The organism is uncultured Vibrio sp., from assembly GCF_947488985.1.
Lineage (GTDB): Bacteria > Pseudomonadota > Gammaproteobacteria > Enterobacterales > Vibrionaceae > Vibrio.
On the sequence record NZ_CANLBV010000032.1, the window covers coordinates 1 to 42,368 of the forward strand.

At 45.3% G+C, this 42,368-nt stretch carries 33 protein-coding genes and 4 pseudogenes; 20 read left to right on the forward strand and 17 right to left on the reverse strand.

Features of this window, described 5'->3' with window-relative positions; all coding sequences use genetic code 11:
• Positions 1–302 precede the first annotated feature (302 nt).
• The 10 genes and pseudogenes from Q1A70_RS09435 to Q1A70_RS09475 all read left to right on the forward strand — a co-directional run bounded on the left by Q1A70_RS09435 (position 303) and on the right by Q1A70_RS09475 (position 11,056).
• Positions 303–1,565, forward strand: coding sequence for a carbohydrate porin (locus tag Q1A70_RS09435; RefSeq protein ID WP_299689825.1), 1,263 nt, complete (start codon positions 303–305; stop codon positions 1,563–1,565).
• A gap of 101 nt (positions 1,566–1,666) precedes the next feature.
• Positions 1,667–2,107: pseudogene (locus Q1A70_RS09440) on the forward strand (DUF3299 domain-containing protein); the annotation flags it as partial.
• Between the two features lie 412 nt (positions 2,108–2,519).
• A complete protein-coding gene (locus Q1A70_RS09445) occupies positions 2,520–2,837 on the forward strand; it encodes an IS66 family insertion sequence element accessory protein TnpB (RefSeq protein ID WP_299689822.1) in 318 nt (105 codons plus the stop codon).
• On the forward strand, positions 2,834–3,034 hold the full coding sequence (tnpB, locus tag Q1A70_RS09450) for an IS66 family insertion sequence element accessory protein TnpB (RefSeq protein WP_299689820.1): 201 nt from the start codon (positions 2,834–2,836) through the stop codon (positions 3,032–3,034). The genes Q1A70_RS09445 and tnpB (Q1A70_RS09450) overlap by 4 nt, the downstream gene beginning before the upstream one ends.
• A 357-nt stretch (positions 3,035–3,391) precedes the next feature.
• On the forward strand, positions 3,392–4,810 hold the full coding sequence (ltrA, locus tag Q1A70_RS09455; RefSeq protein ID WP_299689817.1) for a group II intron reverse transcriptase/maturase: 1,419 nt from the start codon (positions 3,392–3,394) through the stop codon (positions 4,808–4,810).
• A 66-nt stretch (positions 4,811–4,876) separates the two neighbouring features.
• Positions 4,877–5,044: pseudogene (gene tnpB, locus Q1A70_RS20875) on the forward strand (IS66 family insertion sequence element accessory protein TnpB); the annotation flags it as partial.
• A gap of 59 nt (positions 5,045–5,103) precedes the next feature.
• Positions 5,104–6,633: an IS66 family transposase gene (locus Q1A70_RS09460; RefSeq protein ID WP_299689814.1), complete on the forward strand. Its 1,530-nt coding sequence runs from the start codon at positions 5,104–5,106 to the stop codon at positions 6,631–6,633.
• Between the two features lie 454 nt (positions 6,634–7,087).
• A complete protein-coding gene (locus tag Q1A70_RS09465; RefSeq protein ID WP_299689811.1) occupies positions 7,088–8,656 on the forward strand; it encodes a polysaccharide lyase 6 family protein in 1,569 nt (522 codons plus the stop codon).
• A gap of 234 nt (positions 8,657–8,890) precedes the next feature.
• Positions 8,891–9,247 (forward strand): annotated as a pseudogene (locus tag Q1A70_RS09470) (LysR substrate-binding domain-containing protein); the annotation flags it as partial.
• A 303-nt stretch (positions 9,248–9,550) separates the two neighbouring features.
• Positions 9,551–11,056, forward strand: coding sequence for an ABC transporter substrate-binding protein (locus Q1A70_RS09475; protein ID WP_299689834.1), 1,506 nt, complete (start codon positions 9,551–9,553; stop codon positions 11,054–11,056).
• A gap of 469 nt (positions 11,057–11,525) precedes the next feature.
• On the opposite strand, the pseudogene Q1A70_RS09480 reads toward Q1A70_RS09475, so the two are convergent.
• The 6 genes and pseudogenes from Q1A70_RS09480 to Q1A70_RS09505 all read right to left on the reverse strand — a co-directional run.
• Positions 11,526–12,344, reverse strand: a pseudogene (locus Q1A70_RS09480) (nuclear transport factor 2 family protein); the annotation flags it as partial.
• 150 nt (positions 12,345–12,494) lie between these two features.
• A complete protein-coding gene (locus Q1A70_RS09485; RefSeq protein ID WP_299689831.1) occupies positions 12,495–13,406 on the reverse strand; it encodes a helix-turn-helix domain-containing protein in 912 nt (303 codons plus the stop codon).
• A gap of 361 nt (positions 13,407–13,767) precedes the next feature.
• Complete coding sequence (locus tag Q1A70_RS09490) at positions 13,768–13,977, reverse strand: hypothetical protein (protein WP_299689808.1); 210 nt, start codon at positions 13,975–13,977, stop codon at positions 13,768–13,770.
• Positions 13,978–14,046: 69 nt separating this feature from the next.
• Complete coding sequence (locus tag Q1A70_RS09495) at positions 14,047–14,940, reverse strand: LysR family transcriptional regulator (RefSeq protein WP_299689805.1); 894 nt, start codon at positions 14,938–14,940, stop codon at positions 14,047–14,049.
• A gap of 42 nt (positions 14,941–14,982) precedes the next feature.
• Positions 14,983–16,332: an MATE family efflux transporter gene (locus tag Q1A70_RS09500; RefSeq protein ID WP_299689802.1), complete on the reverse strand. Its 1,350-nt coding sequence runs from the start codon at positions 16,330–16,332 to the stop codon at positions 14,983–14,985.
• A gap of 134 nt (positions 16,333–16,466) precedes the next feature.
• Complete coding sequence (locus Q1A70_RS09505; protein WP_299689799.1) at positions 16,467–17,456, reverse strand: zinc-dependent alcohol dehydrogenase family protein; 990 nt, start codon at positions 17,454–17,456, stop codon at positions 16,467–16,469.
• A gap of 288 nt (positions 17,457–17,744) precedes the next feature.
• Here Q1A70_RS09505 and Q1A70_RS09510 point away from each other — a divergent pair, with 288 nt between their 5' ends.
• The 3 genes from Q1A70_RS09510 to Q1A70_RS09520 all read left to right on the forward strand — a co-directional run bounded on the left by Q1A70_RS09510 (position 17,745) and on the right by Q1A70_RS09520 (position 20,708).
• The gene (locus tag Q1A70_RS09510) at positions 17,745–18,545 is read left to right on the forward strand and encodes an SDR family NAD(P)-dependent oxidoreductase (RefSeq protein ID WP_299689796.1); all 801 of its coding nucleotides are present in this window, start codon (positions 17,745–17,747) and stop codon (positions 18,543–18,545) included.
• A gap of 202 nt (positions 18,546–18,747) precedes the next feature.
• Complete coding sequence (locus tag Q1A70_RS09515) at positions 18,748–19,623, forward strand: radical SAM protein (protein ID WP_299689793.1); 876 nt, start codon at positions 18,748–18,750, stop codon at positions 19,621–19,623.
• A 239-nt stretch (positions 19,624–19,862) separates the two neighbouring features.
• Positions 19,863–20,708, forward strand: a complete 846-nt coding sequence (locus Q1A70_RS09520) for an enoyl-CoA hydratase/isomerase family protein (protein WP_299689790.1) — start codon at positions 19,863–19,865, stop codon at positions 20,706–20,708.
• Positions 20,709–20,923: 215 nt separating this feature from the next.
• On the opposite strand, the gene Q1A70_RS09525 is transcribed toward Q1A70_RS09520, so the two are convergent.
• The gene (locus Q1A70_RS09525; RefSeq protein ID WP_299689788.1) at positions 20,924–21,502 is read right to left on the reverse strand and encodes a hypothetical protein; all 579 of its coding nucleotides are present in this window, start codon (positions 21,500–21,502) and stop codon (positions 20,924–20,926) included.
• A gap of 252 nt (positions 21,503–21,754) precedes the next feature.
• Entirely contained in the window at positions 21,755–23,353 is a 1,599-nt protein-coding gene (locus Q1A70_RS09530; RefSeq protein WP_299689785.1) for an isocitrate lyase, read from the reverse strand.
• A gap of 130 nt (positions 23,354–23,483) precedes the next feature.
• On the opposite strand from Q1A70_RS09530, the gene Q1A70_RS09535 reads away from it, so the two are divergent.
• On the forward strand, positions 23,484–24,437 hold the full coding sequence (locus Q1A70_RS09535; protein WP_299689782.1) for a LysR family transcriptional regulator: 954 nt from the start codon (positions 23,484–23,486) through the stop codon (positions 24,435–24,437).
• 136 nt (positions 24,438–24,573) lie between these two features.
• Complete coding sequence (locus Q1A70_RS09540; RefSeq protein ID WP_299689779.1) at positions 24,574–26,760, forward strand: malate synthase G; 2,187 nt, start codon at positions 24,574–24,576, stop codon at positions 26,758–26,760.
• Between the two features lie 158 nt (positions 26,761–26,918).
• On the opposite strand, the gene Q1A70_RS09545 is transcribed toward Q1A70_RS09540, so the two are convergent.
• The 4 genes from Q1A70_RS09545 to dctP all read right to left on the reverse strand — a co-directional run bounded on the left by Q1A70_RS09545 (position 26,919) and on the right by dctP (position 30,902).
• Positions 26,919–27,890, reverse strand: a complete 972-nt coding sequence (locus Q1A70_RS09545) for a TauD/TfdA family dioxygenase (protein WP_299689776.1) — start codon at positions 27,888–27,890, stop codon at positions 26,919–26,921.
• A 131-nt stretch (positions 27,891–28,021) separates the two neighbouring features.
• Positions 28,022–29,335 carry a TRAP transporter large permease subunit gene (locus Q1A70_RS09550; RefSeq protein WP_299689773.1) on the reverse strand — a complete coding sequence of 438 codons (1,314 nt, stop codon included), beginning with the start codon at positions 29,333–29,335 and terminating at the stop codon, positions 28,022–28,024.
• Positions 29,325–29,855, reverse strand: a complete 531-nt coding sequence (locus Q1A70_RS09555; RefSeq protein ID WP_299689770.1) for a TRAP transporter small permease — start codon at positions 29,853–29,855, stop codon at positions 29,325–29,327. Before Q1A70_RS09555 ends, Q1A70_RS09550 begins: the two co-directional genes overlap by 11 nt.
• Before the next feature lie 33 nt (positions 29,856–29,888).
• Positions 29,889–30,902 (reverse strand): TRAP transporter substrate-binding protein DctP, encoded by a 1,014-nt coding sequence (gene dctP / locus Q1A70_RS09560; RefSeq protein ID WP_299689767.1) that lies wholly within the window; start codon positions 30,900–30,902, stop codon positions 29,889–29,891.
• Between the two features lie 727 nt (positions 30,903–31,629).
• On the opposite strand from dctP, the gene Q1A70_RS09565 reads away from it, so the two are divergent.
• Positions 31,630–33,225: a BCCT family transporter gene (locus Q1A70_RS09565; protein ID WP_299689828.1), complete on the forward strand. Its 1,596-nt coding sequence runs from the start codon at positions 31,630–31,632 to the stop codon at positions 33,223–33,225.
• Between the two features lie 220 nt (positions 33,226–33,445).
• Here Q1A70_RS09565 and Q1A70_RS09570 read toward each other — a convergent pair whose 3' ends face one another.
• The 3 genes from Q1A70_RS09570 to Q1A70_RS09580 form a co-directional block, all read right to left on the reverse strand.
• Complete coding sequence (locus Q1A70_RS09570) at positions 33,446–34,372, reverse strand: M14 family metallocarboxypeptidase (protein ID WP_299689764.1); 927 nt, start codon at positions 34,370–34,372, stop codon at positions 33,446–33,448.
• Between the two features lie 328 nt (positions 34,373–34,700).
• The gene (gene pyrC / locus Q1A70_RS09575) at positions 34,701–35,729 is read right to left on the reverse strand and encodes a dihydroorotase (RefSeq protein ID WP_299689761.1); all 1,029 of its coding nucleotides are present in this window, start codon (positions 35,727–35,729) and stop codon (positions 34,701–34,703) included.
• 207 nt (positions 35,730–35,936) lie between these two features.
• A complete protein-coding gene (locus tag Q1A70_RS09580; protein ID WP_008215717.1) occupies positions 35,937–36,095 on the reverse strand; it encodes a YqaE/Pmp3 family membrane protein in 159 nt (52 codons plus the stop codon).
• 160 nt (positions 36,096–36,255) lie between these two features.
• Here Q1A70_RS09580 and Q1A70_RS09585 point away from each other — a divergent pair, with 160 nt between their 5' ends.
• Positions 36,256–38,112: a hybrid-cluster NAD(P)-dependent oxidoreductase gene (locus tag Q1A70_RS09585; RefSeq protein ID WP_299689756.1), complete on the forward strand. Its 1,857-nt coding sequence runs from the start codon at positions 36,256–36,258 to the stop codon at positions 38,110–38,112.
• Between the two features lie 98 nt (positions 38,113–38,210).
• On the opposite strand, the gene nadE is transcribed toward Q1A70_RS09585, so the two are convergent.
• Positions 38,211–39,041, reverse strand: coding sequence for an ammonia-dependent NAD(+) synthetase (gene nadE / locus Q1A70_RS09590; protein WP_299689753.1), 831 nt, complete (start codon positions 39,039–39,041; stop codon positions 38,211–38,213).
• A gap of 105 nt (positions 39,042–39,146) precedes the next feature.
• Between nadE and Q1A70_RS09595 the strand changes: the two genes are divergently transcribed.
• Together Q1A70_RS09595 and Q1A70_RS09600 are read left to right on the forward strand one after the other, a co-directional pair.
• Positions 39,147–39,668: a nicotinate-nicotinamide nucleotide adenylyltransferase gene (locus tag Q1A70_RS09595; RefSeq protein ID WP_299689750.1), complete on the forward strand. Its 522-nt coding sequence runs from the start codon at positions 39,147–39,149 to the stop codon at positions 39,666–39,668.
• Between the two features lie 24 nt (positions 39,669–39,692).
• Positions 39,693–40,181, forward strand: a complete 489-nt coding sequence (locus Q1A70_RS09600) for a hypothetical protein (protein WP_299689747.1) — start codon at positions 39,693–39,695, stop codon at positions 40,179–40,181.
• Between the two features lie 131 nt (positions 40,182–40,312).
• Here Q1A70_RS09600 and Q1A70_RS09605 read toward each other — a convergent pair whose 3' ends face one another.
• The gene (locus tag Q1A70_RS09605) at positions 40,313–40,939 is read right to left on the reverse strand and encodes an AraC family transcriptional regulator (RefSeq protein WP_299689744.1); all 627 of its coding nucleotides are present in this window, start codon (positions 40,937–40,939) and stop codon (positions 40,313–40,315) included.
• 175 nt (positions 40,940–41,114) lie between these two features.
• Here Q1A70_RS09605 and Q1A70_RS09610 point away from each other — a divergent pair, with 175 nt between their 5' ends.
• Positions 41,115–42,221, forward strand: a complete 1,107-nt coding sequence (locus Q1A70_RS09610) for a 1-acyl-sn-glycerol-3-phosphate acyltransferase (protein ID WP_299689741.1) — start codon at positions 41,115–41,117, stop codon at positions 42,219–42,221.
• Positions 42,222–42,368: the final 147 nt, after the last annotated feature.

Consider the following 42,368-nt stretch of genomic DNA (forward strand, 5'->3'; position numbering starts at 1 on the left):
GTGAAGTACACCTAAACCCAGAAAGAGAAGCTGCTTAATAAGTAAGCAAATGATGACAACTACCTTGAAAAACGCCGATACTTACGGAACAATGGAGTCAGAATCAATGACACTCGACGTTGATGACACCGTTGCGTGGTTTATGTACAAGTCTTTCTTCTAAGCAAGCAACATAGATAATTGGTTATGGTTCTGTTGTCCATAACCCGTCTCCATTTTGAGCTATACTCAAATTTTATATCCGCATTGAAAGTGAAATGCGTCACGTTGATTTTAAGAAATAATCATTCATCGAGGTCACAATGAAACCCACTTTTCGCCTATCTGCAACCGCGACAATACTAATGTCAGTGATGGTAATCTCTACAACCGTATTTGCTGCAGATAACACCAATGAGTTTGAAGATCTTACAGTGATGAGAGATATACCTGTTGAACAATCTCACTTTGACTCTTGGAACGCAACCAAAGCTCATTGGCAGGAAGAGTACGGACTCCAATTGGGCGTTGATTACAATATGCTTGGCTTTACAGCAACGGATGCGCTAGGGGATTCTTCAGCAGCTTCAGGGGCGCTTAGAGTATATGGTCAATGGGATATGGTACATACCGATTCAGGGTCAACGGGCGGTATCGTGTTCAAGTTTGAACACCGACACAAATATACCGACTCATCGCCAAAAGATTATGGTTTAAAGGATTTAGGCTATCTTGGTTTCGCACACTCTTTATACGGTGATCAAGGTTTTAGAACGACACACCTATTTTGGCGTCAATCTATGCTTGATGAGCGAATGGTGGCCTATGCCGGATTTTTGGATATGACTGACTATACCGATTTTTATGCTCTAGCCAGTCCATGGAACGACTTCAATAACGGTGTTTTTACCACCGGTAACGGTACGATTGGTGGCCTTCCTGATGGTGCTCTAGGGGTGATGCTTGGTGGTTTTATGACTGACAATGTATACGCTTCAGCGAGTATTCTTGATGCGAAGGGGAACGCCTCTGATCTCAGCCAAGGTGTTAAAGACTTCTTTGACACTGGCGCGACATGGAAAAGTTTAGAGGTTGGTTATACACCATCGAAAGAGATGCTGTTCATCGATAACGCTCACATATCTTTTTGGCAGCGCGATGCGGTTGACAATGATAAAGAGGGGCACGGTGTCAGTGTTTCAGTCTCCGGCCTTGTAAACAATCAATGGCTTCCGTTTGTTCGAGCAGGTTGGGCGCAAGATGGTGGTGCCATGTATGACGCATCAGTTAGCGCTGGCTTTGGTTATATTCCAGCTAGTCGTTCAGAAGATATGATAGGGCTCGCATTTAACTGGGCAAGTCCAATGGCAAGCACATTTGGTGATATCGATTTCGACGATCAATACACCGCAGAGCTATATTATCGCGCTAAAGTCACGCCTTGGCTTCAGTTGTCACCTAGTGTTCAAGTTATGAACCACACCGCGATTAACGTCGACGCCATACAATCAGGTGATTTGGCAAACGCACTGATAAAAGATAAGACCGATGTCGTATTTGGATTGAAGGCTCAATTTCTATTCTAAAAAGAAGCGTCACTAGAAAAGCGGCCCCAAATACTAGGGGGCCGCTATCATCTGAATGAGTTTAAAGGCATATCTCTATGATTTCCAAATTTTTGTCACACATGTCCATTTTGATCGCTGCGATATTAAATGTTTCGCTTGCAAATGCTGGTCAAACACTTGAGTGGATCGATCTTATTCCTGAGCAGGAGCGCTCTGCATATCTATCGGGATACGATGCCCAAATCAACCACAATGGACCGCAGGCTAAACAGAGTGCCATTGGATCAGTTCGTCAGGATTTAGATGGTAACGAGGTCACCATTGCTGGATTCGTTATTCCCCTTGAAGGCACAGAGTCGAGTGTCACTGAGTTCTTGTTGGTTCCTTTCTTTGGAGCCTGCATACACGTGCCACCGCCGCCCGCTAATCAAATAATTTATGTTAAGTTTGAAGAAGGTGCTCCGGTGACTCAACTATGGGATGTCGTTTATGTAACAGGCGAAATGACGACCAAAACTCTCGACACCGACCTAGCAACAACTGGATACTTATTAACTGCTGAAAGCCTCAGTGAGTATAAAGAATAAGCTGAAAAACTTAAGCCTGAAAACGGTGGTAGCCAAAGCCGAGTTTCTGCTAAGCAAACTATGCCACTTATCAAGGTGTAGTGGTCAACTAAAATTGGTTAGTGGTACCCTTTTTTATATGGTGAAGGGGCGCTATATATTTGGATAGATACATAGATACATAGATACATAGATACATAGATACATAGATACATAGATACATAGATACATACCTCTCACTTCATCCATCCTAGCCCGCTTGCCATTGAACAAGCGCTGATATTCAGCTGCCGCCGATCGCACTTTTCATTCCTGTCTATAAGAAAGTAAGCGCACCATAAACCCCACATTCTAATCTTTCAGCATGAAGAATAAGATCAACTCTCCAACCCAAAGGAGAGTTGAAATGGCAAAACGACGCACCAATCTAGAATGGCAAACACTGTTTGAACAATATGAAAGCAGCAATATTACCCAGCGTGCTTTTTGCGAAGAGCATGGACTGAGTTTATCCACGTTCTTCGCCAAGCGGCGTCAACTCCAAACAGCAAACCAATCGGAATCTGTCGGATTTGTTAGAGCCGAAATCGTCGAAAAGACAACGAAGTATCAGGCGCAGATAGCTACGGCTAACATGACACTGCTCGTCAATGATGTGGAGTTGAGCATTCCTCAAGGCACGCCAGCGACTTATCTTGCTGAACTCATTGGAGCGTTGTCATGAAAGGTATGCTTAGCGCTCCAGAGATTTATCTGTATCGTGAGAGTGTCGATTTTAGAAAGTCCATCAACGGCCTCGCGGCGATTATCGAAAGTGACACCGACTTACCTTTGGGGAGTGGCGCACTGTTCTTATTCACCAACAAACAGCGCGATAAAATCAAAGTCTTGTACTGGGGTGTGCCACGAACAAAAGGTTAAGTCCTTTTGGAGCTGTGCTACTGATGGGAGAAGGCCTCCCGAAATCTGCCTGTAGGGGTCGGTTTCAAACCGCCAAGTGCTGCTGTATTTAAGAGATATGGTAGTGAGCGACTTTGGAAAAGGTATCAATAAGATATCAGGTATGAATCAAGAAGATGAGAGAAAGCAAACCGTCCGATGACGCATCGTTAAGGATTAAGTATTGTCAAAACTAGGGGCGCCCAGTAACCCTAGGATTAGCTGAAAGGAAACCTACTTACTGTTTCAGCGGCAATCGGTGTATAGGCGGCATGAGCTTGATTTAGGCGGTAGCATGGAACGTGGGAACCTGGATTTGAGTGTTAAGGGAAATGACAAATGGCAAATACCATGAGGAAGAATACCGATATCAAATACAGGGACGGAGCTGCTCGTAGTAGCGATGAGTCATCTGTAATGGATGAGGAGCGAAGGGGCAGCATTATCCAGTTGATGAAATTCAGTCAACCTAGAATGTTAGGGAGGAGCCAGATGGCATCAACGAAATCGTTTGATATTTCAAAACAACTCGTTTGGAGGGCATATCAGCGTGTAAAAGCTAATAAAGGCGCAGCTGGTGTAGACAAAATCTCTTTGTCTGCATTTGAGCGAAACCTGAAAGGAAATCTCTACAAGATATGGAATCGTATGTCGTCAGGCTCCTACATGCCACCACCTGTTCAGCAGGTAAATATACCTAAGAAGGATGGTGGTACAAGGAGTCTGGGGGTCCCTACTGTGTCTGATCGCATCGCTCAGATGGTGGTCAAGATGCTAATAGAACCCGAAATAGACAGATGCTTCCATCCTGATTCTTACGGTTATCGACCAGGGAAATCGGCACTGCAAGCGGTAGATAAAACTCGACTGCGGTGTTGGCGAATGGACTGGGTCGTTGAGTTTGATATCAAAGGCGCATTCGACAATATCGATCATGAGCTTCTGATGAAGGCTGTGCGTCATCATGTAAAGATTAAGTGGGCTTTACTGTACATCGAAAGATGGTTAAAAGCGCCAACACTCAATGTTGACAACGTCCTAGAACCTCGTACTCAAGGAACTCCTCAAGGCGGGGTGATCAGTCCGTTACTGATGAATCTGTTTATGCACTATGCGTTTGACATTTGGATAAGTAAAACTTCTCCAAAATGTCCATTTGCTAGGTATGCAGATGACGCTGTTGTCCATTGTCATTCCAAAGCACAAGCAGAGTATTTGCTACGGGCGATTGGAAAGCGCTTGAAGGAGTGTAAGCTTACTCTACATCCAACGAAGTCAAAGATCGTGTACTGCAAGGACAGTAATCGTTCGCTTGATTACCCAACAACACAATTCACTTTTCTAGGTTTTACTTTCAGACCAAGAAAAGCGAACAATAAGGAAGGTAACTTGTTTACTAGCTTTATACCTGCGGTAAGCAACGAAGCGCTAAAGTCCATGCGGTCACGTATTAGATCATGGCGTCTGTCAATAAGGACACCTTCGACGTTGGAAGAGCTATCACGTTTATATAACCCAATAATACGGGGGTGGTTCCAATATTATGGATTCTTTTATCCTACTCAAATGCGCAAACTAGCGGACTATCTGGAACTCAGATTAGGGCGCTGGGCGAGGCGAAAATACAAACGCCTTGCAGGCCATAAACGGAAAAGTGCACAGTGGTTAAGGCATGTGGCGCAAAGTCGTCCTTGTTTATTTATCCACTGGCATTATTTTGAAGATCAACGATTGGGTAATGGGAGCCGTATGATATGAGAGTATCACGTACGGTTCTGCGAGAGGCTAGAGGTGAAATTCCTCTGACCTACTCACCATAAAACAGGCTTTGCTCTTTGGTACAAACGCCTCGAAAAAGCCAAGTACAAGTGGCCTTCAAAAGAGAGAAATAAGGTGTTTACCCTCACTCAATTTGAGCTTGATAGACTGCTTTCAGGTTTCACAATTATCGGCCACAAACCCGTTCGAATAAACGATTTTACAATGGGTTAATCGATAATAAAGCCTTATATACCAAGCGTTAACGGCGCGGCTTTAGTATAATAAATGCCATGAAAAAGACGCCAAATATCAACCCAGAAAGTCAAGATGTTGCCGAGCTACAAGCGATGGTAAAAACGCTGATGTCGGAGAAAAGCGAGTGGAAACAAGAGCGCCAGTCGCTACTTGAACAACTCAAGCTTGCCTTCGACCGCCAGTTTGCGAAACGCTCGGAGGCGTTAAAGCCTTACGATGAATCACAAGGTGACCTCTTCAACGAAGCGGAATGTGAAGCCATTAAGGAAGAAGAGGTCGAGGTGACAACGACGACCACAACGAAAAAGCGTGGTAAACGTAAACCTCTACCTAAGACTTTGCCTCGTGAGGTTATCGAACTCGATGTAGACGACCATGAAAAGCAGTGCGCTTGCTGCAATCATAACCTGCATAAAATCGGTGAAGACCGCAGCGAGAAGCTAGAGTTCACGCCTGCTGTACTCAAGGTATTGGAATATGTTCGCCCTAAGTACGCTTGCCGCCAGTGCGAGAAAACAGGGGACAGTAGCCGTATCGTTCAGAAGCCATCCCCTCAGAGCCTCATACCTAAAAGCTTCGCCACAGAAAGCTTGCTGGCCAACATCATTCTTGGCAAATACCAATACGCAATGCCACTTTACCGCCAAGAATCGCTGTTTACCCAGTCGGGTATCGAGTTATCACGTACCACGATGGCAAGGTGGGTCATCCAAGTCAGCGAGAAGTTCGCCCCGCTGTATATGGCCTTGAAAGAGCACCTACTTCAACAAGTGGTGGTTCAGGCGGATGAAACGCCGCTCAATGTGCTCAAGGAAGAGAAGAAGTGTTATATGTGGCTCTACTGCTCGGGTGCTGATTCGCCTGAAGCGGCATTACCGAATGTGAAAAATATCGCCTTGTACGACTATCAAAACAGTCGCGCGAGGGCGTGCCCTATTGCCTTTTTAGGCGACTACAATGGTTATCTACAAACCGATAGCTACGCGGCTTATGATGGTCTACATCAAGTCACTAATGTGGGGTGCTTAGCGCATGCTCGTCGTAAGTTCATGGATGCTAAGAAGCTTCAAGGGAAAGGTAAGTCGGGGAAGGCTGATAAGGCGCTGGCTAAAATCCAAAAACTCTACGGAATAGAATCACGCTTAAAAGGTGCGCCTGTCGAAAAACGGAAAGCAGAGCGTCAAGCGTATTCCAAGCCGATACTGGATGAACTTTACCAATGGATGACAACCCAGAAGGTGATAGGCTCTAGCCCATTAGGTAAAGCGATAAAATACACGCTCGGGCAGTGGTCGAAGCTCATTCGCTATATCGATGACGGTCACTTATCGATAGACAATAACCGTGCTGAACGCGCAATTAAACCGCTGGTCATTGGCAGAAAAAATTGGTTATTCTCAAACACACAAAACGGTGCTGATGCGAGCGCAATGCTTTACAGCATCATCGAGACCGCGAAAGCCAACGGTCTTATCCTTTACGACTATATGATCAAGTGCATGAAGGAGCTGGCAAAAGCTGAGCCTGATATCAACGCACTCCTACCTTGGAACTTCAAACATTAGCAAGTCGCCCCGTGGGTTCATGGGGCGCATACATAAGAAAAGCTATTAACCCTTAGTTATATAATATGACAATTAAACAGAGCAATAGGTTTGTAAAACTTATTGTTCCTTTCTCTTCGCCAGCTGTGATTACGTGTATTTTAAATAAGTAGCACCTAACAACACGTAGTTTTCTTTTCGTTCTAACATCTCAAACACCTCGAATTGTAATGATTTTTGATGGTATGGTTTTATTTGTGTTATCTAAGATTGGTGAGCTTGTTGGTGTTGTGTTTTGTTTTTTAGGGTCTAAATTTGCTCATATTTATTTGTCTTATTAAATTATATGAGGGCGCGCACAAATTGCTTCAAAAATGTGGTGTGAGTAGACATTATGGATAAAAATCGATTTCCTTGTCATGCCGAATGTTGCTAGTCTCACTGTATACGGACACACCCTTATAAAGAGATATTTATGAAAAAGTCACCACTTCTATTAATCGCAGGCTCACTACTATTGGCAGGCTGTACTGCAAACCAAGCAAGTACAGATCGAGCAACTCAACCAACACTTCTGATGGTTGACCAAGGTGTCGCGATGGCGTCAATGCAAGAGGTTTTAGAACTACGCGAAAGCATTCTAAACGCTCAAGATGGCGATATCATCAGCATTAAGCCAGGTCGTTATTTAGACCTAGGTAGCGTGACTTTAACAGCAAATAACGTCACGATTAAAGCACAAGAGCCTGGTACCGTGATATTTAATGGTTCGGCTCAGTTCGTGATAAAAGGTAATGACAACCTTATTGAAAGCTTGGTATTTACGGAAGGTGGTCCGACACTAAGTAAAGAAAGTCATAATGCAAACATCATGGGTGTTTTTGGTATTTTCGGTAAAAACAACACGCTAAACAACTCTGTGATCTACAAGTTCAATGATTACGAGTACGTTGCAGACGAGAAAGGTAAGTACCCTAACATTCGTTGGATCACTGTTGGCGGCGAAAACAATAAAGTAACCAACAATACTTTCGAAGGTAAGTACAAGCGTGGTGCTATGCTTGTGGTTGCGACTTCAGAGAAGCTAGAAAAGACTTTGATTGAAGGTAATATCTTTAAAGACTTAACCGCTTTAGATATCGAATTGATCGAAAACTCTGACCCTAAAATGGTGAGAACAAACCGTAACGATAGACAAGCTATCCGAGTTGGTGACAGCCACAACTCACTATTTGATTCTCAAAGCGTTGTAAGAAATAACTACTTTGACAACATCAGTGGTTACGTAGGTAAAAATGGCTCTGGTGAAATCGAATTAATTTCAGTTAAGGCGAGTGGTATTACATTCGATGGCAATACCATCAAAAATAGTACTTCAATGATTTCTCTACGCCACGGTCACAATAATGTGGTAACCAACAACGTGATTTTGCCGGGCGACACAGCTAACTCTGGCGGCATCAGAATATATGATGAGAATCACCTAATTGAAAACAACTACATTGAAGGAACATTAGGCAAAGGAACTTATCGAGGTGCTCTTGTTCTAAATACCGGTATCATTGATGTATCTAAGGGTGAAGTACTAAGTAAAGATGCAACGGATGGTAAGACATTGCAAAAGCAGTGGACACCTAAAGATGTTATCGTTAAGAACAATACCTTAGTCAATAATACTCAAGGCATTTTCGCGAGTAACGCGGTTCACCGTGTGAGCTTAACGGATGATGCTCGTGTTGATACTATTTTCCCGGCGGTTGATACGGTATTTGAAAACAACCTATCGATTGCGGCAAAAGAAGGCACAAATGCATTCAGACAGTTTGAAGGCGATAAGTTCCAAATGGTTGGCTCTGAGTATGTGAACAACATCTTTTACGGTCAAATCCAAGGGCTTTCTCCTCTTCCAGAAGGGATCTCAACGGAAGCGCCAGCGATGGAAAGAGACGAACAAGGTTTGATTAAACCAGTAGGTACAGTGGGTGCAACCAACCTAACAGTACTAACGGAAGATATGGTCGGTTCTAGCATCGTCTTCAAATAATCGTCAAATCATGTTTTCGAGCATGAAATAAAAATTAAGCTCTATAAAGCTATAAAGCTATAAAGCTATAAAGCTATAAAGCTATAAAGCTATAAAGCTATAAAGCGGGTCATTCACTTTTTATTAAACGATAAAGTGAATGACCCGCTTTTTTATCTAGCCGAAACAAACGCTTATTTCGACTTTTCAACCCTCAATCACGCATCAACGAATATCACTTCACCATTAATAAACCCATCGCTGGCAGAAATCGCCGCTCACCCGACTATTATCGCTTCTCCTTCAAGGCCGAATTTTAAAGGCTCCATCGATGATTGGTTCAAGCAATATGGATTGGAGCGTAATGTTGTCGTATCTGCGCCTTGTTTTTCCATTGTTCCTCTTTATCTGGAGAAGACAGACTCGATCGCCTTTTTACCCTCAAGAGCCGTCGAAGAATTGAATGTGACTCAAATCGTAATGGATGAAATGCCTAAGCCATTTGATGTTATTGCCGCGTGGCACCCGAGATATAACGATGACGCGCTGCAAAAGTGGGTGGTGTCGATACTTGAACAAAAATATGCACAAGAGGGGCTTGGTTCACGATAATTTTTGTTCAACCTTGATGTGTTTTTAGAGGCATACACCTTTGTGTCATAGGTCAAAGCGGTTTGCACATCATCTCCATTCTGAGTATTTAAAATCATCTAAGTACAAAAATATATAAATTAAGAGGAGATTTGAGTCGGTCAAGAAAAAGGTAGGCGTTGCCACTTATTTAAAGTCATTTCATTATCTAAATTTACACTTAAATTGTTGATTTTCTGTGTCAAAGTAAACATTATGTTTGCTTTTAAAGTAAAGATGTAAACACAAGGAAAGTGAATGAAGTTATTGTCTCTAGTTGCTGCCATGTTTGGTTGTGTCGCTCTCAACACTCAGGCAGGGCACTCTATCAAAGTTGCCTACGATTCCGATCCGGTTTCGCTTGATCCGCAAGAGCAACTGTCGGTTGGAATGTTCCAGATGTCACACATGGTTTTCGACTCATTGGTTCGTTATGGCTTAAACTTAGAATTTGAACCAAGGTTAGCGACCGAGTGGCAACGCATTGATGAAAATACGGTTCGATTCAAATTAAGGCAAGGCGTTACTTTTCATTCGGGTAATCCATTTACCGCAGATGACGTGGTTTGGACCTTTAATCGACTTAAGACATCAATAGATCATAAGGCGGTGTTAGCGCCATTTAAAGAGATCAAAAAAGTCGACAGTCATACCATTGAACTGGTCTCTCATGAGCCGTACCCACTTTACTTGCAGGCTGCAGCGTACGTTTTCCCGATGGACAGCCAGTTCTATTCCGGTGTTGATGAGATCGGTAACCCTAAAGATCAGATCATGAAAAATGGTCAAAGTTTTGCGTCAACACATGTGTCTGGTACTGGGCCGTTTACGGTGAGTTACCGAGAGCATGGTATCAAGACTGTCTATCAAAGGTTTAGCGACTACTGGGATCAAGGCGGTAACGTTGATGAAGTCACTTTAGTGCCAATTAAAAGTAGCGCGACTCGCACCGCAGCGTTGTTGTCAGGGGATGTCGATATGATCTCACCCGTTGTGCCAACCGATTTCAAACGTATTATGGCTAGCCCAAAATCACAGTTGTTGACCAAGGAGGGCATAAGGCTTATTACCTTGCAGATGAATCAAAGCAATCCAGCCCTTCAGGATGTGCGTGTGCGTCAAGCCATCATCCATGCAATCAATAATAAAGGCATTGCAGAAAAGGTGATGCGTGGCTTTGCGACTGCGACGGCTCAGCAATGGCCGAGTACTTACGCAGGTTATAACCCAGAACTAGAGATCCGCTATGACGTGGCAAAAGCGAAGGCATTGCTGGCAGAAGCTGGCTATGGTGAAGGGCTATCATTAACCATGATCAGCCCTAATAACCGCTATGTGAATGATGCTCAGATTGCACAGGCGGTTTCTACAATGCTGGCTAAAGCGGGCATTTCAGTTGATCTACAAACCATGCCTAAAGCGCAATACTGGCCAGAGTTTGCAAAATGTAATGCAGATATTCTGATGATTGGCTGGGGAGCTGAAACGGAAAACTTCTCTGATTACCTCATTAAAACCAGAAATCTTGAAACCGGGCAGGGCCAATACAACTGTGGTTACTACTCTAATCAAGAAGTCGATGCATTAGTCGATAGAACTCACAAAGAGCTCGATGAAGCGAAGCGTGCTGAATTGCTACAGAACATCGAAGCGATACTTCATCAAGACGCCGCTTTTGTCCCGCTGCATTTCCAAGATTTGGCTTGGGCAACCAGTGATAACGTGCACATTGCTCCAGTCGTTAATGCGATGGACATGCACTACTTTGGTAATTTGGTTATTGAAGATTGATCTGCGCTGAATAAAAACAGAGCATAAATAATCACAGCCAAACACTGCGTATAAAAGCAAAATAAGTAATACAAAGGCCTAGCGCATTGCTAGGTCTTTGATAATAAAAAAGTGTTTGTTTGCCCCAAGTATTGAGTTAACTCAACAGATTTAGCTAACCAAGCATAGCAACGGATTAATCTTCGTAGCGCTGCATTTTCATTGTGGATAAATCAGCGCCGCCCATAAAGCCTTGTGCTGCCGGGGCATCCATAAAGCTTGCCATTGATGCTTCTGCATCTTCGAGTGATTCCCAATGCACAATGACACGCCACTTATTGCCGTCAACCAGTTCAGAGGTGCGACTGATAAACCCAGGCTGCTTTGCCACGTGTGTCTCTTCTACGGCCTTATCCAATTTTGCAAACTCACTTGGGTCGACATCGTCTTTGAGGATAAAAGAAGCGACTTCGACTACATCGTTATGTTTAAAGCCGAATTTACCATTGTCATTCTTCCAGTCACTGCGTGGAGGAATGTTTTCTATGACGTCCCAGTGCTCGACAATCTTGCCGTTATCGAGGCGGAACAGATCGTAAAAGGCCACCTCTTTGTTCATAAAGACACCTTCACTGATCGCGAGAACAAAATTACCTTCACCCAAGATCTTATGGTTCTCTTTATACACCATAGGCATTCCTGCCTTGGCGAGATCACCCAGTGCTTTTCCTAATCCACTGAGCCCATCGGCCACCATGGTATTGTGCTGTAAGTAGGCACTGTCTCCGTTATCAATAAATTGATTGATCTTCGACATGTCACCCTGCATCAGAATCACTTGTACGAAATCAGAAACGATCGCTTTATTTTCTTCGGTTTTGTCGAGATCAGTGACCTCAGTTGCGCCATCTAACTGCGTTCGGCCACTTGGGTTCGGCTCAGAGGCCAGCTCCGCAAGGTTATCCCAGTGCTCGACAATTTTGCCATCTTCAAAACGGAATACATCAAAGCCCGCTTTTGGCCCAAAGAAGTTATACTCAGTGTGGAGAAACACATAATCCCCATCTTGATAAGCCCGTTTAACATCCGCTTTCGCGCTGCCCACAGGCAATGCCTGTAAGACTTCGCCAAATCCCGCCAAGCCATCTCCGACAGCGAGATTATGTTGGGTATATTGGTTTGGGTTGATGTAACTGATCGCTGCAGGATCGCCAGTCTCAATACTTGATATGACCGCAATCGCTTTATCTTTATTGCTGGGTTCAGTGGCGGCTATGTCACCCGCTATTGAGCATGTGGTTAGGCCCATGGCACTGAATGCCAGTAAAGAGCTTTGGATAAGAGAGGGACGTCGACTTGTAGTCATATTGTTACTCCTTTGTTTCGGTCCTTGGATGATAGTTGATGAACTCAGGGACTGATAGAGTAAAAATGGGCTAAATAAGGGTAAATATCGAACCTAAAGAGTCGGCGTTTTGTATTTTTGAGTAAACTGATAGGGTGTTGAACCGACCTGTTTTTTAAAATATTTAACGAAATTGCTACTGTCCTCAAACCCTAAATCATGGGCAATGTGCTGTGATGTTGCCTCACTCATAACCAGACGGCGTTTGATCTCAAGGATGGTGAAGGCATTGATCAATTGCTTTGCTGTAAACCCTGTCGCCAGTTTGCATATATGGTTGAGTGTTTTATAAGTGGTATTGAGCTGCAATGCATACCAAGTAGCGTCTCTTGTTTTATCGAAATGAGTCTGCATTAACTCAAAGAAGTGAGTAAAACGCACACTCTGATCATGGCTGAGCTTGTCTGCGTTAATTTGCGGACGCAGTCGTTGCAAAGACAGCGCAAAGGCCGAAAAGAGGTACATCACGATAAGTGGATCGCTGTCTGATCTTGCGATTTCTTGTGTCATTTTAACGATCAGATCTTGGGTGTTTTGATGTTGGAGCGGATCAAGTTGAAGTAACGGCGAATGATCAACACTGAGGTGGGTCGGTGTATAGTGAGGAAAGCGCATGTTGGCATGGAGCTGATCTAAGAAGGCTTGTGTGAATACAATGATTTTGCCCTGTGGCCTATTGGAAAAATCGAAGCAGTGCGCCTGCGATTTTTGAACAAAAATGACCGAACCTGCGGTAAATTGATACTCTTTGAAGTCCACCATATGGGTGCCGTAACCTTCATTGATCACTATGATCCCAAAGAATTTAATCCGGTGGAGTGCCTGTGGATTATGCCCCAGCGCTTCTCTTTGGTAGAGCTCAGCAAAGTCAATGACTTGCAGCTCGGCTTGATTGGCATGTCTGTGACTAAATTGGATACTGGGAATGGGCAAAGGGTACCTCTCGCAATGTCTAGTGGAGTGCATCAGAGCCAAATTTGAATCGGGTCGAGATTCAATCGAGTCCAATGGCAGTCACATGGTGGATGAAACACCACTCTACATAATAGCCTTGGTTTGCTCAAGGCGGTGCCCTCACGATTTAGCAAGGTGATTTGATAACTACGGCTGCCTATAACCAGCGAAATAATAGGAGACTCTAGCCTCTATTCAATGGTGTTTAAGAGCTGGTATATTTCGCCTTGCTGCTGAGTAACATCTTGGTAATCTGGGTTTAACAGAACACTGTTGGTTGCTACCTTGAACAGTATGTAGGTTTGTTTCAGCGTCGACCTCAAACCAATTGAACGTGCCGTGTTGGTTATAGGTCGTCATGGTTTGTTTATCTTCAAGGGATAAGCGCCAACAGAACCAGATCCACCAGCGTACATAAGCCAAAGAAAGAGAAAAAGAACCACAAGTCGAATACGGTTTTATGTTTTTTCGAATCGTGACGGCTTTGTTGCCAATCCAGTTCATGCAGCTGTGCTTTGGTGAGGTTTAGGTCGAGTCCTTCAATGTACCTATTGAGTTCGTTATTGTGTGCTGAGCTAATCATATTCTCCTCTAACCATTGGTGCCTATTTTATGGCTGGCTCCAGTATCTGGAATTGAGGGATGGATTGAATTAACGCTCCCAGTAGGGGGGCGTGCCATAATAGTTCGAGAAGTAATCTAAGAAGGCTCTTACTTTAGGTGCGACAAGGCGAGAGCTGGGGTAGACCGCCCAAATCGCGGCGAGGTTATCCAGCGGAAAGTCAGGCAGCACTTCAACCAATGAACCGTTTTTTACCTGTTCATAAACCAGCCATTCGGCGCACATTGCAATGCCTAGTCCGTTGATGGCTGCATCCCGCACCGCTTCACCGTGATCGACGCGAATGTTTCCTTTTACCTTCATGTTGTGCAGACCATCTTGCGTCTTGAAACTCCATGTTTCCAGCCCTGTTTGATTGACGCAGCAATGCCGCTTGAGATCGTTAGGATCAATTGGTTTACCATACTGAACAAGGTACTCGGGGGAGGCGCATAAAATGCGTTTATCGGTGGCAAGCTTTTTAGCGATCAGCGTCGAATCCTTGAGTTCGGCGTTACGAATTGCTACATCAAAGCCGCCCTCAACCATATCTATCATGGTGTCTGTCAGGCGGATATCGACGCAAAGATCTGGGTAGGCTTTGAAAAAGCCTTTTAATGCAGGCATAAGGTGTAGCCGACCAAATGAAGCCGGAGCCGTGATGCGCAGTGTCCCTTTCGGTTGTTCTTTTCCAGTGCCCACGGTGGCGCGGGCGGCGTCGACGCTTGTTAGGATCTCCTCAGCATACGGTAGCAGCGTTTCGCCTTCTTCGGTGAGTGATACCTTACGGGTGGTTCGGTGCACTAAGCGTGCGCCAATACTCTCTTCAAGTTTGTTGATGTGCATACTGGCAACCGGTGCCGACAAACCCAGCTCTTTACCGGCTTGGCTGATATTGTGAGTCGCGGAGACTCGAACGAATAATCTAAGGTGTTCAATATTCATAGGGGCGTGTTTATCCTTTATTCGTCCAAATATGGTTTGTTTTTATGTCTGCGTTAAGGGCTGCTTAACCCAGTGCGATTGTGTATATTGTTTCAGCTTTAGCCATGCATAAGCCCCTGCAAGCGTATTGGCTATGGTCGCCGCTGTAACCGCTTGCAGGACATTTCCGGTACTTGCGCCAAGCCAAATAGCAGGAATGTATAATAGGATTAGCCGCACACAAGAGACCACAAGCGCCTTCTTCGGTTGACCAAGCGCGTTAAACACAGACACCGCTATCATACAAAGCCCTAGGGGCCCGTAGCTGATCGGGATTAACCAAAGAGCACGGCTAAACCAGAGTTGAATGGTGATATCAGCGCTGAGCAAAGGGAGCATCAAAGCAGAGCTAACTCCGACGACTACAGCCATAATTATATGAAAAATAATTAGAAATTTCCCAGTAGTTATGAGCAGTTCTGAAATCTGTCCATTTTTTCCCTGACCGAGGTAACGACCAATGATCGGTGGCAAAGCCATGGTTAAAGCGAGGGTGAATACCAACATGAAGCTTTCGATACGGGATAGCAAGCCCCAAAATGCGATCTCATTGGTGCCCATTTGCGCGATCAGCAGCATGCAGGCAAACGCACTTAGCGAAGGGAGAGACTGATTGATGATCGTTGGAATGATGAATCGAACCAATTCGACGGTGTGGGCTTTCGTCTTCTCGCCAAATGGTATTCGACCAAACCATTGTTTATCGCGCGCTTTATAGAGCATAACTAAGGCGCAGTAACCATAGCCTATGGTGGAGGCGATCGCCGCACCAACAATGCCTAAATTGAAGGTGAAGATCAGTATTGGATCGAGGATCAGGTTAATGATGCTCGCCAATAGAAACATCTGCCCAGTCGTCTTGGTATCTTGATTGGCGCGATAGACGCAGGTGATGAGGTAGAGCGTTGCAACGGATGTGGCGCTTAATAGCCATATTGGCCAGTAACGGCGAAAGATGCTTTGCAATAGCTGCTGATCTTGAGCAGAAACATCCGCTGCGGTAAACGCAGAAAAGATAGGGGTTTGCAGAGTCCACAATAGCAGGCACACCAAGGCTACAAATAGGCTGCCGAGCCCAACCGAGATCGTTGCGATTGTTTGCGCTTTACGGCTTTGTTTCGCGCCACAAGCTTGAGAGATAATGGAGGTTGCCGCCACCCCAACTCCGACTTGCAGACCAATGATAACTGCTTGAAACGGTAGGGTAATGCCGTGCACGGCCAACTGATCTACCCCTAACATGCCAATAAAAATGGAGTCGACAAGCTGCACTAACATGATGGCAAACATCCCCAGCGTTAAAGGGAGTGTTCTTTGAATAACAAGCTTTAAACTTGGGGAGATCATAACCATGCTCGTGCTCAATTGGGCCAGTTGGTAAATTGGCTAGGTCGCTAGTAGGATAAATGAGTAATAAATGCTGGTTACCATTAAGGCTTGCCGAGACAAGCCTTAATCGCAAAAGAGCGGGTTATTTATTCCGTGTGTTATTCAACATCAACCACAACTTTACCCATCGCCTTACCACTTGCTAAGCGATCGTGCGCGGCTGCGGCATCTTTGAGTGCAAATTGTTGGCTATCCAGCACAGGTTTCAGTTCTCCTGCTTCGACGATCTTGGCTAAGGCTTTGAGTATCTTACCGTGTTCAGCACGACCGACGTTATAGATCATCGGAAGCAGCATAAATACTACGTGCAGTGATAACCCTTTCATGTGAACCATCGTCAAATCTTGTTCGTGCATGGATAGCGTTGTTGCGATCTGGCCGTTTAATTTTACCGCTTCAATCGAATTGTTTAGATTGCCGCCACCAACCGAGTCAAAGATCAAATCGAAGCCTGCACTGTTGGTGTACTTTTCAACGTAATCGGCGACAGATTCAGAGGCAAAATCAATGGCAGTGGCACCGAGCTGTGAGATAAGGGTACCTTGCTCACCGGCCGTTCCTGTTGCGTATACATCTGCACCGAAGTGCTTGGCAAGTTGCACGGCTACGTGACCAACTCCCCCGGCACCACCATGAACCAGCACTTGCTGCCCCGCTTGGATACCTGCGCGAGTAAGGCCCTCATAAGCGGTAATACCAACAAGTGGCAGTGCTGCGGCTTCACGCATTGATAGGTTGTTTGGCTTGTGAGCCACTAGGTTTATGTCGGCCAACATGTACTCAGCTAGCGAACCTTGCAAATCAGCGAGGCCACCCGCACAGCCATAAATTTCATCGCCGACGGAGCATTCAGTGACACCGTCACCGATTGCTTCGACCGTACCCGCAAAGTCCATGCCTAACACTCCAGGTAGAGGGGGATGGAAAGGCAGCGCTTCACCCATATCACGAATCATCATGTCAATTGTGTTGATGCTTGAAGCGGCAACTTTTACCAGCACATGGCCAGCTTTTACTTCTGGCTTAGCGATCTCTGCTGATTCAAATACTTCTGTACCACCGAATTTACGAATAACCGTTGCTTTCATGATGTTCAACCTCTGTCCGTTATTGTGTTTGATTTATGGAATGTACTTGGTTTAAGGGGTGTCTGGTTTTTATGAGGCAATTATAGGCGCATATGTGTGATTGATTAGCGGGTGAAATATGGAATCAGTTTTTAGTTTTTATCAATAATAAGGTTGGGCGCTTTGTACTAATATGGTGGGGTATTGAAGAGTGGAATTTTATCTTGTGGCAAAGTGTATTGCCTTGATTTTAAAGGTTCCTCTTCTATATTAACTGGTTAATATTATTGAGTTTACGGAGCACATTCGATGAAAAAGACAATTCTAATTACTGGGTCAACCGATGGTATTGGTCTAGAAACCGCAAAAATGCTCGTGAAAGAGGGGCACCATGTGCTTATCCATGGTCGTAACCCAAGTAAACTCGACAGCGTTAAAGCGATGCTGGATCAGGTTTATCCTGATGCCAAAGTTGAAGGTTATGTTGGCGATCTTTCTAGCTTGCAAGAGGTTGAAGCGCTGGCGGATGCCGTAACAAAGCAGCACGGCAAACTTGATGTATTGATCAATAATGCAGGGGTGTATAACGTCCCGACCATTACCACCAAAGATAATCTAGATACGCGTTTTGTGGTGAACACCATTGCCCCGTACTTGCTGACACAGAAGTTGTTGCCGCTATTTGATGATTCAGGTCGTATTGTTAATCTCTCTTCAGCCGCACAGGCACCAGTAAATCTTAATGCCTTGGTGAGCCCTGATGCCAAGGCTGCTGATGGTCAGGTTTACGCCCAATCTAAGCTCGCGATTACCATGTGGTCGGCACATCTGGCTGCTGAGCTAAAAGGGCATGGTCCGTTGGTGGTTGCGGTGAATCCAGCTTCTTTTCTTGGTAGTAAGCTGGTTAAGGAAGCCTATGGTATGGACGGTAATGATTTAAGTATTGGCGCAGACATTCTTGTGCGCGCGGCATTGTCTGACGAGTTTGCTGACGCCTCTGGAAAATATTACGACAACGATGCACGTCGTTTTTCACCGCCTCATTCTGATGCGTTAAACGCCGATAATAATGCGAAAGTCGTGGCGGCTATCGAATCTGTTCTCTCTTAATTGATAACGGTAAATTGATAACATCGCCGATGGTTGATGCCTTCGGCGTTTTTTTGTTTAATCTCTCACCTTCATACCTCATTGTTCACTTTTTCTTAATACTGATTGTTGGTTTCTCATTCTTATCACGACGAAACCTCAGCGTTAGACTGTTCGGCAACAAAACGACACCTATCACAGATCTTTAGCTGAGGAGCTTAATATGCATTTTGAAGGTAAAATCTACCGCCCTTGGATGGAAGCGGAAAGTGTTCTGATTCAAACCACACTGGGTTGCAGTAATAACCAGTGTACGTTCTGCACCATGTTCGATGATAAACGTTTTAAAGTCCGTGATTTAGAAGACATCTTGAAAGATATCGATGAAGCGAGGCTGATCTACCGTAAGGTGGAATCGATCTTTTTAATTGACGGTAATGTGATGGCGATGCGTACCGATAAGCTATTAACTATTATCGATAAGATTAAGGTGACCTTCCCTGAGCTGAAACACCTTGCGCTGTACTCTGGTTTTAATGATTTTCGACGTAAGAGTATCTCTGAGCTAAAAGAGCTGCGCTCGGCCGGCCTGACCACTGCGTACTCTGGGCTTGAGTCTGGCGATCCGATCGTCCTAGAGAGAATCAAAAAGGGTATGACGCGTGAACATGCGATAGCAGGCATGGAAATGGCACGAGAGGCGGATATTCGAGTCTTGGCCTCATTTATTTTTGGTCTAGGCGGTAAAGAGCGTTCTAAAGAGCACGCGGAAAACACCACCAGCTTGCTTAACATTATGAAGCCAGATGCGATTGCGCCAATGGCGCTGGCGGTTCAGCCGGGAAGTGAACTTGAACGAGAGGTTAACCGAGGCGATTTTGTGCTGCCAACACCGTTGCAGATCTTAGAAGAAGAGAAGTTCTTGTTGGAAAATATGGATGACTTCCCATGTTTTTACTGGGGTGACCATGGCAATAACATCGCGACCATGCGTGGTGAGTGGCCTGGGGTGCGTCAGCCATTTCTTGATAACATTAATAATCATATTGCGCATAATCCAATGGCGAAGAAAAATGTGATTGAGACTTATGCTTGGTAAGCAGCTGAGTAGACAAGTTGCAAAGTAATGACATAAGTGGCTAATATTGAGTCACTTTTTTGTTGAACCATAGAACCTTCGATAACGTGATGAATTGCTTGTAATGGTTAAGATTTATTCAATGTTTGTAAATACTGTTTCGCTTTTTCATTGATTGTTAGTGACGGGTTGCAAGGCTAAAGTTTAACCACTCGCTAACAGTGTAGTAACAAGCAACTCAATTGAAGAAGGAAATGGATATGACTTACGAAGGCTACGCAACGTTTACCGCCAAACAAGATGAAGCAATCTTGTATGTCACTTTTGATTTTGGAACCGTGAATGTTCAAGGTCAAGAAATGTTATCAGACCTTAATGGACTCGCATTACGTCTTGAGCGCGATCGCAGTGTGAAGGTGGTGGTATTTCAATCAGCTCATCCGGAGATTTGGGTGTGTCACTACGATACAAACTTACTGAAAGATATGTCGACAGAAGCGGTCTCTCGTGATGAAGCCAAATTGCTCGACTTGCAAGCCGTACTTGAACGCATCAGCAAACTTCCACAGGCTACCATTGCCAAACTTGAAGGGTTTGCGCGTGGGGGCGGTCATGAATTTGCCTTGGCTTGTGATATGCGATTCGCGGCGCGTGGTAAATACAAATTTATGCAGATGGAAGTGGGCATGGGGATCTTACCATGTGGTGGCGGTGCTTCTCGTATGGCTCGACAAGTGGGCCTAGGGCGTGCGCTTGAGATTGTGTTGAGTGCTCGTGATTTTACGGCTGACGAAGCAGAAGCCTACGGCACAATCAACAAAGCATTAGAGCCGGACGAGATTGGTCCTTATGTGGATGCCCTAGCTCAGCGCATCTCTAAATTCCCAGCAGAATCCATTAATGCTTGTAAACAGATGGTGTACGAGTCTATTGATAAACCCATCGACGAAGCGCTTAAAGCCGAAGCTTATTGGCTGTATCAAGCCACAAGCAAAACGCCAGCGGTGAAGCGCTTCCAAATTGCTGACGACCAAGGGCTAGAGCACGATATGGAAAATCAGCGCAACTGGGAACAGTTAGTGATGAACGTTCAAGACATCGAATAATAGTAAGCGTTGCTATCTGACAGCCCGTACTAACTGATACTACGCACTAACCGTTCGTACAACGGCCCTGACTTGTTTAAGTCGGGGCTTTTTTGATGCTTTGTTCGTCTTTACCGTGCTCGCAATGGGCAACCGTCGTGACTGGGTTTAAAAGGTGAATAAGTTTAAAAGATGAATAAGCTTAAAATATGAGTAAGCTTAAACAACGATCAAGCTTAAAGGGTTAGCTGAGGCTCAAACAAAGGGCTGATGCACGCTCGGCTGATGTCTTCATCAATGTAAGCCATTCCCAGCTTGTTCAAGTAATCCATACGATCAGCAGTGCGAAGTTCAATGTCTGGGCCTGCGATGTTGTTCTCTTGATAAACCTTAGCTATGTGAGCCATGAATTGCTCACCCACACTCATCATTAACAGGCTCATCGCCCCCACGTCCGGCCTTACTTTTGCACGCTGTTTTTCAAACAGGTTTACCGCTAACACGATAGGTTGTTCTTCCCCTTCGAAGCGAACACTGCGCTCACGAACGGTTTGTTGCGCCCAGTAATACGCCAGCTCTTTACTCTGAGTTAGGAACACAGGCTCAACCGATTCAGTGTAGTTATTGCCAATCGTTGCCATGGTTTTTGAAGCGGCTTCATTGAGTGCTTTGTCTCCTGAGCGCTTCAGTCCTTGGCCTTTAATTGAAGCAAGCAAGGCTGAAGACGTGCCGTGATACCAAGTATCACCCTTTGCGAAACCATTTTCTGATAGCAGCGTTTTTGCATCTTGTAGGTGTTTAGGTATTGAAGTCATAGGCACTCTCAATCAAAAGAAATATCAACAAACAGGAATTTCAACAAACATGAATACAGTTAGCTTAAACAGATGTTGCTTAGCTGACCGTGGTGTAGAACACAATTCTTAGACTTTGAGATAAAGCCGGCAGTACAAGCTTTATCTCAAAGCCTTCCCCCGGCTCTTACCGAAGTAAGAGAGAAGGGCGGGGAAGGCTTTAGCGTTAACGATTAATCAAGAGCGTTAGCGACTAATTAAAACTGCTAGCGATTAATCAAATTGGTTAGACGTATTCGCTTCGCCTGCTGCTTTTAGTGCATTCTCACCAGCGAAGTACTCTTTGTGGTCATCACCGATGTCTGAACCAGACATGTTTTGGTGTTTAACACATGCGATGCCTTGGCGGATCTCTTTACGTTGAACATTTGCAACGTAACCCAGCATGCCTTGGTCGCCGAAGTACTCTTTCGCAAGGTTGTCGGTAGACAGCGCTGCAGTGTGGTAAGTCGGTAGTGTAATCAAGTGGTGGAAGATACCCGCTTCACGAGATGCGTCCGCTTGGAATGTACGAATCTTCTCGTCAGCACTTGCAGACAGTTCCGTTTCGTCGTATTCCGCGCTCATTAGGTTTGCACGGTCGTAAGCTGATACATCTTTACCTTCAGCAACCAATGCATCGTAAGCTTGCTGACGGAAGTTTAGCGTCCAGTTGAATGATGGAGAGTTGTTGTAAACCAGTTTCGCGTTAGGATGAACTTTACGAACGCCGTCCATCATCTCTTTGATTTGACCAATGTGTGGCTTCTCAGTCTCAATCCAAAGTAGGTCAGCACCTGCGTTGATTGCTTCAATACAGTCGAATACACAACGGTCTTCACCAGTACCTTGGCGGAATTGGTATAAGCCTGAAGGTAGACGCTTAGGTCGAACTAGCTTGCCGTCACGGTTAAAGCAAACATCCCCTTCTGCCATATCTGCAACATCGATCTCTTCAACATCTAGGTATGAGTTGTAGATATCACCTTGGTCGCCCGGCTCTTTCACTACTGCGATTTCTTTTGTTAGGCCAGCACCTTGAGAATCGGTACGAGCAACAATAACGCCGTTGTCGATACCTAGTTCAAGGAAAGCGTAACGAAGTGCGCGAAGTTTTGCGTGGAAGTCAGCGTGAGGAACCGTTACTTTGCCGTCTTGGTGACCACATTGCTTCTCATCGGCAACTTGGTTTTCAATTTGTAGACAACATGCGCCAGCTTCAATCATCTGCTTAGCCATTAGGTAAGTCGCTTCTGCGTTACCGAAACCTGCATCGATATCTGCGATGATTGGCACCACGTGTGTTACGTGATTGTCGATTTTGTCTTGGATAAGGTCTTGTTGGTTAACGTCGCCCGCTTCACGTGCAGCGTCTAGCTCACGGAATAAACCACCCAGTTCACGTGCATCAGCTTGGCGCAGGAATGTGTATAGTTCTTCTACTAGGCCTGCAACCGAGGTTTTCTCATGCATTGATTGGTCTGGAAGTGGACCAAAGTCTGAGCGAAGTGCAGCAACCATCCAACCTGAAAGGTATAGGTAGCGGCGATCTGTCTTGCCATCAAAATGTTTCTTAATAGAAATCAGCTTTTGTTGACCGATAAAACCATGCCAGCAACCTAAAGACTGAGTGTATTGAGAGCTGTCTTTATCGTAAGCCTCCATATCCGCACGCATGATATCTGCCGTGTATTGCGCGATATCTAGACCTGTTTTGAATTTGTTTTGAGCTCGCATACGAGCAGCAGATTCAGCATTGATTGCATCCCATGGAGCACCTGCAGCGCTTTTTGCAACTTCTATCATTTCGATATCTTGTGTAATTTGCGACATAACTATTCCTTAGTTTCACGTGGGGTATGGTTGCCAAATTGGCTTGGATTAAAACTTTGCTATGGACAAAGAATAACCACGTATGTGATAATTTTGTTAATTTATAGTTATTATATTCGGTATTTTTCTTATGAATATTGCTCGTATAGACCTTAATTTGCTTGTGTATTTAGACATGTTACTGCGTGAGCGAAACGTGACACGAGCAGCCAATCAACTCGGGATCACTCAACCAGCAATGAGTAATGGCCTACGTCGATTGCGTGATCTCCTTGACGATCCGTTGTTGGTGAGAACCAGTGAAGGGATGGTGCCGACCGAGCGCGCGCAAAAGTTGCAACCACTGATCCGCAACATCTTGGCCAATGTAGAAAAGACATTGCAACCGACCACTGAGTTTCATGCCGAAGACAGTGAGCGAGTGTTTCGGATTATGGCGAGTGACTACGCGGAATCGACCATTATTCAGCCATTATTGAAAAAGTTGAGTGAAATCGCGCCGAAAATTCGGCTGGATATCATGACGCCAAGTGACGTGAGCTATCAGGATGTCGAGCAAGGCACGGTGGATATCATAATCAACCGTTTTGACGACATTCCACAGTCGTTTCACCAGATGAGCCTTTGGCATGACGGGTTCTCGTGTCTATTTAGTTGTGATAACCCGATCGCCGACAACTTCGATATTTTGTCTTATCTAAAGGCGCAGCATATTTGGGTCAGCAAGACGGGGATGGGCACCGGTGTCGGGATCAACCCAAGCGAAGCACAAAAGCTTGGCTGGATTGATGAAGCGTTAATGCGGATTGGGAAAACGCGCAATATTACGGTGTTTACCCGACACTATTTGTCGGCCATTCTGTTCGCACAACAGAAAAATCTGATCCTAACCATTCCAACCAAGGCCGCGCAATTGCAGCGGAATAACCCGAGGTTGTTGATCAAACCTGCCCCATTTGCGATTGAACCCTTTGAGGTGAAGATGGCATGGAGCCCCTTGTTACAAACCAATCCAGATCACCAATGGATGCGTCGCTTGATTAAAAGTGTCGCCAATGAAATTGAGAGTGGTGTGACGGAATAACACAGTTTGTCGGGTATTTTTTAAATGAATATCCAGTATAAACGGCATAAATTAGCTAAATTTAGGCCATTTACATAGATTTAAATCAGTTACGCAAATTGATTTAGTTGTCATCAGTAAGTTTGAGAGAGATTTTATGAGCAGTCGTATTCAACAGGGAAGCTTGAGCATTGATAGCACCCTTTACCAATTAATTAATGAGCAGGTGATCCCTGGTACAGGCATTATCGCAGAGGACTTTTGGCAATCATTTGCAACCATTCTTGAAGATCTGGCTCCCAAGAACCGCGCATTGCTGATCAAGCGTGAAGACCTGCAACATCAAATAGACGCTTGGCACCAAGAGCGTGCAGGACAAACGCTAGATGCGGCAGAGTATAAACAGTTCTTGCTGCAGATTGGTTACCTAGTGCCTGAAGGCGATGACTTTCAAGTGACGACCGCAAGCATAGAGCCAGAAATTGCGACTCAAGCAGGGCCGCAACTGGTTGTGCCTATCATGAATGCTCGTTTTGCACTGAATGCCGCCAACGCGCGTTGGGGCAGCCTATATGATGCGCTGTACGGCACCGATGTGATCAGTGAAAGCGACGGTGCAGAGAAAGGCGGCAGCTTTAATCCTGTTCGCGGTGCTAAAGTGGTGGCCTACGCTCGTGAGTTCCTTGATGATGCCGCACCGCTGAATGGTGTTTCTCATAAAGACGTGACCAAATACAGCATCAGCAATGTGAGCATTGGCAACACGCTGACAGCAACGCTAGATAATGGCGAAGAAGTCACTCTCATTGATCGTAACCAGTTTATTGGCTATCAAGGAGACGCAAGCGCACCTTCTTGTATTCTGCTTAAACACAACAATCTCCATATCGAAATTCAAATCGATCCGAGCGCGCCAATTGGTAGCGTCGATGTCGCGGGCATTAAAGATGTGTTGGTGGAATCGGCACTGACCACGATTATGGATTGCGAAGATTCTGTCGCTGCGGTTGACGGTGAAGACAAAGCATTGGCTTACCGCAACTGGTTAGGCTTAATGAAGGGCGACCTGCAAGAGTCGCTAGAGAAAAACGGCAAAACTATCGTTCGTAACCTAAACCATGATCGTCAATACACCAGTGTGACGGGGGGTGAAATCTCGCTTAAAGGTCGCAGCATGTTGTTCATACGCAACGTGGGCCACTTAATGACTAACCCTGCGATTATTGATGCCGAAGGTAATGAAGTGCCTGAAGGTATCATGGATGGCATGGTGACATCGCTTATCGCAATGCACGATTTAAAGGGTAATAGCCCTTACCAAAACTCGACCGCGAACAGCATCAATATTGTTAAACCTAAGATGCATGGCCCTGAAGAAGTCGCTTTCACCAATGAACTGTTTGGTCGAATCGAAGATGCGTTAGGGCTAGAGCGCTTCACGATTAAAGTCGGCATCATGGACGAAGAGCGTCGTACCTCTGTGAACTTGAAAGAGTGTATTCGCGCAGCCAAAGACCGTGTCGTGTTCATCAATACAGGTTTCCTAGACCGAACGGGTGATGAGATCCACACCAGTATGGAAGCGGGTCCTTTTGCTCCTAAAACACAGCTGAAAACCATGACATGGATTGGCGCATACGAAGATCAAAACGTTGATCTTGGCTTAGCTTGTGGCCTGCAAGGTAAAGCCCAGATTGGTAAGGGCATGTGGCCAGAGCCGGACAACATGGCCAAGATGATGGACGCGAAAATCGGCCATCCTCAAGCGGGAGCAAATACCGCATGGGTACCATCGCCAACAGCGGCGACTTTGCATGCGTTGCACTATCACAAAGTGAGTGTACCAAGTCGTCAGAAAGAGTTGCGTGAGCGAGTGAGAGCCAATGTCGACGATATCCTGACTATCCCGCTGCTAGGCAATCAAAAACTGACTGCTCAAGATATCCAAAATGAACTGGACAACAATACCCAAGGTATTCTTGGTTACGTAGTTCGTTGGATTGACCAAGGCGTAGGTTGTTCGAAAGTGCCTGATATCAACAATGTCGGCTTGATGGAAGACCGCGCTACGCTGCGTATTTCAAGCCAACATATTGCCAACTGGTTACGCCATGGGATTTGCGATGAAACCCAAGTGATGCAAACCATGAAACGCATGGCCGCAGTGGTGGACGAGCAAAATGCTGCGGATCCAAGTTACCGTAATATGGCACCGGACTTTGAAAACAGTATTGCATTTTCGGCGGCGTGTCAGTTGGTCTTTGAAGGCGGCGCTCAGCCAAGTGGTTATACCGAGCCGGTGCTGCATGCGATGCGTCTCAAATTGAAACAAAGCGATATTTGATGGCTATCGATCTATAAAAGATATCGCTCGATAAGAGTTTTTTGATAATAATAATGAAAGGTAACCCCCCATCAACTGAGCCCAAGGTACCGCGCTATTTAGCGCGGTTTTTTTTGCTTGAGTATTTTTTACTTATATCGCTATTACAGAGGCTGTTTTTACAAAGACAACCATAGGCGTAACAAGTGTCGTTTCGCTTGCGGATCGTCAAGGTAATGAGTACGAGAGTGCAGTGTGATATGGTTGCTGATCAGCTGGATATCACCGACTTGCATGTCCATCTCTAACGGCACACCTTCCTCCTTGGCTTTATTGTCATAGAAGTCCAAGATCGCCTGTTCTTCATCGGTTAATTGATAATGAGGGTGGCGCTCAATACTGCGAAAATAATCACTGTGATAGAAAGTACGTAACTGGTTATCGTCATAGGTACAAGGATCAACCCAAATCCATGACTCCTCGCTGCCCTTATCGCGCAGATCGAGCCTAAAGGGTGAAAATAAACGATCAACTAGCTCAGGGTGTGCTTGCAACAGTTCATTATATAAAGTTACCGAGCTGACCACCTTACTGCGTCCGCCCTGTTTAGCCGGTTGAAGACACAATAAACCCACCACATCCGCCGCATCACAGTGATAGGCAATATGCTCATTGGTGCGATACAGGCGCTCATCGAGATCATTGTCGCCATTACTGCAATCGGTCACGTGACCAAGTAATTCTTGTCGTGCATTTTGAGCGCCGGGTAACCCCAGATGGTGACCTAATCCCCAAAACAGTCGCTCACAATCTTGTTCCGAGCGACCGTCAAGTTGTAAGCCACGTATGATAACTACCCCCAAACCTGTGCTCAGCTGGGTTTTCCAACGTTGACAGCGTTGCTGTAAGTTCTCTAGCGTAAAGTTGTTGCGGTTGATGGCTGATGCGGGGACCTCCTTGCTTAGCTCAACCGCCCGCCACAACTCTTGATTGTCGGCGTCAGAAAAATGAAACAGCCACTGCTCCGGGGTTTGTTGCAAGTCTTTACCAAACCAAGCTGCCTCGCCCGTGATCGGTTGCAAGGGGATCTTGTTATTATGCGGCCTTTTAAAATAGTGAGCCATTTGATCGTGAAAGCTTAAATAGTCCATTAATACTCCTTGCGGATGCTCCTTGCGAACAGAGTGAATCCCATGTATCTCGCCAGTGTTTCACCAGCATTAAAATCTAGCTGAGCCATTGAATCGTCCAATGGCGAATCAGCCGTTGTCTTCGTCTTTTATTATCTCAGCATTTCAGGTAACCATGTTGCCAATGAAGGGAACGCGATCAGCAGTGCGATAGCGACCATTTGTATGGCAATGAATGGTACAAACGAGCTGTAAATCATGGTCATGGTGATGTCTTTTGAGACAACACCTTTTAAGTAAAATGCGGCAGGGCCAAAGGGTGGCGTAAGGTATGAGAGCTGCATATTCAAAGTGAATAGCACACCGAACCAAACGGGGTCATAACCGAGCCCGCTAATGATGGGCACAAAAATCGGCATGGTTAATAAGCAGATGCCTATCCAATCCATAAACACGCCCAGCACGAACAATATCAGCATCATAAACAGCAAAATAGACAGTGGCGATACGTCTAACTGCTGAATGTAATTGGAGACAAAGGTTGATCCGCCGAACATATTGAAGACGCCAATTAGCGCGGTCGCGCCAAAGACGATCCACATGATCATCCCGCACACTTTCATGGTTTGCACGCAGGTTTGTTTGACCAAATCAAACGTCAGCTCGTTACGAATATAGGTAGAGAGTAGGGCACCGATCACGCCCATAGCGGCGGCTTCATTGATAGAGGCAATGCCGGAATAGATACAGAACAGCACCCAGAACGCTACAAAAATAGGTAATAAGGTGCCTTTTAACAAGCGTCGCTTTTCTTGTTTGCTGATCTGCAGTTCTTCCATACTGGCGACAGGTGCTTTTTCTGGATAGCGGAACGCCACATACAGTACGTACAGCATGTAAAAGCTCGCCAACATCAGGCCCGGTACCAGCACCGCAATAAACAGATCACCAATGTTAGTTTCCGTGGCGAGACCATAAACAATCAGCACTACGCTCGGAGGGATCATGGTGCCTAATGCACCGCCTGCACAAACAGTACCGATGGCCAATTTCTTGTCGTAACCGCGTTTGAGCATCTCGGGCAGGGCTAATACGCCCAACAATACAATTTCTCCGCCAATGATCCCAGACATTGAAGCCAAGATAATGGACACAAACAAGGTTTGGATCGCCAAGCCACCTTTGATCTTCCCTGCCAGCAGGTACATAACGCGGAACAGATCTTTGGTTACCCCTGAGCGCTCTAAGGTGGTCGCCATCATCACGAACATCGGAATAGCGACAAATGAATATGAGCTCATCAAGCCATAAATGCGCGTGGCAATTAGTGCCAATCCATCTACGCCGAAATTAAACAGCACTAAGCCACTCGCCGCCGCCCCAGTAGAGAAGGCTAGTGGCACGCCTAAAATAAGCAGTGCCAATACCGACAGCAATAAAACAGGGGTCAGAAAACTAATAGCCATAGTCCACCTCTTTTTTAAATCTTGAGGTCAGTTTGGCTTTCAACTGTTTGACCAACAAAAACGTATGCTTAATGGTTTGATAGGTGGCAATCAGTAACATCAGTGCCAAACACAGGGTTAATAGCGTCTTTAGGATGACTGGCATCGGAGAGTTCCACGCCGTACCTGAGGTCTCTTTAAACATCCACGCTTGCTTTGTGATCACATATGAACCATAGCCAACTGTCGCCAGATAAAACACCGACACAATGGAGGCGGTCAAATTTAATACCGATTTGGCCATACCACTGAGTCTATCGGTGAGCAGGTTGATCGTGATATGAGTGCGTTCGTACAGGGTCACCACCCCACCCAGCATAAAGCCAAATGCCACTAGCATGATGGTGGTCTCATGTACCCAAGTTGTGGGTGCATTAAACACATAACGGCTGACCACTTCATATCCGGTCAATAATACCGCGATGATGAAACACAAGCTGAGCGTGTCACTGACGCGTTTAAGTTGGTCTTTCTTACCCATGATTTAATCCTTAATTCATTAAGTGACAATGACTTAAAGAGCGCCAATCTTAGTTAAGTACTCAAATTGTGAGTCATAGATTTTCTGCGCCATTGGGCTTTTGCTAGCGTACTTTTCCCATACTTTCTGAGCGGCTACCTTAAATTTGGCGCGCTCCTCTGGTGACCAATCGATAAGCGTAATGCCGTTTTCAGCCGCAGACGCAGCCGCTTCGTTATCCGCTTGAGTGAAGGTTTCAACCATTTGATCGGAAAGCACAGTCACCTGTTCTTCCAGTATTTGTTGGTGGCGTTTGGAGAGCTGATTCCATAAAGCGAGGTTGATCGCTACATCACTGGCTGGCGTGGCGTGGATGCCGGGATAGAGGGCGTATGGAGCAACATCATGCAAACCCGTTTGTACGTTCATGCTCAACGTACCCCAGTCAGCGGCATCGACTACGCCTTTATCTAAACTGGTGTAAACCTCTGAGCCCGGTACGGTGACAGGTGCCGCGCCAATCGAGCGAAATAGATCCGAAGACGGGCCTTCCGGCATGCGAACCTTCAGCCCTTTAAAGTCATCGACACTATTGATCGCCACTTTACTCGGTAGAGACTCTGTCCCCCAAAGCACAGGCCCAATGTAATACAGGCCATATTTTTCATACAGCTCACGAGCCAGCTCAATGCCACCCCCGTCACGATACCAACCCATAAACTGAGCAGGACTGTCATAAGCGGCGGTTAAATCACACAGTAAACCAAATGCGGTATCCAAACCGCTATAGAAACAAGGGCCACTTTTATGCATTTGCAGTACGCCCATCTTTACAAATTGCAAAGACTGGTTGTAAGGCACAATGGCACCGTTGGCCAGTACCTCTATGTTGATCTCTCCGTTGGTTTGTTGCTGAACATTGTGTGAAAATTGTTCGATAATCTGTTGCTGTGTAGAGCCACCGCTCCAGATGGTCTGCATTTTCCAGTTGTACGTTTCTGCCAACGTAACTGGAGCACACAAGGTAGTGGCGATAAGAGTGAGCAAGCCCTTTTTAATCTTTGTCATCATAATTCCTTTTATATTGCCTATCCCAAACATCCAAGTATTCACTACCTCAGTTTTATGTGTTTATTCGCGGCAGCTTTTTGGGTAGAACAGTATGAACTTTTTGTAAAGTTTAATGAACTATTTTTTACTTAAGAAACAAACGCCCTACAAATCATCTGGTATTGTGCAACTCATTAACACCATGCCATTCATATTGACGCCATTGGAGCTGTGTTCAATGAGCATTTTCATCGTCAAGGAGCGAGTTCTATACGGCGAGTTTGGCTCGGTAGCATTGACAGAATGAGTGAAATTAACACTGATTTCTCTTTTATCTTAGGTAACTTTCTCTACGCTTATAGTTAGATTTTTAATTAGAGCTATAAGCAAATTTGGTGGTTATTGGAATTATCTTTAGAAAGTTTTGATGAGATTTCACTTATCGCAGTTTCTATTTAAAGCATTGTTTTTAATGGTTTTTAGTTGCTTTCGTTATTGGGTTGACTATCTCTATTAACGGTGGTTTGGGTGACTGTTGAGATGAATCTCCGTCAAAATACTTTGAGCTGTGCTATAATCCGCACCTTGGGATTGAGCCAGTAAGTCCATTTATCACTAACTATTGTGATTTTTATTGCCTTTTATTTAGGTGGTTCGGCGAGCCAATCAAGTAGTAGTTGGATATGGAGATCGTCCTAATATTCGTTGATCCGGATATGCGTACATCATAATTTATGAGTTTTAAATCAAAAAATACAGTATTGATTCTACTGACTATCAAGTTGGTCAAGATAACGTCAGCAAATGGGGCATGGATGTCCATAACACCGTCTGCGTAGCCTCAGTCGGCTTATCTCTTCTTTTCATCATCACTCTTCTTGCTCTTCCTCCTGCAGATGCTAAAGCTGCAATTGATTCTATTAAGGGGGCTGTTCTATCAAAGTTTGACTTCCTGTTTATGTGGGGAGCCAACATCATGTTAGTTTTTGCCGTTGTTCTTGCATTCTCACCTCTAGGCAAAGTTCGCTTAGGTGGTGAAGACGCGACAGCGGACTATTCAATGGCATCTTGGATTGCGATGTTATTCGCAGCGGGTATGGGTATTGGACTTATCTTCTGGGGTGTTGCAGAGCCAACTGCGTTCTTCACGAACTGGTTCGGAACGCCATTAGACGCTGAACCTTTTACAGCAGCTGGTCGTGAATTAGCACTGGGTGCAACCGTATTCCACTGGGGGTTTCATGCATGGGCTATCTATGGCATGACGGCACTTTGCCTAGCGTACTTTGTTTACAATAAAGGTCTGCCGCTATCAATGCGCTCTGTGTTCTACCCAATTTTGGGTGAGCGAGTATGGGGCAAAACCGGTGATGTTATCGACGTACTAACCGTACTGGTGACTCTGTTCGGTCTTGCGACTTCATTGGGCTTAGGTGGCATACAAGCAGCAAGTGGTATCAGCCACGTGTTTGGCTTGGATAACAACATCTTCCTTCAGCAATCGATTATCGTTCTGATCATGGGCTTGGCGATCATTTCTGTTCTTCGTGGCATGGACGGTGGTGTTAAGTTCCTCAGTAACCTGAACATGGTTATTGCGTTCGTATTCCTTGGTCTTATTGCGGTATTGAACTTCACAACTGTGCTTGATTCGATGGCAACGGCTGTAACAGGCTATGTGAAAAACATCGTCGCGTTGAGCCAAAGTGCGGATCGTGAAGACACAACATGGCTTCATGGCTGGACTGTGTTCTACTGGGCATGGTGGGTAGCGTATGCACCTTTCTTCGGTATGTTCGTAGCACGTATTTCTAAAGGCCGTACGGTTCGTGAGTTCCTACTTTGTGTACTGATCATTCCAACGTTAGTAACTTCAGCTTGGATGTCTATCTTCGGTAGCGTGGCTATCGAACAAGTGATTAATCAGGTGGGGCAACTTGGCCTTGACCAAGGCATCACAGACGTATCTCTAAGCTTGTTTTACATGTTAGATGCTTACGAGTTTGGTAGCATCCTGTCTGTTATCGCAGTTGCGCTGATCATCGTGTTTTTCGTTACAACACTAGATTCAGGTTCTATCGTTATCGATGGCATGACGGCGGGTGGTAAACTTGAAGTACCAGTGAAACAGAAAGTGGTTTGGGCGGTTATCTCAGGCGCTATCGCAATGGTGATGTTGTGGATTGGTGGTACTCAATCAATTCAAGCACTGCAATCCATTACGATTATTGCAGCACTGCCGTTTACGATCATTCTTCTGCTTGGCTGTGTAAGCTTGCTGAAAGGCCTACTGACTGAAGTCGGTAAAGGGCAAGAAACAGTTACTCCAGCAACTAAGTAAATCGCGAATTAAGTCAGTCTCTAGATAGGGGCTTACTCTAATCAGCAGATTCAAAGCTCCCTTGCACCTCGTGCAAGGGAGCTTTTTTATGCCATAGAAGAAATCAGCGAAAGAGAAACAAAAAAGAGCCACAAGTGAGTAGTGACTTGTGGCTCTTTTAGTTCTTAGCTCCTAGTTCTTGGCTCTAGGTGCCCACTTCTAGTTATTAGCGGGTCTGCTCTTACGCGTTCAATTCGTGCTGAATAACGTAATCTAAAGCCCCAACAACAGCAGCAACTTGAGCATCGTTACACTCTTCGTCTGTTACTTTGTCGCTGTCTGGGTAAACCTCAGTAGTTGTGCCGTATTTACAATCAGTCACACCACCACATAAACCAAGCTTCTTCATTGGGTAGTTAATTACGCCGTGTTGAGTGACGTCTGAACCAATGATCTTGCCTTCATCATCCGCAGGTGCAATGTGCGTTACTTTTTCAACTGAAGCGATGACAGCGGCTTGGAATTCAGGTTGAGGGTTTTCGGTATCACCCACCGTGTAGAAACCGTCTGGGATCATGCCTTCTATGTACTCAATACCATCACGTGCAGCGAGTGCAGGGCGGAATTCAGTTTCATCAGAATCGGTTGTCTCGTGAAGATCAACGTGAACCAATACTTCTGGCAGAGACGCAACTAATGCACGCAGGTTTGCTGATTCTTCAGCAGGCGTACCGTCATAAAAAGAGCGGTTTGGATCAACAGCATTTGGGTTCCAGCGGTTGATGACTTCGTAACCCCAAGGGCTCACACAAGGTGCGACAACAATGTTGAAGTGTGCAGTGTATTTTTCTGCTTGAGTTGCAGCGAATTTGATCGCGCCATGTACACCACTGGTTTCGTAACCGTGAACACCACCTGTTACGAGAATCGTTGGCTTTGATGCATCCCAGTTTTTGCTCTTGATAGCAAAGAGTGGGAAGCGAGCTTCGTCGTAGCTCAGTGCGCCGTATTGCTCGATGTCAAAGCTGTCTGCCAGTGCTTTAATTTTTGGCACGACTTCTTGTTGGTATTCACGCTTGACCGTTGTTTGAGCAAACCATGCTTGACGCTCTGCTTCTTGCCATTTTTTTCCTGGCTCACCAATAGGGTAGGTGTAGGTACTTTCCATTGTTTTATCTCTGTGGGGTACGTTGTGATGAAGTGAGAATAATCAGCAGAACGGTATCATGCAACTCTTATTGAATCTGTGTATGGAATGGGGTACTTGGTATTCACAATAAGCGAGGGTGACTGGTTTTTAAGATGATTGGTATAAGCTTTACATTAGATATACGCCAAATTGGGCTCATGAAAAAAGCCAGCAATTTTGAACGCTGCTGGCTTATCAATATCGTCAACTTACATTAAGGTTGAGACGGGAGGAACTGAAATAAAAGCTTGGTTTATCGAGACGGCTTTATGTAACCGCCAAAGCTATTATTTGATCATTCAAGCTCTTATTTAACTGCCCAAGCAATCGTCTCTCCGCCACGGATTGGCACAACAATGTCAGACCCGAAAGGCATGGTTTCAGCGACATCCCACTCTTCTTTTACAAGAGTGATGGTGTCTGTATTACGTGGAATACCGTAGAAATCTGGGCCATTGTGGCTTGCGAAAGCTTCTAGGTTTTCAAGCTTACCTTCTAGCTCGAACGCTTCAGCGTATAACTCAACCGCAGCGTGTGCCGTGTAAGAACCCGCACAACCACATGCCGATTCTTTTGCGCCTTTCGCATGTGGTGCAGAGTCTGTACCTAAGAAGAACTTCTTGCTGCCGCTTGTTGCCGCTTCAATTAGTGCTAATTGGTGAGTGTTACGTTTAAGGATAGGTAAGCAGTAGAAGTGTGGCTTAATGCCGCCAACCAACATGTGATTACGGTTATAAAGCAGGTGGTGAGCAGTAATGGTTGCGGCTACGTTGTCGTTCGCGTTCTTCACGAAGTTTGCAGCTTCGGCGGTTGTGATGTGCTCTAGAACAATCTTCAGGTTAGGGAAGTCGTTCACAATCGGTGCTAGTACTGTGTCTAGGAACTGCTTCTCACGGTCAAAGATATCAACATCGTGTGTCGTTACTTCACCGTGTACCAAAAGTAGCATGCCAACTTCCTGCATTGCTTCTAGTACGTGGTAGATCTTTTTAGCGGATGTTACGCCTGAATCAGAGTTGGTTGTTGCGCCTGCTGGGTAAAGCTTTGCCGCCACGACTGCACCAGACTCTTTCGCTTTGCGAATTTCTTCAGGTGTTGTGTTATCTGTCAGGTAAAGTGCCATTAGCGGTTTGAATTGTTCGCTTGGCTGCTCTGCCATGATGCGGTCACGGTAAGCTAGTGCCATTTCGGTATCCGTTACCGGTGGGATGGTGTTTGGCATGATTAACGCTCGACCATTGTAGCGGCTGATATCGCGAACCGTATCTGTCAGTACGTCGCCATCGCGTAGATGAACATGCCAGTCGTCAGGACGAGTAATCGTAAGTTGTGTCATTGAAGGCTCCCACCATTTGAAGTGTTATGTAGTTGGAGCCTAAACTCGGCGAAATCTGTGAAAGCAATCGCTTACGTTTAGGCGACAGGATGATAGTGGAAAAGCACTTTCATTTCATCCTTTTTTTACATTTCAGGGTTAGGAGCTTGTTTTATCGCGATTTTACTGAGTATCCAAGCTGAATAATCGCTCAAAACGGAATAACCGCTAGCGAGTGGCTACCCAGAGCCCATGGATCATGCCGGGTACCCAGAAGAAGAAGGTAAGGACAATGTTAATCAGCAAATCTTTACCTGCACCGCGAGCGAAGAACACACCAACAGGCGGAAGCAGTACACATAAAATGATAATGACGAGTTTGTTCATGATAAATCCTTTTTATTCAATGAAAGTTTGACGTAGTTATGATCTGAAATTGATAATAATCTTAAGCTATTAGCTTAGTATCAATTGTTGAGTCCCTGCCAGTTTATCTATTTATAACCATTTGTTAGCATGGGACAAACAACAAAACATTGGAATCGTTATGTCGCAGTCACCTTTGGAGCAAAAGGCTTTGGATCAAAAGTCTTCCTTATCTCAAATCAATGTGTTTCCGGTAAAATCAGTGGGGGGCATCTCGCTCTCTTCTGCTTGGGTCGAAAAACAAGGCCTTACCTTCGACAGACGTTTTATGTTGGCATTAGCTGACGGTTCAATGGTCACGGCACGTAAATACCCGACAATGGTTAAGGTATCGTCAAGCTTGCAACCGGATGGCTTAATTTTCACTTATCAAGATAAAGCACCGCTGCGCCTTAAGTATGTGAACTTCAAGATGCAACCAGCATCTGCTACGGTTTGGGGTGACAACTTCACGGCCTATACCACTTGTGATGAGGCCGATGACTGGTTCAGCGATGTACTGGGTATTCGAGTTGAATTGTTATTTACTGGAGAGCAATCAAACCGTGTGCGTGAAAAACTGGGCCATAATGTGAGTTTTGCTGACGGCTACCCAATGTTAGTCATTAGCCAAGCCTCACTTGATGAACTGAATCGTCGTAGCCCTGAAACCCATTCGATGGATCAGTTTCGCACCAACTTTGTGGTATCTAATACCGAAGCCTTTGCTGAAGATGGTTGGAAGCGTATTCGAATCGGCGAGGTTGAGTTCGAAGCAGTGAAACCTTGTGAGCGTTGTATTCTAACTACGGTGGACGTTGAACGTGGCGAATTTAGAACAACAAAAGAGCCGCTCAATACCTTCTCGACTTTCAGAGCGAATGAGCGCGGTGGCGTGTTCTTTGGTCAAAATCTAGTGGCGAAAAATGAAGGGTTAATTAAAGCTGGTGATGTGGTTGAGGTGCTCGAAACCAAAGAGAAAGAGCACTACGAAGACACATGGGTAGAGTCGCTGCACTTAACCTGTGTTGAACGTGAAGAGATCGCTCGCGACTTTACAACGTTTTGGCTAAAGCCGGCAAAAGAGAATCATTCATTACCCAGCTATCAGCCGGGACAGCATCTACCTATTGAAATGCTGATTGACGGTGAGAAGGTGTCTCGTCGTTACACGCTATCTTCTAGCCCTTCACGCGTGGGTCGCCTAGCTATATCCGTGAAGCGAGTGGACGATGGTCAAATCTCTAATTGGCTAAATGATCACTTCCAAGTCGGTGATACGCTAGTCGCGCAAAATCCAGATGGCGCTTTCTATTTGGAAGACAACCCAACGCACCCACTGCTGCTGTTGTCTGCAGGTAGTGGTATTACGCCAATGTTGTCGATGCTGCGTTACTTAGCCGATCACGGGCAAATTGATGATGTGGTTTTCTATCATCAGTGCAGCAGTGAAGAGGATATCCCTTATCAAGCGGAGATCGAACAGATCGCCAGCGAGCATAGCGGTTTACGTCTGATCTACTCGTTAAGTCAGCCCACCAAAGATTGGAACGGTTTATCGGGACGTTTGAGTGTTGCTCATGTCGCGAAAATTGAAGAGTTACATAAACGTCAAGCGTTTGTCTGTGGTCCGGATGGGTTTATGGATAATGCTAAGAAATTGCTGATCCAAATGGGACTCAACCCTCAGCAATATCATCAAGAAGCATTCGGTGTTGCTCAAGCAAGCGAAGAAGCGGTAAAGCAGCTGCAGTTGAGTGTCAATGGCTATTTGTTCGAGGGGAACAACCAATCAACATTGCTAGAGCAAGCTGAGTCGGCAGGTGTGCCGATTGCTTCTAGCTGCCGTGCTGGTTTCTGTGGCGCGTGTAAAGTGACACTTGAATCAGGGCAAGTACATCAACCGGATGTGCCTGCATTGCAAGAACACGAACGTGATAATGGTCAGATCCTAGCGTGTTGCAGTGTGCCGCAAACTGACATCGAAGTGGTCGATTAACGACGCGTTAGGTCAACAAAATACTTAATAGAAAAGGCCGGAAGTCCATTGGTAAAATGTGCTTCCGGCCTTTTGGATTCTGCGACTAATTTAATAAATTAATCGTAGATCGTTGGGATAGGCTGACGTTTATGTTGCGTCGCTTTGTAGATGCCTACTAGGCGATCAGATACGTCTTGAGGGACTGCTTTACCTTCCAGAAAATCATCGATTTGATCGTAAGAAAGGTTTAACGCTGCTTCATCGGCTTTTTGAGGGTCAAGCTCTTCGAGATCGGCGGTCGGCACTTTCTTAACCAGCAGTTCTGGTGCGCCCAGTGTCGCTGCAAGTTGACGGACTTGGCGTTTGTTCAAACCAAACAGAGGCGCTAAATCACATGCGCCATCACCGTGCTTGGTGTAGAACCCCGTGATGTTTTCTGCTGAGTGGTCGGTACCAATCACCAGGCCGCCAACGTAACCTGCAATTTCGTATTGTGCGATCATACGAGCGCGAGCTTTCACATTACCTTTCACAAAGTCGAGCTTTGCCGAGTCAGTTGGCAACAAACCTGTGCCTTCTAGAGCAACGTGAGAGGCGGCATGAAGCCCATCGACACCCGCTTTAATGTTGACTGAAACCGACTGAGAAGGCTGGATGAAAGACAGAGCCAGTTGGGCTTCGTCTTCATCTTTTTGCTCGCCATAAGGCAGACGAACGGCGATGAATTGGTAGTCGTTGCTGCCGGTGCTCTCATTGAGGCTATCGATGGCCATTTGCGCCAAGCGGCCACAGGTGGTTGAATCCACACCGCCACTGATACCAAGGATCAGCGATTTGCATCCTGACTGCTGAAGTTTGGTTTTGATAAAGTCCACGCGGCGAGTCACTTCGAAGTGAGGGTCAATTGAAGGTAGTACGCACATTTCGTCACGAATTAACTGTTCCATTCGTATTCCTTTCCTGCAAGCAAATTAAAAATCTAGTGTTATCATACCTAAATCATTCGATTTAAAAACCTCTTTGCACAAGCTTAGAAAGAGAAGGCAGTTATAATGGAAAAAATAGCCATTTTCGGTAGTGCGTTTAACCCACCGAGCTTAGGCCATAAGAGTGTGATCGACTCGTTGGCCCACTTTGACAAAATTCTACTGGTCCCTAGTATTGCCCATGCGTGGGGTAAAGAGATGCTAGACTTTGAGACGCGATGCCAGTTAGTCGAGGCGTTTATCCGTGATCTTACTCTGGAGCGCGTTGAGCTCTCGCTGATCGAAAAGAGCTTGTTCACGCCTGGTGAAAGTGTCACGACTTATGCGGTGCTTAATGAGCTTCAAAAGCTGAATTGCGATGCCGAGCTGACTTTTGTGATCGGCCCTGATAATTTCTTCAAATTTTCATCTTTTTACAAAGCTGACAAAATTACCGAGCAGTGGTCTGTCATGGCTTGTCCTGAGAAAGTGAATATACGCAGTACAGATATACGTAATGCACTGATAAATGGGAGCGATGTTACAGAGTTGAGTACTCAATCTGTGATAAAAATATTGCAAGACGGTGAACTGTATCAGATAATGTAAGCCCACGAATTAAGAGATCAGAAAATGAAGCTAAAGAGCGCGATACCAGCGACATTGTTGATTACAGCATGCAGTATGCCGGTTTCTGCTGAGTGTGATTTCTTTAGCCTAGATTCGATCATGCTGACCTCTAAAGATGAAAGCAGTTGTTTAGATTTTTCGACCAGCATTGAGTCTTTTGGTCTACGTATGCTGGAAATCACAGGCTTTGCTGAGGAAGAAGCGGCAAGTAAACCTGACTATTGGTCTGATTGGGCTTTACAAAGTAAAGATGCCCCATTGCTCACGCGAAGCAGTGAATCAAACTATGTCGGTTTGGGTATGTGGTTTCCCGAAGAGTTGGAAGGTGAGCAATACGATATGTCGGCAGAAGAGTGGTTGCTCAATCATGGCTTACAACTGAGCGTAGGTTTTGGCGAGAAAGTGGATGGTCAGCCACGCTTGCGTTTTGACTACCGTTGGCATGATTCACATGACGCTGACCTAATGATGCAGGTTGAATTGCCATTCTAGACAGACCGACACACAGATAGCTCGCTACCTACGTCCAAATACCGAACAACGACCAAAATTCAAAAAGCCGCAAAAACTCAGTTGTTGCGGCTTTCTAGTATCTGTTTTCTGATTATTTTCTACTATTGGTATTATAGCTCGTGACCAAATACCAGCATGCACAGTTGGGCAAATTCTTCTTCTTTTCCTGAGAATAATTCATCAATCACAAGCGCACGTTTCTGACCCGACTGCATGCGTTTCTTAGCTTCACGCATAACCATCACCAAAGTGTGTTCTTGCGGTAAGTTAGAATCATTGATGTTCCATTGATTGAATCGCAGAGAAAGGGCACTTTCGCAAAGCAGTGGTTTAAACGTGAGCACTTCTTGCTTTAATACGGCAAGCATATCTTTAGATGCTTGTTCGGTGTTATTGGCACTTGCAGTGTGGGCTTGCGTTTGCTCAAGTTTCTCTAATAGCGCCAACGAGAGGTTGGTTTGAGTGATGTATCCCGCTTGTCTTGGGAATGCATCCGTCAAACGAACAGAAAAGTCGACGCGATTAATCTGGGTGTTGGGAAAGTAGGTCAGCGAGGTTAAGCAGTCATAAGGGACCCAGATGCTTTGACCCGGCTCGACGGCATACTCTTGTTTACCGAGTTTGATCAAAACCAAGCCACTTTGAACTGATACAAGGCTATGTTTGAGTACTTTTTTGCGTGGTGTGATCACCAAGTGTGAAAAGTAAGCCGATGTATATTCAATAGCGAAGTTCATAGATAGTACCTTATTTTTGGGGCAATAAGATTACCGTTTATCTCCACGAATGCCAACAATAACAGGGGATTTTCAACGTTTCTGGTCTGACCTTGCCAAAAGTATGGGCTCTATAGCTGCGGTAAGTCTAAACAACGCGTAGAATGAGCTAGCTTTTTATTATATGAATGAAGAAATGACCTCTCCGACTGATCCATATCTTGATATTCGTCCATACGACGATGATGAAATCCCTGCGGCACTAGACCGTCTTATTAATGATGAAGAATTTATTAGTGCGATTTTGCACTACCGTTTTTCAAACCATGCTGCTTGGTTCAAAGCATTAATGAGCCCGATTTTGCGTATTTACTTAAAAATGAAATGGAGCAAGCTAACCAGTGTTGAATCCATCCAGATTGAAGTGAAAAAATACTTACGTGATACGCTTGCGAAGACCACCAACGGTGTTTCATACACTGGCATAGAGTCATTGGATGTAGAGCAGGCCTACTTATTTGTATCAAACCATCGTGATATTGCTATGGATCCGGCGTTAGTTAACTACGCTCTTCATCAAAATAACCATCAGACTTGTCGTATCGCCATTGGTGATAACCTGCTTAAAAAGCCATGTACGACTGAGTTGATGCGCCTAAACAAGAGCTTCATTGTCAAACGTTCGCTGAAAGGCCCACGTGAAATGATGAAAGCGCTTGGGCAGTTGTCTTCTTATATCAAGCACTCTTTAGAGACAGGTAATTCTATCTGGATCGCTCAAAAGGAAGGCCGTGCCAAAGACGGTAATGACTTTACTGAGCCAGCCATTTTGAAAATGTTTCACGTTGAAGGGCGTAAGCAAAAAATTGCCTTTTCAGAGTACGTAAAGTCATTGAAAATCGTTCCTGTGGCTATCTCATACGAAAACGACCCATGTGACACGGCGAAAGCGATAGAGCTATTTGAAAAAGAGGTAAACGGCAGTTACAAAAAGGGTGAGTTCGAAGATATTGAAAGTATCATTCAAGGCATCATCGGTAACAAAGGACGCGTTCATGTTGGTTTTGGTCAGGTTATCGACCAAGACTTTGATACACCAGAAGCGCTTGCTCAAGAGATTGATCGCCAGATCCACGAAAACTACAAACTGTTTCCAGTAAATCTATTGGCGGCAGAAAAGGAAGACGATTCGATTACCGAAGCCGTTAAGACAGAATTTGAAGGTAAACTATCGAGCCTGCCAAAAGGCGCTCGTCAGTACCTGATTGATAGTTACGCTAACCCAGTGAAGAACATTGGATAACGAGCGTTAGCAAACTCAATCATTAATTGAACTGAAAAGGAGCCTTGAGCTCCTTTTTTGTTTCTGAATCGCTAGGGCGTGTTGATCTTTCGTGGTTAAATTTTGTTCGAGATAAAAGCGTTTTAATCGCGGCGAGGGGGAAGTAGC

Coding starts and splice junctions, on each gene's coding strand:
- Q1A70_RS09465 (WP_299689811.1), top strand. CDS start 7,088: ATGAAAAAGTCACCACTTCTATTAATCGCAGGCTCACTACTATTGGCA.
- Q1A70_RS09550 (WP_299689773.1), bottom strand. CDS start 29,335: ATGGCTATTAGTTTTCTGACCCCTGTTTTATTGCTGTCGGTATTGGCA.
- ltrA (WP_299689817.1), top strand. CDS start 3,392: ATGGCAAATACCATGAGGAAGAATACCGATATCAAATACAGGGACGGA.
- Q1A70_RS09445 (WP_299689822.1), top strand. CDS start 2,520: ATGGCAAAACGACGCACCAATCTAGAATGGCAAACACTGTTTGAACAA.
- pyrC (WP_299689761.1), bottom strand. CDS start 35,729: ATGACACAACTTACGATTACTCGTCCTGACGACTGGCATGTTCATCTA.
- Q1A70_RS09520 (WP_299689790.1), top strand. CDS start 19,863: ATGACTTACGAAGGCTACGCAACGTTTACCGCCAAACAAGATGAAGCA.
- Q1A70_RS09500 (WP_299689802.1), bottom strand. CDS start 16,332: ATGGTTATGATCTCCCCAAGTTTAAAGCTTGTTATTCAAAGAACACTC.
- Q1A70_RS09545 (WP_299689776.1), bottom strand. CDS start 27,890: ATGGACTATTTAAGCTTTCACGATCAAATGGCTCACTATTTTAAAAGG.
- Q1A70_RS09435 (WP_299689825.1), top strand. CDS start 303: ATGAAACCCACTTTTCGCCTATCTGCAACCGCGACAATACTAATGTCA.
- Q1A70_RS09530 (WP_299689785.1), bottom strand. CDS start 23,353: ATGTCGCAAATTACACAAGATATCGAAATGATAGAAGTTGCAAAAAGC.
- Q1A70_RS09490 (WP_299689808.1), bottom strand. CDS start 13,977: ATGATTAGCTCAGCACACAATAACGAACTCAATAGGTACATTGAAGGA.
- Q1A70_RS09580 (WP_008215717.1), bottom strand. CDS start 36,095: ATGAACAAACTCGTCATTATCATTTTATGTGTACTGCTTCCGCCTGTT.
- Q1A70_RS09535 (WP_299689782.1), top strand. CDS start 23,484: ATGAATATTGCTCGTATAGACCTTAATTTGCTTGTGTATTTAGACATG.
- Q1A70_RS09510 (WP_299689796.1), top strand. CDS start 17,745: ATGAAAAAGACAATTCTAATTACTGGGTCAACCGATGGTATTGGTCTA.
- Q1A70_RS09605 (WP_299689744.1), bottom strand. CDS start 40,939: ATGAACTTCGCTATTGAATATACATCGGCTTACTTTTCACACTTGGTG.
- Q1A70_RS09555 (WP_299689770.1), bottom strand. CDS start 29,855: ATGGGTAAGAAAGACCAACTTAAACGCGTCAGTGACACGCTCAGCTTG.
- Q1A70_RS09525 (WP_299689788.1), bottom strand. CDS start 21,502: ATGACTTCAATACCTAAACACCTACAAGATGCAAAAACGCTGCTATCA.
- Q1A70_RS09460 (WP_299689814.1), top strand. CDS start 5,104: ATGAAAAAGACGCCAAATATCAACCCAGAAAGTCAAGATGTTGCCGAG.
- Q1A70_RS09540 (WP_299689779.1), top strand. CDS start 24,574: ATGAGCAGTCGTATTCAACAGGGAAGCTTGAGCATTGATAGCACCCTT.
- Q1A70_RS09570 (WP_299689764.1), bottom strand. CDS start 34,372: ATGGAAAGTACCTACACCTACCCTATTGGTGAGCCAGGAAAAAAATGG.
- Q1A70_RS09610 (WP_299689741.1), top strand. CDS start 41,115: ATGACCTCTCCGACTGATCCATATCTTGATATTCGTCCATACGACGAT.
- dctP (WP_299689767.1), bottom strand. CDS start 30,902: ATGACAAAGATTAAAAAGGGCTTGCTCACTCTTATCGCCACTACCTTG.
- Q1A70_RS09485 (WP_299689831.1), bottom strand. CDS start 13,406: ATGCACTCCACTAGACATTGCGAGAGGTACCCTTTGCCCATTCCCAGT.
- Q1A70_RS09495 (WP_299689805.1), bottom strand. CDS start 14,940: ATGAATATTGAACACCTTAGATTATTCGTTCGAGTCTCCGCGACTCAC.
- tnpB (WP_299689820.1), top strand. CDS start 2,834: ATGAAAGGTATGCTTAGCGCTCCAGAGATTTATCTGTATCGTGAGAGT.
- Q1A70_RS09595 (WP_299689750.1), top strand. CDS start 39,147: ATGGAAAAAATAGCCATTTTCGGTAGTGCGTTTAACCCACCGAGCTTA.
- Q1A70_RS09475 (WP_299689834.1), top strand. CDS start 9,551: ATGTTTGGTTGTGTCGCTCTCAACACTCAGGCAGGGCACTCTATCAAA.
- nadE (WP_299689753.1), bottom strand. CDS start 39,041: ATGGAACAGTTAATTCGTGACGAAATGTGCGTACTACCTTCAATTGAC.
- Q1A70_RS09585 (WP_299689756.1), top strand. CDS start 36,256: ATGTCGCAGTCACCTTTGGAGCAAAAGGCTTTGGATCAAAAGTCTTCC.
- Q1A70_RS09600 (WP_299689747.1), top strand. CDS start 39,693: ATGAAGCTAAAGAGCGCGATACCAGCGACATTGTTGATTACAGCATGC.
- Q1A70_RS09515 (WP_299689793.1), top strand. CDS start 18,748: ATGCATTTTGAAGGTAAAATCTACCGCCCTTGGATGGAAGCGGAAAGT.
- Q1A70_RS09505 (WP_299689799.1), bottom strand. CDS start 17,456: ATGAAAGCAACGGTTATTCGTAAATTCGGTGGTACAGAAGTATTTGAA.